General features: G+C 69.6%; 51 protein-coding genes and 1 tRNA gene (1 of these 52 running past the window's edge). 26 read left to right on the top strand and 26 right to left on the bottom strand.

Features of this window, described 5'->3' with window-relative positions:
• Positions 1-339, top strand: the 3' portion of a protein-coding gene (locus WBA97_RS02200; RefSeq protein WP_424228938.1) for a dienelactone hydrolase family protein. Its footprint begins 387 nt before the window's first position; 339 of the gene's 726 nt are visible here — the last part of the coding sequence; its start codon lies off the left edge, out of view; its stop codon occupies positions 337-339.
• A gap of 207 nt (positions 340-546) precedes the next feature.
• Here the strand turns inward: WBA97_RS02200 and WBA97_RS02195 are convergent, their stop codons facing one another.
• Positions 547-759, bottom strand: a complete 213-nt coding sequence (locus tag WBA97_RS02195; RefSeq protein WP_424228937.1) for a hypothetical protein — start codon at positions 757-759, stop codon at positions 547-549.
• A gap of 477 nt (positions 760-1,236) precedes the next feature.
• Positions 1,237-1,638 carry a histone-like nucleoid-structuring protein Lsr2 gene (locus tag WBA97_RS02190; protein WP_424228936.1) on the bottom strand — a complete coding sequence of 134 codons (402 nt, stop codon included), beginning with the start codon at positions 1,636-1,638 and terminating at the stop codon, positions 1,237-1,239.
• A gap of 330 nt (positions 1,639-1,968) precedes the next feature.
• On the opposite strand from WBA97_RS02190, the gene WBA97_RS02185 reads away from it, so the two are divergent.
• On the top strand, positions 1,969-2,928 hold the full coding sequence (locus WBA97_RS02185; protein ID WP_424228935.1) for an acyl-CoA desaturase: 960 nt from the start codon (positions 1,969-1,971) through the stop codon (positions 2,926-2,928).
• Between the two features lie 89 nt (positions 2,929-3,017).
• Here WBA97_RS02185 and WBA97_RS02180 read toward each other — a convergent pair whose 3' ends face one another.
• From WBA97_RS02180 to WBA97_RS02170, 3 genes are read right to left on the bottom strand one after another with little or no spacing between them, the layout of a single operon-like run.
• Positions 3,018-3,797 (bottom strand): pentapeptide repeat-containing protein, encoded by a 780-nt coding sequence (locus WBA97_RS02180; protein WP_424228934.1) that lies wholly within the window; start codon positions 3,795-3,797, stop codon positions 3,018-3,020.
• A gap of 41 nt (positions 3,798-3,838) precedes the next feature.
• A complete protein-coding gene (locus WBA97_RS02175; protein ID WP_424228933.1) occupies positions 3,839-4,615 on the bottom strand; it encodes an SGNH/GDSL hydrolase family protein in 777 nt (258 codons plus the stop codon).
• Positions 4,616-4,661: 46 nt separating this feature from the next.
• Complete coding sequence (locus tag WBA97_RS02170; RefSeq protein WP_424228932.1) at positions 4,662-5,204, bottom strand: HdeD family acid-resistance protein; 543 nt, start codon at positions 5,202-5,204, stop codon at positions 4,662-4,664.
• A 119-nt stretch (positions 5,205-5,323) separates the two neighbouring features.
• On the opposite strand from WBA97_RS02170, the gene WBA97_RS02165 reads away from it, so the two are divergent.
• On the top strand, positions 5,324-6,166 hold the full coding sequence (locus WBA97_RS02165) for a DUF3626 domain-containing protein (protein WP_424228931.1): 843 nt from the start codon (positions 5,324-5,326) through the stop codon (positions 6,164-6,166).
• Between the two features lie 249 nt (positions 6,167-6,415).
• On the opposite strand, the gene WBA97_RS02160 is transcribed toward WBA97_RS02165, so the two are convergent.
• Complete coding sequence (locus tag WBA97_RS02160; RefSeq protein ID WP_424228930.1) at positions 6,416-7,060, bottom strand: response regulator transcription factor; 645 nt, start codon at positions 7,058-7,060, stop codon at positions 6,416-6,418.
• A gap of 22 nt (positions 7,061-7,082) precedes the next feature.
• Positions 7,083-8,204 carry a sensor histidine kinase gene (locus WBA97_RS02155; RefSeq protein WP_424228929.1) on the bottom strand — a complete coding sequence of 374 codons (1,122 nt, stop codon included), beginning with the start codon at positions 8,202-8,204 and terminating at the stop codon, positions 7,083-7,085.
• A gap of 108 nt (positions 8,205-8,312) precedes the next feature.
• On the opposite strand from WBA97_RS02155, the gene WBA97_RS02150 reads away from it, so the two are divergent.
• Together WBA97_RS02150 and WBA97_RS02145 are read left to right on the top strand one after the other, a co-directional pair.
• Entirely contained in the window at positions 8,313-8,918 is a 606-nt protein-coding gene (locus tag WBA97_RS02150) for a class I SAM-dependent methyltransferase (RefSeq protein WP_424228928.1), read from the top strand.
• Complete coding sequence (locus tag WBA97_RS02145) at positions 8,905-9,432, top strand: YceI family protein (RefSeq protein WP_424228927.1); 528 nt, start codon at positions 8,905-8,907, stop codon at positions 9,430-9,432. The genes WBA97_RS02150 and WBA97_RS02145 overlap by 14 nt, the downstream gene beginning before the upstream one ends.
• Here WBA97_RS02145 and WBA97_RS02140 read toward each other — a convergent pair.
• Both WBA97_RS02140 and WBA97_RS02135 read right to left on the bottom strand, forming a co-directional pair.
• Positions 9,414-9,794, bottom strand: a complete 381-nt coding sequence (locus WBA97_RS02140) for a RidA family protein (RefSeq protein WP_424228926.1) — start codon at positions 9,792-9,794, stop codon at positions 9,414-9,416. The two genes, WBA97_RS02145 and WBA97_RS02140, sit on opposite strands and share 19 nt — an antisense overlap.
• Positions 9,791-9,931, bottom strand: coding sequence for a hypothetical protein (locus WBA97_RS02135; protein WP_424228925.1), 141 nt, complete (start codon positions 9,929-9,931; stop codon positions 9,791-9,793). Before WBA97_RS02135 ends, WBA97_RS02140 begins: the two co-directional genes overlap by 4 nt.
• A gap of 64 nt (positions 9,932-9,995) precedes the next feature.
• Here WBA97_RS02135 and WBA97_RS02130 point away from each other — a divergent pair, with 64 nt between their 5' ends.
• From WBA97_RS02130 to WBA97_RS02110, 5 genes are all read left to right on the top strand, one after another.
• The gene (locus WBA97_RS02130) at positions 9,996-10,211 is read left to right on the top strand and encodes a hypothetical protein (RefSeq protein ID WP_424228924.1); all 216 of its coding nucleotides are present in this window, start codon (positions 9,996-9,998) and stop codon (positions 10,209-10,211) included.
• A 13-nt stretch (positions 10,212-10,224) separates the two neighbouring features.
• Positions 10,225-10,923 (top strand): NAD-dependent epimerase/dehydratase family protein, encoded by a 699-nt coding sequence (locus WBA97_RS02125; RefSeq protein WP_424228923.1) that lies wholly within the window; start codon positions 10,225-10,227, stop codon positions 10,921-10,923.
• Positions 10,905-11,186, top strand: a complete 282-nt coding sequence (locus WBA97_RS02120; protein WP_424228922.1) for a hypothetical protein — start codon at positions 10,905-10,907, stop codon at positions 11,184-11,186. The genes WBA97_RS02125 and WBA97_RS02120 overlap by 19 nt, the downstream gene beginning before the upstream one ends.
• A 100-nt stretch (positions 11,187-11,286) precedes the next feature.
• A complete protein-coding gene (locus WBA97_RS02115; RefSeq protein ID WP_424228986.1) occupies positions 11,287-11,697 on the top strand; it encodes a YciI family protein in 411 nt (136 codons plus the stop codon).
• The gene (locus tag WBA97_RS02110; protein WP_424228921.1) at positions 11,694-12,917 is read left to right on the top strand and encodes an RNA polymerase sigma factor; all 1,224 of its coding nucleotides are present in this window, start codon (positions 11,694-11,696) and stop codon (positions 12,915-12,917) included. Before WBA97_RS02115 ends, WBA97_RS02110 begins: the two co-directional genes overlap by 4 nt.
• On the opposite strand, the gene WBA97_RS02105 is transcribed toward WBA97_RS02110, so the two are convergent.
• Positions 12,904-13,455, bottom strand: coding sequence for a TIGR03086 family metal-binding protein (locus WBA97_RS02105; protein ID WP_424228920.1), 552 nt, complete (start codon positions 13,453-13,455; stop codon positions 12,904-12,906). The genes WBA97_RS02110 and WBA97_RS02105 overlap by 14 nt on opposite strands.
• Before the next feature lie 63 nt (positions 13,456-13,518).
• Between WBA97_RS02105 and WBA97_RS02100 the strand changes: the two genes are divergently transcribed.
• Entirely contained in the window at positions 13,519-14,262 is a 744-nt protein-coding gene (locus WBA97_RS02100) for an AraC family transcriptional regulator (RefSeq protein ID WP_424228919.1), read from the top strand.
• Here the strand turns inward: WBA97_RS02100 and WBA97_RS02095 are convergent.
• Genes WBA97_RS02095 through WBA97_RS02075 form a run of 5 tightly spaced genes read right to left on the bottom strand, consistent with a single transcriptional unit; the run spans position 14,259 to position 18,232 of the window.
• On the bottom strand, positions 14,259-14,837 hold the full coding sequence (locus tag WBA97_RS02095; RefSeq protein ID WP_424228918.1) for a hypothetical protein: 579 nt from the start codon (positions 14,835-14,837) through the stop codon (positions 14,259-14,261). The genes WBA97_RS02100 and WBA97_RS02095 overlap by 4 nt on opposite strands.
• Complete coding sequence (locus tag WBA97_RS02090; protein WP_424228917.1) at positions 14,834-16,150, bottom strand: hypothetical protein; 1,317 nt, start codon at positions 16,148-16,150, stop codon at positions 14,834-14,836. Before WBA97_RS02090 ends, WBA97_RS02095 begins: the two co-directional genes overlap by 4 nt.
• Positions 16,147-16,926, bottom strand: coding sequence for an ABC transporter ATP-binding protein (locus WBA97_RS02085; RefSeq protein ID WP_424228916.1), 780 nt, complete (start codon positions 16,924-16,926; stop codon positions 16,147-16,149). The genes WBA97_RS02090 and WBA97_RS02085 overlap by 4 nt, the downstream gene beginning before the upstream one ends.
• Positions 16,927-16,940: 14 nt before the next feature.
• Positions 16,941-17,708: a zf-HC2 domain-containing protein gene (locus WBA97_RS02080; RefSeq protein ID WP_424228915.1), complete on the bottom strand. Its 768-nt coding sequence runs from the start codon at positions 17,706-17,708 to the stop codon at positions 16,941-16,943.
• Positions 17,705-18,232 (bottom strand): RNA polymerase sigma factor, encoded by a 528-nt coding sequence (locus tag WBA97_RS02075; protein WP_424228914.1) that lies wholly within the window; start codon positions 18,230-18,232, stop codon positions 17,705-17,707. The genes WBA97_RS02080 and WBA97_RS02075 overlap by 4 nt, the downstream gene beginning before the upstream one ends.
• A gap of 75 nt (positions 18,233-18,307) precedes the next feature.
• Here WBA97_RS02075 and WBA97_RS02070 point away from each other — a divergent pair, with 75 nt between their 5' ends.
• Positions 18,308-19,027, top strand: a complete 720-nt coding sequence (locus tag WBA97_RS02070) for a copper homeostasis protein CutC (protein WP_424228913.1) — start codon at positions 18,308-18,310, stop codon at positions 19,025-19,027.
• A gap of 9 nt (positions 19,028-19,036) precedes the next feature.
• Here WBA97_RS02070 and surE read toward each other — a convergent pair whose 3' ends face one another.
• Together surE and WBA97_RS02060 are read right to left on the bottom strand one after the other, a co-directional pair.
• Positions 19,037-19,795 (bottom strand): 5'/3'-nucleotidase SurE, encoded by a 759-nt coding sequence (gene surE / locus WBA97_RS02065; RefSeq protein ID WP_424228912.1) that lies wholly within the window; start codon positions 19,793-19,795, stop codon positions 19,037-19,039.
• Positions 19,796-19,804: 9 nt separating this feature from the next.
• Positions 19,805-20,734 (bottom strand): 1-phosphofructokinase family hexose kinase, encoded by a 930-nt coding sequence (locus tag WBA97_RS02060; protein ID WP_424228911.1) that lies wholly within the window; start codon positions 20,732-20,734, stop codon positions 19,805-19,807.
• A gap of 64 nt (positions 20,735-20,798) precedes the next feature.
• Between WBA97_RS02060 and WBA97_RS02055 the strand changes: the two genes are divergently transcribed.
• Both WBA97_RS02055 and WBA97_RS02050 read left to right on the top strand, forming a co-directional pair.
• Positions 20,799-21,662, top strand: a complete 864-nt coding sequence (locus WBA97_RS02055) for an aminoglycoside phosphotransferase family protein (RefSeq protein WP_424228910.1) — start codon at positions 20,799-20,801, stop codon at positions 21,660-21,662.
• 24 nt (positions 21,663-21,686) lie between these two features.
• Positions 21,687-22,334, top strand: coding sequence for an enoyl-CoA hydratase-related protein (locus WBA97_RS02050; protein ID WP_424228909.1), 648 nt, complete (start codon positions 21,687-21,689; stop codon positions 22,332-22,334).
• A 161-nt stretch (positions 22,335-22,495) separates the two neighbouring features.
• Here WBA97_RS02050 and WBA97_RS02045 read toward each other — a convergent pair whose 3' ends face one another.
• Complete coding sequence (locus WBA97_RS02045) at positions 22,496-24,109, bottom strand: ABC-F family ATP-binding cassette domain-containing protein (RefSeq protein WP_424228908.1); 1,614 nt, start codon at positions 24,107-24,109, stop codon at positions 22,496-22,498.
• Positions 24,110-24,562: 453 nt separating this feature from the next.
• Here WBA97_RS02045 and WBA97_RS02040 point away from each other — a divergent pair, with 453 nt between their 5' ends.
• Positions 24,563-25,780, top strand: a complete 1,218-nt coding sequence (locus tag WBA97_RS02040; RefSeq protein ID WP_424228907.1) for a Fic family protein — start codon at positions 24,563-24,565, stop codon at positions 25,778-25,780.
• On the opposite strand, the gene WBA97_RS02035 is transcribed toward WBA97_RS02040, so the two are convergent.
• The 3 genes from WBA97_RS02035 to WBA97_RS02025 form a co-directional block, all read right to left on the bottom strand.
• On the bottom strand, positions 25,735-26,238 hold the full coding sequence (locus tag WBA97_RS02035; RefSeq protein ID WP_424228906.1) for a hypothetical protein: 504 nt from the start codon (positions 26,236-26,238) through the stop codon (positions 25,735-25,737). The genes WBA97_RS02040 and WBA97_RS02035 overlap by 46 nt on opposite strands.
• A 316-nt stretch (positions 26,239-26,554) precedes the next feature.
• Positions 26,555-27,922: a cytochrome P450 gene (locus WBA97_RS02030; protein WP_424228905.1), complete on the bottom strand. Its 1,368-nt coding sequence runs from the start codon at positions 27,920-27,922 to the stop codon at positions 26,555-26,557.
• A 68-nt stretch (positions 27,923-27,990) separates the two neighbouring features.
• Positions 27,991-28,971, bottom strand: a complete 981-nt coding sequence (locus tag WBA97_RS02025) for a terpene synthase family protein (RefSeq protein WP_424228985.1) — start codon at positions 28,969-28,971, stop codon at positions 27,991-27,993.
• Positions 28,972-29,529: 558 nt separating this feature from the next.
• Here WBA97_RS02025 and WBA97_RS02020 point away from each other — a divergent pair.
• A complete protein-coding gene (locus tag WBA97_RS02020; RefSeq protein WP_424228904.1) occupies positions 29,530-30,792 on the top strand; it encodes an ISL3 family transposase in 1,263 nt (420 codons plus the stop codon).
• A gap of 257 nt (positions 30,793-31,049) precedes the next feature.
• Positions 31,050-36,167: an AAA domain-containing protein gene (locus WBA97_RS02015; protein ID WP_424228903.1), complete on the top strand. Its 5,118-nt coding sequence runs from the start codon at positions 31,050-31,052 to the stop codon at positions 36,165-36,167.
• Positions 36,168-36,822: 655 nt separating this feature from the next.
• On the opposite strand, the gene WBA97_RS02010 is transcribed toward WBA97_RS02015, so the two are convergent.
• Positions 36,823-36,895 (bottom strand) — tRNA-Arg (locus tag WBA97_RS02010).
• A 98-nt stretch (positions 36,896-36,993) separates the two neighbouring features.
• A complete protein-coding gene (locus WBA97_RS02005) occupies positions 36,994-38,073 on the bottom strand; it encodes a LacI family DNA-binding transcriptional regulator (RefSeq protein WP_424228902.1) in 1,080 nt (359 codons plus the stop codon).
• A 98-nt stretch (positions 38,074-38,171) separates the two neighbouring features.
• On the opposite strand from WBA97_RS02005, the gene WBA97_RS02000 reads away from it, so the two are divergent.
• From WBA97_RS02000 to WBA97_RS01960, 9 genes are all read left to right on the top strand, one after another.
• Positions 38,172-39,380, top strand: coding sequence for an MFS transporter (locus WBA97_RS02000; RefSeq protein ID WP_424228901.1), 1,209 nt, complete (start codon positions 38,172-38,174; stop codon positions 39,378-39,380).
• Positions 39,381-39,404: 24 nt separating this feature from the next.
• Positions 39,405-41,387, top strand: a complete 1,983-nt coding sequence (locus tag WBA97_RS01995) for a cytochrome c oxidase assembly protein (protein ID WP_424228900.1) — start codon at positions 39,405-39,407, stop codon at positions 41,385-41,387.
• A gap of 156 nt (positions 41,388-41,543) precedes the next feature.
• Entirely contained in the window at positions 41,544-41,984 is a 441-nt protein-coding gene (locus WBA97_RS01990) for a single-stranded DNA-binding protein (protein WP_424228899.1), read from the top strand.
• 244 nt (positions 41,985-42,228) lie between these two features.
• Positions 42,229-43,905, top strand: a complete 1,677-nt coding sequence (ettA, locus tag WBA97_RS01985; protein WP_424228898.1) for an energy-dependent translational throttle protein EttA — start codon at positions 42,229-42,231, stop codon at positions 43,903-43,905.
• Between the two features lie 96 nt (positions 43,906-44,001).
• Complete coding sequence (locus WBA97_RS01980; protein WP_424228897.1) at positions 44,002-47,835, top strand: diguanylate cyclase domain-containing protein; 3,834 nt, start codon at positions 44,002-44,004, stop codon at positions 47,833-47,835.
• A 108-nt stretch (positions 47,836-47,943) separates the two neighbouring features.
• On the top strand, positions 47,944-52,914 hold the full coding sequence (locus tag WBA97_RS01975; protein WP_424228896.1) for an NAD-glutamate dehydrogenase: 4,971 nt from the start codon (positions 47,944-47,946) through the stop codon (positions 52,912-52,914).
• The gene (locus tag WBA97_RS01970) at positions 52,914-53,342 is read left to right on the top strand and encodes an acyl-CoA thioesterase (RefSeq protein ID WP_424228895.1); all 429 of its coding nucleotides are present in this window, start codon (positions 52,914-52,916) and stop codon (positions 53,340-53,342) included. The genes WBA97_RS01975 and WBA97_RS01970 overlap by 1 nt, the downstream gene beginning before the upstream one ends.
• Entirely contained in the window at positions 53,335-53,970 is a 636-nt protein-coding gene (locus WBA97_RS01965) for a hypothetical protein (RefSeq protein WP_424228894.1), read from the top strand. The genes WBA97_RS01970 and WBA97_RS01965 overlap by 8 nt, the downstream gene beginning before the upstream one ends.
• A gap of 19 nt (positions 53,971-53,989) precedes the next feature.
• Positions 53,990-54,295 carry a hypothetical protein gene (locus tag WBA97_RS01960; RefSeq protein WP_424228893.1) on the top strand — a complete coding sequence of 102 codons (306 nt, stop codon included), beginning with the start codon at positions 53,990-53,992 and terminating at the stop codon, positions 54,293-54,295.
• Positions 54,296-54,298: 3 nt separating this feature from the next.
• On the opposite strand, the gene WBA97_RS01955 is transcribed toward WBA97_RS01960, so the two are convergent.
• From WBA97_RS01955 to WBA97_RS01945, 3 genes are read right to left on the bottom strand one after another with little or no spacing between them, the layout of a single operon-like run.
• Positions 54,299-55,867, bottom strand: a complete 1,569-nt coding sequence (locus tag WBA97_RS01955) for a glycoside hydrolase family 13 protein (RefSeq protein WP_424228892.1) — start codon at positions 55,865-55,867, stop codon at positions 54,299-54,301.
• A 58-nt stretch (positions 55,868-55,925) separates the two neighbouring features.
• Entirely contained in the window at positions 55,926-56,324 is a 399-nt protein-coding gene (locus tag WBA97_RS01950) for a globin (protein WP_424228891.1), read from the bottom strand.
• Positions 56,325-56,346: 22 nt separating this feature from the next.
• Complete coding sequence (locus WBA97_RS01945) at positions 56,347-57,318, bottom strand: mechanosensitive ion channel family protein (protein ID WP_424228890.1); 972 nt, start codon at positions 57,316-57,318, stop codon at positions 56,347-56,349.
• Positions 57,319-57,671: the final 353 nt, after the last annotated feature.

The following is a 57,671-nucleotide window of genomic DNA, read 5'->3' as shown; positions in this document are numbered from 1 at the left end:
GCGGTGTCGGCCAACTACGGCATGCTGCCGAGGAAGCCGGACGAGGCGATGGCGGGCGCGTGCCCGGTGCTCGCCAGTTACGGCGCCCGTGACCGCATGCTGCGTGGCGCGCCGGGCAAGCTGTCGGACGCGCTGGAACGGGCGGGTGTCGTGCACGACGTCGAGGTGTACCCGAACGCCGGGCACTCCTTCCTCAACGAGGAGGAGAGCGGACCGCGATGGCTCCGGCCGCTGCTTCGCGCCTCACACTCAGGCCCCGAGCCGGAGTCAGCCGCGCTGGAGTGGCGCCGGATCGAGGCCTTCTTCGCGGAGCACCTCGGCGCAGACGGAACTCCCTGAGCGCCTCGTCGACGACCATGACGTAGGCAACCGCCACCAGCCACAGCGAAGTCGGACGTGGCGGGACCGCCCGGTCACCGAAAATGCCTGATCAGCGCCTCGATGGCCTCGATTTCGCGGCACACGAGCGCGCCCTGCGCCGACCGCGGCCGGTATGTCGGTTACACGGATGCCGGACCGGCATACCGGCCGGAGATTTTTCGCCGGTCAGTCGAGCGTTTCCCGATGGGTGGGAATCGACGGCTCCTGGAAGAGGTTCTCGTACACCGGCTGGCCGGTGTTTCGCGCGGCCTTGCCGTTGGCGTGGTGGATGGTCGGGTGGCTGAAGAGCGCCGTGGGAACCTGCTGAGCGGGCTCCTCGTTCGTCGTGGTCGTAATGGTCGTACGTCCCTTCTGGACAGGCTGGGACCGCGTTGCCACCTTCGGCAGAAGCGGGACGGCTCAACGGGAATCCCGGTGCCTCCGCAGGTCTCGTCTCCCCGGACGAGGTGCTTCCCAACTGCCAACAACCTACACCCGAACGCCCCCACAGGGCAGTAATTTCGCCCCACACCGCACCCCCGCGTGTCCAACCCATACAACCCAACCCACCCCAACCCACCCACAAACCCCCATAAGACCCCGCGAGTCCACGGTTCGGACCCCGCGAGTCCACGGTTCAGAACCCGCGAGTTCACCGTTCCGGCCTCGCGAGTTCACCGTTCGGGACGCCGAGAGGCGGCGATCGACGCGTTCGGGCAGCCAGAACCGCCGGTTCGTGGGTCACGAGAGGGCGGCTCGCGGGTTCTGAACGGCAAACTCGCGGGTCCCGAACCGTGGACTCGCGGGTCCCGAACGGTGGACTCGCGGGGTCTGAAGCGTGGACTCGCGGTTCTTGGGGTGGCTCGGGGGTTGGAATCAGCTCTTCTTGGTTCGGGTGCGGCGCTTCGGGGTCGGCTTGGCCGGCTTCTGCTCGGACTCCGCCTTCGCCGCCCGGTAAGCCTCGACGACGTGCGACGGGATTCGGCCGCGGCCCGAGAGCCCGAATCCGTTCTCGTTCGCCCATGCCCGAACCAGCCCGGCGTCGTTCGCCGCACCGGAACCGTTCTGACCCGACTTGCTGCCGCGCTTGATCCGGCCACCGACCCGCCGACCAGCCTCGACGTACTCGGCCAGACCGCCGCGCAGCCGCTCGGCGTTGTCCTCCGACAGGTCGATCTCATAGGTCACCCCGTCGAGGCTGAACAAGACCGTGGAAACATCGGAAGAAGCCGTACCGTCGAGATCGTCGACGAGTTGGACCAATACTTGCTGTGCCATCTATCCGCTCCTGACGTGCACGATTCGTGCATACCCGCTGGTTTGTTGCCCGCAACTGTGCAAATAATCAGCTGAATCAGCCAAAAGCGCAAGTGATCACGAGGAATTGGGTGCAGGTCCGATGTGGAACAGCTGGCGATGGTTGAAGACACCGTGTCGGAAATGAGAGCCTGATCTGCCGGCAGGCACCGGTTCACGGCTGTTGATCACAGCGGGCGGTCACGCCCGGCCGGGGGTCGTGACAGGGCGCAACGGCTGTTCACCCGTGTTTGACGCCCCAATTTGCCCCCGGGTGTGGCGTTGTTCAGCCGGACCTGCTTACTTGTGCGCATGAAGCTGACGGCAGAGGGCGAAACTACCGGGGCACACGCGCGGGAGGTGCGTCCGCTGCACGGCCCGCCGCGCGGGACGTGGCCGCAGATCGGAACCTACCTCTTCATCCTGGGCCCGTTCGTCGCGCTCCTCGCCGCGATACCTCTGACCTGGGGCTGGGGCCTGCACTGGCTCGATGTCGGGCTCGCCGTCTTCTTCTACACGGCCACCTGCCTCGGGGTGACCGTCGGATTCCACCGTTACTTCACACACCGCGCGTTCAAGGCCTCCCGGCCATTGCGGGTTGGGCTCGCGATCGTGGGCAGCATGGCGTTGCAGGGCCCGATCACGCACTGGGTCGCTGACCACCGGCGCCATCACGCGTTCTCCGACCGCGACGGCGACCCGCACTCGCCGTGGGCGTTCGGCTCCTCGCCACTGGCGCTGGTGAAGGGTTTCTGGCACGCCCACATGGGCTGGGTGTTCGACCGCAACCTCACCAACGCCGAGCGGTTCGCGCCCGACCTCCTCGCCGACGGCGACATCGTCCGCGTGCACCGCCAGTTCGGCCTGTGGACCCTGGTCACCCTGACCGCACCCGCCGTGCTCGGCGGCCTGATCAGCTGGTCGCTGTGGGGCGCGGTCACCGCGTTCTTCTGGGCCGGGCTCGTGCGGGTCTCGTTCCTCCACCACGTGACGTGGTCGGTGAACTCGATCTGCCACATGATCGGCTCGCGCCCGTTCGCCGCCCGCGACCGGTCGGCGAACTTCTGGCCGCTCGCCATCGTGTCCATGGGCGAGTCGTGGCACAACCTGCACCACGCCGACCCGACCTGCGCGCGGCACGGCGTGAAGCGCGGGCAGATCGACATCTCCGCCCGGCTCATCTGGTTCTTCGAGAAGTTCGGCTGGGCGACCGACGTGCGCTGGCCGACGCCCAAGCGCCTCGCGACGCTGGAGAACCGCGGCAGCGCATAAGACGTGGTGTGCGGGTGGCGCAAGCCCGCCCGCACACCGCCGCCATGCTTCCTTGTGGACGATCATGCCGAGCGCCGTTGAGCCTGGCTCTACCAGTGCGTCGGGCGGATCAGTCCGGCCGAGACACTGGTGGACTCGTCGCCCTGCGCGGCGTTCAGCTGGAACTGGGTGAGGTACAGCGCGCCGGTGAGGTCGGCGCCGCGGACGTTCGCGTCCCGCAGGTCCGTGCCGAGCAGGTCGGCCTCGCGCAGGTCGGCGCCGGTGAGGTCGGCGCCGATCAGGTACGCGCCACGCAGGTTCGCGCCGCGCAGCGCCGCCTTGCGCAGCTTCGCGCCGATCAGGTCGGCGCCGCGATGGTCCTTCTTGCCTCGGATGCCGGCACGGAGGGTCTCGCTGGTGCGGGCGAGCAGCGGGCGGACGCGGAGGCGGAGCGCGTCGACGTCCGTTTCCAGAAGGGTTGCCGCGTCTGCGTTGGTGCGTTCCTCGACGTCCTTCAGCGCGGTGGACACGTCGTCCGCGGGCGCCTTCGCCGACGCTTCCGTGAGGTACCACAGGATCTCGTGCAGCTGGCGCATGACCGCGAACACGTCGAACATCTCGGTCGCGGTGCCCGGTTCGTCCCGCCAGGACACTCCACCGTAGGTGACCTGCGCCACCTGCTGGCCCGCGCCAAGGCAGTCGAACACCGTGCAGCCGGGAAAGCCGTGCGGGCGCAACGTTTCGTGGATGCCACAGCGGAAGTCGGTGAGCAGGTTGGGGCACGGCCTACCTGCCGGTTTGTCGATGGCGAAGTCGGCGGACTTCGCGAACGCCGGTGCGACGCAACACAAGCCGAAGCAACTGCCGCAGTCGGCCCGCAAGGTGGACATGACTGCACGGTAGCGCGTGCTGGTCACCCCGAACGGGTCAGTCAGGGCGCTGGCGTGAACGGGCCCGGTTCCGGGCGTTTCGCGACGAAGCCGTCGCCCGGCTGGCGGCCGGACAGCTTGTTGCGGATCGTGTCGTGGACGGCCGGGTAGACGTGCTGCCGCACCCACGTCCAGTGGCCGACCGCGGTGCGCCACACCGGTTCGCGGGCCGCGGGCGGGAGCGGGGCGAGCCACGCCGGGTCCGGCTCCTGGTCCAGGGCGGTCAGCACGTGCGCGGCGACGCGGTGGTGGCCGAGCGGGCCCAGGTGCAGCCGATCCGCGCTGTACAGGCGTTCGTCGTGGCAGTACTCGTCGTCGCGGACGTCGACCAGCAGCGTGCCGTACTTCGCGGCCGTCTCGGTGATCAGGTCGTTCAGCCGCGTCACCCGGGGCCGTAGCCTGCCGAGGCCCGGCAGCCGCGCGATGTCCGGCAGCGTCAGCAGCACCATCGTGTCCGCGACCTCCGCCATGGTCGCCACGATCTCGTCCAGTGACCGCGCCATGGTCTGCCAGCGGCCCTGCAGCACGTCGTTGCCGCCGCCGAACAAGGTCACCAGGTCCGGCCGGTGCGCGACCGCGAGCGGCACCTGCTCAGTGAGGATCTGGTCGAGCCGCCTGCCGCGCACCGCGAGGTTCGCGTACTCAAGCGACGGCGACACCCGCGCCAGTTCGCCCGCCGCCAGGTCGGTCCATCCCCGGTAGCCGCGGCCGTCCGGGTACGGGTCGTCGATACCCTCCGCGCAGCTGTCCCCGATCGCGACGTATCTGCGAATGCGCATCCGTCCAAGGTAACCGCCACCGGCTGACGGTCGTGCCGTCGCCGCGCTAGACGGGCCGGTCCGCGCGAGCCAGTGTGCGGACGCGGAACCCGAGCACGACCAGGATGACGCCCCACACGATGGCGAAGGTGGCGATCGCGATGACCAGCGCGATGGCCCCTTCGGCGGGCTGCACGATGAGCAGCAGGCCGAGTACGAGCGAGACGACCCCCGACAGGGCGAGGAACCATTCGTTGTGGATCACCTTCCGCAACCGGATCGCCGCCGCGATCTGCATGACCCCCGCGACGATCGCCCACACGGCGATGATCACGAGCAGCACGATGACGGTTATCCGCGGCCACACGAGCGCGAGCACCCCGGCGAGCACCCCAAGGATCCCGAGCGTGATCAGGTACATCCGGTCGGTGTCCTGCCCGATCCCCATCATGAGCGACGTGATGCCGTCGAGCAGCGTGTAGATCCCGAACAGCAACGCGAGCGACAACACGGTGATCTCGGGCCACACGATGGCGACAATCCCGAACAGGATGGCGACCACACCACGCAACACGACGAGATGCCACCGGCGAGCGAGAAGTTCCAGCACATTCGAATGGTCGACCTGTCGCGGGGATCCGGCAACGCGGCAGTCGCAGATTCCGCCGTCCGGGTCGGCCCCGCGACCATACGGAATCGCATCGCCACCGTGCGTGGATACTGCCCGCCATGTCCCATCCACACGACCGGGCCATCGCCCACGTCACGACGCTGGCGACCGGCGAGCCGGTGGACCCGTCGTGGCGCGTGACGCTGCACTTCCACCCCGATCGGCTCATGGACGGGGCGCCGATCCTGCGGCTCATGGCGCGCGACGGGGTGTACCGGTCGCAGTTCGAGACCGGGACCAGCAACGGGGGCCTGACCGCGTTCCCCTGCGGTGACCGCTGGCGGTGGGAGAGCCGGATCTTCGCCGGTGCCTACGACGACGGAGTGCCGACGGACCGGCCCAAGTACGGATCGCTGAACTTCCGCGGGCGCCTGGTCGGCGGCTCACCGCGCTTCGGCTCGTCGTACCTGCGCCTGGGCGAGCACACACTGGCCCGGAGCACGTTCTGCTACCCGGACAGCGTGTTCGAGCCGGAGCACTTCGGCGTCGCGGCGCGAATGTCCACGCTGGTCGCCATGGCCGAAGCGGACGACAGGGACGCGCTCGACGACTACGTCGAGACCCAGGTACACGGCGTCGTCGACCTCGCAACAGATGTCGAAGCCCTGGTCCTCGACCCCTGCTACCGCGGCACCCCGACAGAGACCGCGGCCAGAGCGTTGGCATGCCCGATCGAATGGCACGGCGGCTTCACGCTGACCACGACCGAACTACGCGGCAATCCCGCCTATCGAGGCCCGGAGTTCGTGGAACTCGGCGAATCTCTCGCCCGTGACGGCCGACTGGATGCCCGGACCATCGGCGACGCGTCCCGCACCGGCCGGTACGACGAGCAAGCCCTGAAAAGGGTCTGGCACTACGTGGCCAGATTCGGCAGCCCCGAGATGCGCGCACATTCCTGACGTGCTCGCTGAGATCACCGCAACGAACGTCCTGAATGCGGGCCCGAAAGCCGCGAACCGGCCGGATGCCAACCCCCACCCGTTCCCGGGGGCGTCCCGCCATGCCAGTCTACCGGTGGGGGCTGACATTTCTGTGTTGTCGATCTTGACTGTGGATAACCGGTGTTGCTGTGGACAACCGGGGTGCGGGGGGCCGGGACTGTCGGTGGGCCGGCGTAGCGTGGTTCGAGGGGGCCGGAGGCCAGCTCCTCACACCAGGCCCGCGTCGTGGACCAGTAGGGCGATCTGTGTTCGGTTGCCTGCCGACAGTTTGGTCAGTACGCGGGTGATGTGGGATTTCACCGTTGCCACGCTGACGTGTAGTTCCGCCGCGATCTCCGCGTTCGTGTGGCCCTGACCCACTGCCACCGCCACGTCGTGTTCCCGTGCCGACAGGGTTGCCAGTGCCGAGCGGGCCTGGCTGTACGCACCGGCCTCCGTTGCCGCGCGGTCCATCAGGCGGCGGGTGATCGTCGGGGACAGCATCGGCTCGCCCGCGGCCACCCGGCGGACCGCGGCCGCGATCTCCGCCGGCGGGGCGTCCTTCAACAGGAAACCGCTCGCGCCCGCACGTAGCGCGCGCAGCACGTTCTCGTCCGAGTCGAACGTGGTCAGGACTATCACGTCGGGTGGGTTGGTCCTGGCACGCACCTTCGCTGTCGCCGCTATGCCGTTCACCCTGGGCATGCGGATATCCATCAGCACCACGTCGGTCGGGTGCGCGTCCAGTGCCGCGGGTACCTGGTCGCCGTCGCCTGCCTCGCCCACCACCCGCATGCCGTCGGCGCCGTCGAGCATCATCGTCAGGCCGGCGCGGACCAGCGCGTCGTCGTCGACGATCAGTACCCGGATCATGGCTGCGGCGTCCGCGACTCGCTCATGCCGGCCACGGTAGTGATGCCGACACCTGGAACTCCGTCGCGGTCGCGCGGTGGTCCAGTCGCCCGCCGGCCAGCCGCACTCGTTCCGTCAGGCCCACCAGACCCGTGCCGGTGCCCGGGATCGACGACGTGGTGCCCAGCGGGTTCGACACGTCGATCTGCAGCTGGGCACCCGGCGTGCCGTCCAGTGCTATGCGTACTGGCTGGCCCGGTGCGTGTTTGCGCGCGTTCGTCAGCGCCTCCTGCACCACCCGGTACGCGGTCCGGCCGGTCGTCCCGGGCACCTCCGTCAGCCCGATCTCGCCGCCGCGCAGCTCCACCGGGGTGCCGATCGCCCTCGACTCCGCCACCAGTGACGGCAGGTCCGCCAGTGCGGGCACCGGGCGTGCCAGGTCGTCCGGTTCGTCGCGCAGCAGCGCGATCACGTCCCGCAGCTCGTTCAACGCCTGGTGCACGGTCGTCCTGATCACGCCCGCCGCCTGCGACAGCCGCTCCGGCGGCTGGTCCTGCCGGTACTCCAGCGCACCCGCGTACGTCGCGAGCAGCGAAAGCCGGTGCGCCAGCACGTCGTGCATCTCCCGCGCGATCGCCGCGCGCTCCGCCGCCCTCGCCTCCGCGACCCGCCTGCCCTGCTCGGCCTCCGCGCGTTCGGCCCGCTCCTTCAGGGACGTGATCACCGCCGCCCGCGCCGCCGCCAGCTGGCCCCAGCCGACCAGGCCCGCGTGCAGCACTACGATCAGCGTCAGCCACCAGCCGTACGACAGGCCGCTGGTCGGCTGCCACAGACCCCGCGCCGCGTGCGCGACAACGCCCGCCGTCGCCACCGCGACCGCCACGCGCAGCCGGTGGCTCCGCGCGATGTGCAGGGTCGCGATGTTGGCCACCGGTGTGCCGGTCGCGGCGACCGCCGCCAGCACCGTCAGCGCCAGCGCCGCCGGCATCGGCCGCGTGAACAGCAGCGGGAACAACGCGAGCCCTGCGACCGCGGTGGCGATCTGCAGCGCCGTCATGGCCGGCGAGCTCCCGGCTTGGGCGTCGCCATACACGATCGCCGCCATGAACACGGCGATCATCGTCATCGTCAGCCACAGCTTGCGGCCGCAGAGCTGGTAGTGCACGAACCCGAGCGTACGAGCCGGATGGTGCGGCGACCATCGACCAAAGTCGAATTCGAACCAGCCGGCTGGTCGATGTGTGACTCCTCCCCTGCACGCGACGCTACCGCCATGACCACGACAGTTCCGCGAACCTCGCTCTGGCCGGCGCTCGTCGGCGCGCTGCGCGGCACCGTGCTCGAGCTGGGTCCCGGTGACGGCACCAACCTCCGGTACTACCACCCGGACGTGCGGCTGGTGGCCGTCGAACCCGGCGCCGCCGCCCGTGAACGCACCGGTGCCGCCACTGGCCGGCTCGGGCTCGACGTGCGGGTGCTCGACGGTCGCGCCGAGGAGCTGGCGCTGCCCGGCGGAAGCGTCGACGCGGTCGTCTGCGCGTTCGTGCTGTGCTCGGTCGCCGATCAGGCCGCCACACTCGCCGAGGTGCACCGCGTGTTGCGGCCCGGTGGGCGGTTCCTGTTCGCGGAGCACGTCGCCGCGCCCTCAGGCACCTGGGTACGGCGTGGCCAGAACGTCTACGCCGGGCTCACCAGGCTGGTCGGCGCACGTTGCCGCCCGAACCGGGAGACCGGCCCCGCCATCAGACGTGCCGGTTTCGACGTCGTCGACCTGCACCGCTTCGACCTGCCCGGCCCGCTCGGCGCCGGGATACCGCACCTCGCCGGCGCCGCGGAGCGCCGGTGTGACCTGGAAGGACGTCAGCATGACCAGCACTGAGACCGTGGAGGTCCCCACCGCGGGCGCGTACCGCATCGAGCCGGGCGAGTCGACGATCTCGTTCGCGACCCGGCACCTGTTCGGGCTCGCGCCCGTACGCGGCACCTTCGCGCTCCGCGAAGGCCTCGTGCACGTCGCCTCGCCGGCCGAGACGTCGACGGTGCGCGCCACCATCGCCGCCGACAGCTTCGACACCGGCCTCTCCGCACGTGACAACACCGTGCGGTCCGGGCAGTACCTCGACGTCGCACAGCACCCGGACATCACGTTCACGGCGACCGGCGTGGTCCGCGACGGTGGCTGGACACTGCGCGGCACGCTGACCGTGCGAGGCCGCACCGAGCCGCTCGACGTGCGGATCGACGAGGTTCGCGTGCTCGACGGCAAGCTGCGGCTGCGGGCCACCGCGGAGGTGGACCGCTATGCGTGGGGCATCACGGCGGCGAAGGGCATGACCGGCAGGCGGTTGCGGTTCTCGCTGTCGCTTTCCGCGACTCAGGTCTCGATCGCATAGGCCTCGATCTCTACCCTCATGCGCGGGTCGAGCAGTGCGCGGACCTCGACGAGGGTGGCCGCCGGGCGCACGTCACCGAACATCTCGGCGTGCGCCCTGGCCACAAGTAACCTGTCGCCGATGTCGGTCACGTACGTCACGGTCCGCACCACGGCAGCCGGGCCGCTGCCCGCCTCCTTCAGTGCGGTCTCGATGATCGACAGCGCTTCCTTCGCCTGCACATAGGTGTCGGTGCCGTCGAGGTCGCGGGCGCAGGTCCCGGCGACGTGGACGTGGTCGCCGACGCGGACGGCACGGCTGTAGCCGTACACGTCCTCGAAGTCGCCGCCGGACGGGTACTCGGCGCGCATGGTCCTCCTCACGGGATCAGGGTGGGCAGCCGGACGGCGATGTCCGAAGGGGACGGCAGCGCCGCGATCTCCTCGGCGAGCCGTCGTGCCGCCGCGTGCCGCTCTTCGTCGGCCAGCAACGAGCCCGCCGAGACGGTAACCGCCTCCACCGACAATTCCGCGCCGAGAGATCGGGCCCATCGTCGGTCTCGCACCAGCCGGGCGCGACGGCGTGTGCGGGGTGCCGACGCACCCGATGGTGACCTCGCCCGCGACTTCGCGGGCCGGGCACGTGACGCGAAGCTCGCGCTGCCCGGCGCGGTGTGGGCGCCGCGCGGCAGGGTCCGCGTCGCGGTCCGGTTCACGTTCGACGGCGAGACGGTCACCCGGCTGGAGCTGCTGGCCGATCCGGACCTGCTGGCAGCGCTGGACATCGGCATCGGGGACTGAGCACGATCGCGGCATGACACACGTTGTGGTGCTCGGCGGCACCGGGCACATCGGCGGCTACCTCGTGCCCCGGCTGGTCGCGGCCGGGCACGAGGTGACGGTCCTGACCAGGGGCAAGGCGACGCCGTACCGGCAGGACGGGGCGTGGTCGGCGGTCACCACGGTGGTCGCGGACCGGGCCGAGGAGGAGGCGGCGGGCACGTTCGGCGCCCGGGTCCGCGACCTCGAACCGGACGTGGTGATCGACCTGATCTGCTTCACCGCGGCCAGTGCCCGGCACCTGGTCGAGGCGCTCGCCGGGCGCGTCCAGCACTTCCTGCACTGCGGCACGATCTGGATCCACGGCCCGAGCGTGGCGGTGCCCACCACGGAAGATGCGCCGCGCCGCCCGTTCGGCGACTACGGCGTGCGGAAGGCGGAGATCGAGGCGTACCTGCTCGACCAGGCACGCAGGCACGGTTTCCCCGCGACCCTGCTGCACCCCGGGCACATCAGCGGGCCTGGCTGGGTGCCGATCAACCCGGCAGGCAACCTCGACCTCGACGTGTACCGCAGGCTCGCCGGTGGCGAGGAGGTCGCGCTGCCGAACCCGGCCTGGAGACGCTGCACCACGTGCACGCCGACGACGTCGCCCAGTCGTTCACCTCGGCGATGGCGAACCGGTCGGTCGCGGTGGGGGAGAGCTTCCACGTCGTGTCGTCCGCCGCGCTGACCCTGCGTGGCTTCGCCGAGAGTGTCGCGGGCTGGTACGGGCGGGAGGCGAACCTCGCGTTCCTGCCGTGGGAGCGGTGGCGGGAGACGGTGGCGCCGTCGGCCGCCGAGCTGACCTGGGACCACATCGCGCACAGCCCGAACAGCAGCATCGCGAAGGCGGTGCGGCTGCTCGGCTACCAGCCCAGGTACAGCTCGCTCCAGGCCGTCCGGGAGGCACTCGAATGGCTGGCGGCCCACGACCGGGTGCCGAATCCGATGTGACTGGCGTCACAAAAGATGGTGTCGTGGGGCGTTGGGACGGCCTCGACGTTCCGGGCGACACAGCTTTCGACACCGTGACAGGAGCAGCACCGTGAAGTACATGATCCTCCACTACGCGTCCCAGGCCGACTACGACGCGATGGCGGGCAAGGACGGCGAGGCGGGCCGGGCATGGACCCCGGACGAGGTCGCCGCGCTCGGTGAGTACATGGGCAGGTGGACGAACGAACTGGTGGAGTCCGGCGAGTTCGTCGCGGCCCACGGCCTTGCCGCGCCCGTGCTGACCCGGCGGGTCGGCGTCGAGAACGGGGAGACCGTGGTGACCGACGGTCCGTACGCGGAGACCGCCGAGGTGGTCGTCGGCCTCACCATCGTCGACTGCGTGAGCTACGACCGGGCCACCGAGATCGTCGCCAAGCTGGCGGCCACCCCCGTGCCCGCCCACGTCCAGGCACGCGGCTACGTCGACATCCGGCCGCTGATCGACGGCATGGAGGACATCACGTCGTGACCGCCGCGACCGATGGCCTGCTGCGTGACCTCGCGCCGCAGGTCCTCGGCGCGGTCGTCCGCCGCTACGGCCACTTCGATGCCGCGGAGGACGCGGTGCAGGAGGCGCTGATCGCGGCGGCCACGACGTGGCCGGACAGCGGCGTGCCCGACGGGCCGAAGGCGTGGCTGATCACGGTCGCGGCCAGGCGGCTCACCGACCTGCTGCGCAACGAGCAGGCCCGGCAGCGCCGGGAGGACACGTGGAAGCTGCCCGCCGCCGCGCCCGCCGCCGACGAGGAGGACGCCGACGACACGCTGATCCTGCTGTTCATGTGCTGCCACCCGGCGCTGCCTCGGGCGCACCAGATCGCACTCACGCTGCGGGCGGTCGCCGGTCTCACCACGGTCGAGATCGCACGGTCCTTCCTGGTGTCCGAGCCGACGATGGCGCAGCGCATCACCCGCGCCAAGCAGCGGGTGAAGGCGAGCGGGGTGCCGTTCCGCATGCCGGCCGACCGTGACGAGCGGCTCGCGGCCGTGCTGCGGGTGCTGTACCTGATCTTCACCGAGGGCTACGCGAGCACGGCGGGTCCGTCGGCCTACCGCGCAGAGTTGTCCCGGGAGGCAATACGGCTGACCCGCATCGTCCACCGGCTGATGCCGCTCGATGGCGAGGTGGCAGGGCTGCTCGCGCTGATGCTGCTGACCGACGCCCGCCGCGACGCCCGCGTCGGGCCCGACGGTGTGCTGATCCCGCTCGCCGAGCAGGCCCGCGCACGGTGGCACAAGGACTTCATCGACGAGGGTGTCGAGCTGGTGACCGCCGCGATGTCGGCGGGCCCGTCCGGGCCGTACCAGCTGCAGGCCGCGATCGCCGCGCTCCACGACGAGGCGCGCTCGGCAGGCGAGACGGACTGGCCGCAGATCGAGGCGCTGTACGGGGTGCTCACCGAGATGACCGGCAGTCCGATGGCCGCGCTCAACCACGCGGTGGCGGTCGCCATGGTCCACGGCCCGACGTCCGCGCTGAGGATGGTCGAGGACCTGGCGCGGGACAAGCGGCTGACCGACCACCACCGGCTTCACGCGGTGCGGGCGTACCTGCTGGAGATGTCGGGCGACGTCGATGGCGCGCTTCCCGCGTACCAGGAGGCCGCGCGCCGCACCCAGTCATCGCAGGAGCAGCGCTACCTGAGGATGAAGGCGGCCGAACTCGCGCGGAACCTCAGGGGACCGTGACGGCACCGGCCCACGCCGGGTCGCGGCCGGTCAGCCCGAGGATCCGGTCCAGCACCGGCGCGTCCGATGGCACCGGCACCTCCGGCCCGTAGAGCCCCATCTCCCGGCCCTGGTCCGCGCCGGCCGCCACCCCGTCGTGCACGTACGTGAGCAGGTCGTCCGGCAGGTCAAGCGGTTGCCCGGTGGCTCGCGCGAGATCCCACGCGTGCACGACCAGCTCGCCGACGATCATCTCGCCGACCATCTTGGCGGGCCCCATGCCCGTCATGCCGTCCCACGCGGACGCGGGCGTCCACGCGTCGACCGTGCGGGTCAACTGTGCGAGCAGCGCGCCGCGCCAGTCCGCGACCTCCACATCGGACGGCGACACGGACTCCTTGCGAGCGGCGCCTTCCAGCGACGGACCCCAGTACAGCAGGTGGTGGACCAGCTCCCGCACATCGAACTCGGCGCACGGCGTCGGGTTCGCGAGCTGCTCGGACTCGATGGCGCTGACGACGTCGGCCAGTGCGCCGGCCGCGGTGGACATGTGTGACATGGCGGCGAGGCTAGGCCTGCGCCGGGCGGGCGGTATTGGACGAACGCGACATAGACTCCTGGCGTGCGACGGGATGTCCGCGAGGTCGGGAACGCGTGGACGAAGTACCAGCGGCACGCGTACCCGGAACCGGCCGAGGCACTGCGGCCCTGGGTCGCGCGGTACTGGGTCGTGGACTGGGACTACGAGGAGCCCTACCGGCAGAAGATCGTCCCGTACCCGAACGTGCACCTGTCGTTCGAGGGTGGCCGCGCGAACGTCAACGGCGTGGTCAGTGGCCACCGGATCAAGGTCCTGGCAGGCGAGGGGCACGTGTTCGGCGTCGCGTTCCGGCCCGGCTGCTTCCGCCCGTTCCTCGGCGCGCCGGTCTCGACGATCACCGACAGGGTCGTGCCGGCGACCGACGTGTTCGGGCCGGACGTGCCGGACCAGCCGGACGCGGCGGCGGTCGAACGGTTCCTGCTCGACCGCTTGCCGGAACCGGACCCGCGCGCGTTCGCCGCCGCCGACGCGGTGGCCGCCATCGCGGAGGGTCCGGACGTGACCAGGGTCGAGACGCTCGCCGAGCAACTCGGGATGAGTGTGCGCGGGGTGCAGCGGCTCTTCGCCGAGTACGTCGGCATCGGGCCCAAGTGGGTGATCCGCCGCTACCGCCTGCACGAGGTGACCGAACGGATGGCGGCGGGCGGCGAGATCGACTGGGCAGGTCTCGCCGCCGACCTCGGCTACGCGGACCAGGGCCACTTCATCCGCGACTTCAAGAGCATGTTCGGCGAACCACCCACCTGGTACGCCCGGCGCTATTAGTTTCTTGTGGACGGTCCCGCCAGTGCGTAGGTCGTGAGTCCGGTCGCGCCGAGCACGTACGCGGCGACCGTGGCGGCCCAGGAGTCCCCGGGCTGGACGAGCCACGTCAGCAGTGGCGCGGGCGGGGTCCGCGTCGCGAGGATCGCGGTCACCCCGCCGACCGTCCACGCCATCGGCACGCACCACGCGAGCCCGCCACCCAGCACGGCGACACCCAGCGCGGCGAGGCCGGTCAGCCCGATCGCGTTGCGTACCACCATGTCCGCCGGCACGTCGGTGGCCACCCCCAGTGTCGCCACCGCCCCCGCCGCCGCGGCGCCGATCGTCACCGTGTGGACCGTTCTGCGCACCCGCCAGCCCAGCGCCGCCGTCCGCTCCAGGCCGATGTCATGGCCCGCGAGCGAGGTCGCCGCCACCGACACCACCACCGTGACCGCGAACAACGCGAGCACCACCCGGGTGAGTCCCGAATCGGCCGCGGCGGCGAGCCCGCCCAGCGCGGCGACCGCCGCGAGCGCGACCCCCGTGGTCGACGCGAGCCGTCGCGACCGCACGTAAAGGACGAGCCACCTCACGGCAGTTCCAGCGTGGGCATGTCACCGCGACCGTCGCAGTCGAGCGAGTCGACCCGGAACGCGGCCACCCGTGCCGCCTGCTCGGCAGGGGGCAGTGCCCGCAGTTCCCGCCACGTCGCGCGGGCCTCGTCCGCCAGCACGTCCCACACCTCGAGGGTGCCGGGCACCGGCGCGAGCTCCCCGGTGAACCACGACGCCGTGACGACCCGTGCGGTGAGCGAGTCGGTCGAGCCGCCCCAGCCGGGCCCGTTCACGCACAGCGGGGTGCCCGCGCCCGCGAGGACGGCGAGCTTGATCTGCTCCGGGTCGGTGAGCCGCTTGGTGCCGAAGAAGAACGGGGCCACGTCCATCGACTCCGGCTCGTAGTCGCCCCGGTCCGGGTACTCCACGACGGACGTCGGTGGTGACGGGAGCTTTGCCATCAGTGCCAGGGCTTCCCGCGCCGGGCCGGTGAGCGTCGGCAGGTAGTCGGCGTGGACGTGGCGGACGCACACGCGTGGCCCGTCCTCGTCGCACACCAGGGCCATCGCGTCCGCGTCGGCTACCACCGGACCATCCACTCCGGACAGTACGGGCACGGTCACGGCGGCGGCCACCGCCACCGGCAGGAGCGCGGCGAGCCGGGTCCGTGCCCGCACGGCGAGCGCCAGCACGAAGCCGGTCGCGCCGATCCCCGTGAACCACAGGGCCTGCGCGAGCGTGACGGGCAGGGCCACCGTGGTGAACGCGGTGACGTCGGGCGCCGCGAACGCGGGCGTCAGCAGCAGCATCCACCCGTGCGGGATCACCGCGATCTGCGCGGCGAGCGCGGCGACCGCGAGCACCGGCGGCGTGACGAGCGACGGCAGGAGCCGGCCGATCCCGAAGCCCAGCAACGCGATGCCGACCAGCGCGAGCACCATCACCCCGGCGACCGGCAGCCACTTCAGGTGGAAGTAGGTCGCGGTCCTCGCCACCTGCACGCCGCCGACGATCAGGAGCACCACGTAGGCGGCACTCAGCGCGATCGCGAGCGCGCCCACTGTCGGCAGCAGTCGCCGCCACGTGGTCCGGGGCGCGGTCGAGAACAGCTCGGTCACCCGCGCCCGGTGGTCTCGAAGTCCTTGCCACGCACCGGCTCCCAGCACCAGCGGCCACAGGAACACTGTCAGGTAACGGGTCCACTGGGCGAGCCCGGTCCACTCCTCGTTCCACTGCGCGGTGCCGTGGACCCACGGTCCGGTCAGCGAGTAGATGAGGCCGAGCGAGAAGACCACCAGGCCGATGCCCAGCACGGGTGCGGTGGAGCGCCGCAGTTCGGTGCGCAGGATCATCGCGCACCACCACTCGCCAGCACCGCCGAGTAGCCGCGTTCCATCGGGCTGTCGCCCGCGTCGGCGTCCGTGCCCTTGGCCGCGAGTTCGCCCGCCGCGCCCTGGAACACGACCCGTCCGGCGTCGAGCAGCAGCACGTCGGTCCACGCGGCGGCCACGTCCTCGACGAGGTGCGTGGACACCATGACGCACGTGTCGGCGGCGAACTCCTTCAGCAGCGTCCGGAACTGCATGCGCTGCGCCGGGTCGAGCCCGGCGGTTGGCTCGTCGAGAAGAAGGATCGCCGGGTCGTTCACGATCGCCTGTGCGATGCCCGCCCGCCGCACCATGCCACCGGACAGCGTCTTCAGCTTGTCGTCGGCCCGGTCGGTGAGACCGACCCGTTCGATCGCGCGCTGCACCGCGTCTGGCACGCTCGCCTTCGGCATCTCCTTGAGCCACGCCATGTACTCGACGAACTCGCGCACCGTGAACCGGCGGTAGTAGCCGAACTCCTGTGGCAGGTAGCCGAGCCTGCGGCGCACCGCACGCAGGTCCGCGCCACCGAGCAGGTCCAGCTCGCCACCCGCCGGGCGCAGCACCGTCGCGAGCGCGCGGATCAGCGTGGTCTTGCCTGCGCCGTTGGGGCCGAGCAGCCCGTGGACGCCCGAGGTGAGCGACAGGTCGACCCCGTCGACCGCCATCCGCCGCCCGGCCCGGACCCGCAGGCCCTGCGCGTGAATCTCGAACGGATAGGTCGTCGGCGCGACCTCGTCCGTACCGACCATGCGAGGCATGTCGTTGTCTCCCTTTAGTTCTCGAGTCGCGTGTAGACGGTGGCGCGCAGCGCGAGGACGGCCACGCCCGCCACGAGGACGGCCGCCCAGATCCCCAGTGCGGCCGGTTCGAGCACGACCGGTGGCCGTGCCGTGACGAGGCTCGGCCCGATCACCAGCGCCGCCCAACCGCCGATGAGCGCGGCCGCGGCGTGGCGCACGCCGACGAAGCTCCCGAGCGCGAGCGTGGCCACCGTGAAGGCCAGGCAGGGCAGGAGCCACCGCAACGGTGAGGTCAGGGTGGCGACCGCCATGAGCGGGATCACCACCATTAGCACCGCGAGCGTGCGGCGCAGCACCAGGTACAGCCCGGCCCTCGGCGTGGCCGCGACCAGCTCGTGGGCCGGGTCGAGTGCGCGTGCCCACGCCGCCGCGACCCCTGCCACCGGCGCGATCGGTGCGAGCAGCAGGGCGAGCGACGGGAGCGGCGGGGGGATGAGCAGGTCGGCGAGCAGCGCGAACAGAGCGACCAGGACGGTCATCGCCAGCCACGGCCCCATCACGGGCGTGGCCCAGGTGACGAGCCACCGGCCGCGGCGCACCGGTGCCGGTGCCTGCGCCGGTTCGAGGTCCGCCCAGACCTGGTCGAGCAGCGGCGTGACCGAGTCCGCCTCGGCGGCGAGCCGTGCCCGGCAGTCCGCGCAGGTTTCCAGATGTACCTCGACCGCCCACACGACGTCGGTCGCGAGGTCGTCCCCGCCCGCGTAGCCGCGCAGCAGTTCCGTGGACGCGTGCCGGCTCATGACAGTGCCTCCCGCATCGCCACCCGGGCTCTTCTGGCCCGTGTCTTGACCGTGCCCTCCGGCACCCCCAGCAACGCCGCCGTCTCGCGGACGGTCAGCCCGTCGACCACCATCGCCTGCAGCACCTGCCGCAGTTCCGGCGCGAGCCGGTCGAGCGCGACGCCCATTCGGTCACCGACCACATCGGACAGTGCCTCGTCCTCGGCGGCCGGCGCGACCGGCTCGGCCGCGAGCGGTGCTGCCGAGTCCCGTGCCCGTTTACGGAAGGCGTCCACGAGCCGCCGTGCCGCGATCGTCCACAGCCACCCGACCGCGGAGCCGTTCACCGCCGCGCCCGCGAAGCTGCCCGCCGCCCGCCACACCGCGAGGTAGGTCTCCTGCAGCACCTCGGCGACGATCTGGTCGTCCGAGCAGCGCCGCCGAAGACGCACCGCGAGCCACGGTGACGTGCGCCGGTACAGCTGTTCGAACGCCGCCCGGTCGCCGGTTGCCACCAGCCGGACGAGTTCCTCCTCGTCACGCATACCCGGCTAGACGACCACCTCTTCGCGCAGGTTCTCGTATCGATGTGGCCTGCGTCACGCTGAATACTCGTCGGTATGCGGGTGGAGATCAGCGTCGAGTCGGTGGCGGGTGCGCGGGTCGCGGCGGCGGCGGGAGCGGCGCGAGCAGAGCTGTGCGCAGGCCTGTCCGACGGCGGCCTCACCCCGAGCGTCGCGCTGATCGAGGCGGCGTCGGCGCTGATCGAGGTGCACGTCCTGGTGCGACCCCGGCCCGGCGGCTTCCACTACACCCGTGACGAGCTGGACCTGATCGTCCGCGACATCGCGGTCGCCCGGGAACACGGCGCGACCGGGGTCGTCGTGGGCGCGTTGACCGACGACGGTCGCGTCGACGACGCCTGTGCCGCGTTCGTGGCGGCCGCCGAGGGCATGCAGACCACGTTCCACCGCGCGATCGACGTCAGCGCCGACTCACGGCAGGCCGTGGATCGCCTGGCAGATCTGGGTTTCACGCGGGTGCTCACGTCCGGGCGTCGTCGCGCCGCGCTCGACGGCGCCCCGCTGATCAAGGACCTCGTCGCGCGGGCGGACGGCGGGTTGGCGGTCATGGCGTGTGGCGGGGTCCGGGCCGCGAACGCCGCGCGGGTGATCGCCACGACCGGCGTCGGTGACCTGCACGCGGCGCCCCGCCGTCCGGTCGGCAGGACATCCGGCGGCGAGGTCTCCTATGCCGGGGTGGCTGTGCCGCCAGGGCACGACCACTTCGAAACCGACCAGGACGAGGTCGCCGCGCTGTGTGCGGTTCGGCTCGAGTAGGTCGGCCCGCTACGGCAATGCGCCACCCATCAGGGTGTCGTCCTCGTGTACGGACCGCAGCGCCGTGACCGTCACGTAGCCCTCTTCCAGCAACGCCGCGTCCGTGCCCGGCTCCAGCTCGCCGTCGACCTCGACGTTGCCGACCTCGATCGAGCCCTCGCCGAGCTGAGTCACCTTGTGCTGCACCCGCCCGTAGGTGGCGAGCCGCGCCCACCTGGCGGGTTTCACCTCCGGCACGTCCGGCACGTTCACGTTGAGCAACGCGCCCGGCTCCAGGTCCACCACCGAGGGCAGCAGCTCGCGTGCGACCCGCGCCGCACGCTCCCACGTCGGGTCCAGGTCCGGGTCGAGCGGCAGGTCCAGCGATATCGCGACCGCGCGGGCACCGTTGACGGCCCCGGTCAGCGCGGCGCCGACCGTCCCGGAGTGCAGGACCGCGCGGCCGACGTTCCCGCCCCGGTTGATCCCGGACAGCACGATGTCCGGCCGCCCGCCGAACCCGTCGTGGCACGCCACGAGCACGATCAGCCCGGGGTGCGCGGCGACGGCGTACGCCTCGACATCCGGCAGGCCGGGGAGTGTCCTGCGTTCCACCGCGACCTGCCGGTGGTCCTTCGCCGCGGTGAGTCCCGCGCTCGTGCCGCTTGACTCCGTGGCGGGTGCGGCCACCACCGTGTGCCAGCCGAGATCCACCGCACAACGAGCGAGTGCCACCAGGCCGGGGGAGTCGATGCCGTCGTCGTTCGTCACCAGTACGCGCGGGCCCATGCTTTCGGGCTACCCCGCCTGGGTGATTTCTACCCGCTCGACCAGCGTCCGCACCGCGTCGCCGCTGCCGCTGCCCAGCCCGTGCCGCGTGACGTTGAGCGCCCCGGCCGCCGCACCCAGCCGCAGCGCGGCCTCGATGTCCTTGCCCTGAGCGAACGCCGCCGCGATCCCGGCGGTCATCGAGTCACCGCCGCCCCTGGTGTCCACCGGTGCCAGCGACGGCCCGGCCACCAGCAGCTCGGTGTCCTCGTACACGGCGAGCGTGGGGTCCGCCGCCCGCGACACGACCACGACCTCGACGCCGTCGTCGATCATCGCCCGCGCCGCTTTGGTCAGCCCGGCGACGCTGTCGTCGTCGGCACGGCCGTCCTCGAGCAGTTCCTCGTGGCTGACCTTCACCACCGTCGGCGTCCCGGCGAGCGCGGCGGACAGCCGGTCCCCGGCCAGGTCCACGACCACCCGGCAGCCGTTGCGCACGAGGTCGGTGGTCAGCCGCTCGTAGACGGACACGGGCACGACCTCGGCGGCGGACTCGTCCACGGATCCGCTCAGCACCGCGACGCCCGAGTCCATCCCCGCCACGACGGCCAGCTCGTACAGGTCGTCCAGCTCGTGGCGGGTCAGCGGATCCGGCCGCTGCTCGACGACCTGGTTCCGGTCCCCGTCCTGGCGGTCGTGGACGTACGCGCCGTTGCGCGCGGTGACGTCCCGCGCCCGCACCTCGATGTCGTGCTCGGCAAGCAGGTGCCGCAGCACGCGGCCGGTCTCGCCGCCGAGCGCACAGCACAACGTGACGGGCGAGCCGAGCGCGGTGATCATTCGTGCCTGCCAGAACCCCTGCCCGCCCGCGTGCAGATGCACGTCCGGCTGCCCGTCGAGATCTTCCACCGTCACCGTCAGCTGAGGAGACGGCGCGAACACACTCACCCGTTCAGTCACAAAGGGGACATACCCACCTTTGGGTGGAAGTAACTCGGTTGACGTCGCACGGAAGATCGTCGGCATGCGGATGCACGCCGACGAGGCAGCCATCGACACCGCGCTCGTGCGGCGCCTGGTGGCCGGTCAGTTCCCCCGGTGGGCGGACCTGCCGGTCGAGCCGGTCCCGTCGTCCGGCACCGACAACGCGATGTACCGCCTCGGCGACGACCTGGCGGTGCGCCTGCCCCGCATCCCGGGTGCCGCCGAGGATGTGGCGCGGGACCGGCGGTGGGTGCCGTGGCTCGCGCCGCAGCTGCCGGTGGCGGTGCCCGAACAGGTGGCGATGGGCGCCCCTGCCGAGGGCTACCCGCACCCGTGGGCGGTGTGCCGGTGGCTGCCCGGCACCAACCCGGCGACGGCCGACGACACCCTGGCCGAGGATCTGGCGGATTTCGTGCGAGCGGTTCGGCGGGTGGACCCGTCGGGTGCGCCATCGGCCGGCCGCGGCGTGCCACTGCCGACCCGCGACGAGCCGACCCGGGCGGCCCTCGCGCGGTCGGCGGACATGGTGGACACGGCCGCGCTCACCCGCCTGTGGGACGAAGCACTGCTCCTACCGGCCCGGCAGGGCCCGCCTGCGTGGCTGCACGGCGATCTGTCCCCTGGCAACGTGCTGGTCGAGAACGACAGGCTCAGCGCGGTGATCGACTGGAGTTGCGCGGGCGTCGGCGACCCGACGGTGGACCTGATCGTGGCGTGGAACCTGCTCCCGGCGCGCGCCAGGCACACGTTCCGCACGGCACTCGACGTGGACGAGGTGACGTGGCTGCGTGGGCGGGCGTGGGCGCTGTCGATCTCGATCATCCAGCTGCCGTACTACGTGGACACGAACCCGGCGCTGGCCGCCAACTCGCGACTCGTGCTCGGCGAGGTTCTGGCCGACTAAGTTACTCGCCAGTATGGTGACGGCATGCCAACGCTCAAGCGGGATGACGACGTCTACGTGCTCGACCTGGGAGACGGCGAGAACCGCTTCCACCCGGACTGGCTGGCGGCGGTGAACACCGCGCTGGACGAGGTGGAACAGGCGCCGGCACCGCTGGTGACCACGGCGAGCGGCAAGATCTACTCGAACGGACTCGACCTCGAGTGGCTGGGTGCCCACGGCGACCAGCTCCAGACCTACGTCGTCGACGTGCAGGCGCTGCTGGCCCGTGTGCTGGAGTTCCCGACCCCGACGGTGGCCGCGATCCCCGGCCACGCGTTCGCGGCGGGCGCCATGCTGGCCCTGGCGCACGACTTCCGCGTGATGCGTGCCGACCGGGGCTTCTTCTGCCTGCCGGAGGTGGACATCAACATCCCGTTCACCCCCGGCATGGCGGCACTGATCCAGTCCAGGCTGACCCCGGCCACCGCGCACGAAGCCATGACGACCGGCCGTCGTTACGGCGGTACCGACGCGGCGGGGGCAGGCCTGGTGGACGCCGCGGTCCCGGAGGTGGACGTGCTCGCGAACGCCCTCGACCGGGCCCGCCCACTGGCGAACAAGAACCCGCAGACCCTGAAGGCGATCAAGGCGCAGATGTACGCCGGCCCACTGGAGGCGCTCCGTAGCTAGTGCCCCGTCCAGGTGGATTGGGGTGATTATCGGCGGATCCCGGTGTTCGCTGGCAAGGCGCCGGAAGGTCCTCGTACCGGGTTGTACTTGGGCCTTTCGGCAACGCGGCCAGCGGGCGGCGGGGCCGTCGAGAATCATGCCGTATCCGCCTGGACGGGGCACTAGTGATCCTCGGGCGGTCCCACCTCCGTCAGTGCCCGGTCGGCGAGTCGCAACCACCGCGCCACCCCGATGTCGGCAAGAAACCGGTCATCGTGGCTCACGACCACGAACGCCCCCTGATACGCCTTCAAAGCGCTGGTCAGCTGCTCCACGCTGACCAGGTCGAGGTTGTTGGTGGGCTCGTCGAGCAGCAGCAACCGCGGCGCGGGCTCCGCCCGCAACACGCACAACAACGTGGCACGCAACCGCTCGCCGCCCGACAGGGCGCTGACCGGCAGCGAAGCCCGCTCCTCACGGAACAGGAAGCGGGCCAGCAGGTGCATGGTCTCCGTGACGGACAACGACGGTGCGAAGGCCCGCAGGTTCTCTACGGTGCTGCGTGATGGGTCGAGCAGGTCCAGCCGCTGCGACAGGTAGGCGACCCGCCCGTCGGCCCGGCGCATCAACCCCCCGTCCGGTTCGAGATCGCCGCTCACCACCCGCAACAGCGTCGACTTGCCGACCCCGTTGTCCCCGGTCAGCGCCACCCGCTCCGGCCCGCGCACCGCGAGCGTCACCCCGTCGCCCGCGAACAGGTCCCGCACCCGGATCCGCTCACCGTGGAACACGGTCCGCCCGGCGGGCACCGCCGTTTCGGGCAGTGACAGGGAAAGCGTGTCGTCCTCCCGCAACGCGAGGTCCGCCTCGTCGCGCCGGGCCCGCGCGTCCTCGACCCGCTGCGAGTGCACACCGTCGGCCCGTCCCGCGGATTCCTGCGCCTTCCGCTTCAGCCCACCGCGAATGATCCTCGGGATGTCGGTGTTGGTGCGCGCACCGGTGGCGGCCCGCTTGGCCGCGCGTTCCCTGGCCTCAGCCATCTCGCGCTTCTCCCGCTTGAGCTCCGCCTCGGCGCCGCGCAGGTCCTTCTCGGCCACCTCACGCGCGGCCTGCTTCGCCTCGTCGTAGGCGGAGAAGGGGCCGCCGAAGAACACGAGCCGACGGGGCTCCAGCTCCGCGATCCGGTCCATCCGGTCGAGCAGCGCCCGGTCGTGGCTCACCAGCAGCAGGCACCCCTTCCAGTCGCCGAGGACGTCGTAGAGCCGCAGGCGAGCGGAGCGGTCGAGATTGTTCGTCGGCTCGTCGAGCAGCAGGACGTCCGGCTGCTTCAGCAACTGGGCGGCCAGGCCGAGCGACACGACCTGCCCGCCGCTGAGCGTGCCAAGGGTGCGGTCCAGCGTGACGCCGCCGAGCCCGAGCCGGTCGAGCTGCGCCAGCGCGCGTTCCTCGACGTCCCAGTCGGTCCCGACGATGGTGAAGTTCTCCTCGCTCGCGTCCCCGGCCTCGATGGCCGCGAGCGCACGCATGACGGGCGCGATCTCCAGCACCTCGGCCACGGTCGGCTCACCGGTGAGCGGCAGGGTCTGCGGCAGGTATCCGAGCACCCCGTCGACGGCCACGGACCCCCGGCTCGGCACGTACTCACCGGCGAGCAGCTTCAGCAGCGTGCTCTTGCCCGCCCCGTTGGGCGCGACGAGCCCGGTGCGCCCGGCACCGAAGGAGAAGGAGAGGTCGGTGACGACGGAGGTCCCGTCCGGCCACGAAAAGGACAGGTTGGTGCACACGATCTTGGACATGACGACGCTTCCATGGGCGCGGGCGTGCGAATGCCGCCCGGAGTCGACAGGGCAGAAGATGGCGCGACCGAACGCGGTGTCACCACGCGGGGCACCGCCGGTCAGGCTCCGGAGCTACCCGGAGACGTCGTCCTCGGCCACCATCGGAAGCGTGCTCCTCACGATCAACTGTCCTCGAACATAGCAGCACCGCGCGGCCAGGGGCCGACGGTTTTCAGCACCCTCCCGGCACCTTGACATCGCTTCGAACATTTGTTCGACTACTGGTAGGAGTCCGGCGGCGGGACCCGCGGCGGGAGGGGCCGCGGTTCGTGGTGGCGACCTCGGCGCGCTGCCGTCCGAGGTGGAGCACCCGGCTTCGTCCTCGGACTGGTGCGGAGTCCTGGATGGTGATCTTGCATGTGCGCTTTGAAAGGTTTGCCGATTTCGGTCCGGTCGGCCAGTCTTTCCGCCATGCCTGACGCAATGCCCGCGGAGACGGGTCGTTGGTTCCTCGCCGAGGGCATCGACGACATTCCCGCTCGGGTGCGCCAGGAAGGCGCGTTCATGCCGCGCCCATTGCCGTCGATGGTGCGGCTGCTGCCGCAGACCTACCGAATTCTCGCCGAGGCCGAACAGGCAATTGGAAGGCTCGACGAGGCGGCGGCGCGGCTGCCCAACCGTGCGGGGCTCGTACGGTTGGCCCAGCTGCGCGACGTACACGGTTCGGGAGAACTCGGCGGCGTCTTCTCCGCGTTGCGGGAACTGCTCATCGCGGATTTGCCGGGTACCGCGGGAAAATCCGGGGTCGACCTCGGCCTGCGGCGGTATCTGGTGGCAGGCGACGAGGCGGTCGCCTGGGTCCAGGCGGGCGGCGCGATCAACCTCGCACTGCTCAGCCAACTCGGCTGGATCCTCGACGGCACGGCCGAGTCGCTCGGGTACATCGAGGGCGACGAGGTGACCGAGGTGTCGTGGCGCACCGGGCCAGGTTGGCTCGGTGGGCCGGAACCACGCGATGCCTACCTGATCGCCGGGCCACCCGGCGCGGAGCTGCAGACCAGCGGCATGCAGTGGTCGGCCTGGGTGGACTCCGGCTGCGAGGCGCCGCTGCTGGCCAGGGTCGCGCTGGGGCACTACCAGCTGTCCGTGCTCGCGCCGGTCGCGCACGCGGGCCACCTCTCCCGGCTGTACATCACGCTCGCGCTGATTCGGGAAGGCGCGCTGGCCGACCCGCTGCTGCCCATGTCGGAATGGCTGAGCAGGCACCGCGACGAATACCGGGACCACATTCTCGGCATGGTCCACAAGGGTGATCTCGACGGATTCCTCGTGTTCTTCGCGGAGGGCGTCGCGGACCTGTGCCGCAACCAGCTGCGATTCATCGAACGGGTCGAACGAATCAGCGAGGAACACCTCGGCAGGATCGGCAGGCGCATGGACGGAATCGTGCGGGTCACCAGGGACCTCGCCGCCACCCCGATCACCACGAACCTGCAGATCGCGCAGCGGTGCGGAATCACCGTGCAACAGGCCGCGAGCCTGACGAAACAACTCCAGCGAATGGGCGTCATCCGCAGCATGAACGGCCACAACCACCCGCAGGTTTTCGCGGTCCCGGCCGTGATGGACCTCTTCGAGCTGAACTACCCGACCCCACCGGATGGCGACGACGAGGTGTTCGACAGGTAGGGGAAGTCCGGATCGCCTTCCGGCTCCGTCGCCAGCAGCGCCCGAACCCGGTCCGCCTCCGCCTCGTCGACACCGACGAGCATGGCGAGTGCCCGGCTCCACCAGCGCCGCGCGGCACCGTGCTGCCCCTGCTCCCACCGTGTCCGCCCGCACCACACGAGGACGCGGGCGTGGTCGGCCGGTGCCGCACCGGCCTGGATCATCAGCTCGTCGGCCTGGTCGAAGTAGCCCATGGCCGACCGCACCCGGCCCGCGGCGTGCATGGTGGTGCCGACCTCGGTCAGCCCGGCCGCCGTCCCGGGCTGGTCACCGGCGTCGCGGCGCACGTCGACCAGCGCCAGGTACGCGTCGAGCGCCTTCGCCAACCTGCCCCATTCGCGGTACAGCGAACCCAGTGCGCTCAGCACCCGGTCCTGGTCCCGCAGCCCGTCGCGACGCGCGATCGCCAGTGCACGCACCCGAAGATCAACTCAGCCGACTACTCGCGGAATCGGGTCTGACCAGTGCCTTTGTGTCAAGGACATGTCTCTGACAGAATGTCCGGAGCCGTGAAGGAAGGTGTGCCCTCACCGTCTCGGCTGACAGTGCACGTCGCGGTTCGAATCCGGTGGTGACCGAAGTGTCGCAGCAGACTGAGTCTGCCCTCAACTGCGCAAGCCTCTGAAGAATCGAGGTCAATTACGAGAACGAGGTCAACTCGCGACACGTTCTCTTAAGTCGACATTGCCATTCCTGATCGGCCCGAGTTTTGGGTCAAGCTACCGTATCGACCTCCTATTTCCGGGGCCCGCTGAAACGTCGATCCTCGATGCGTATGGTTAGGTTCGAGGGTTCGAGTGTCACCCCAGCGACTGGCCTTACTGGGCCTTCCTCGGTCGGAACAAAACTCCACCGGTGAACGATGGTAGCCAGCATTACGGCGAGTACGTTATTTCCGAAAACGTCTCCGATGCATTTTCTGCGACCTGCTCCAAATCCCATAAAGCTCGCGCGCTGCACGGGCGAGATTTCGTGGTTTCCCCAACGCTCGGGGAGGAATTTCTCCGGCTCTGGAAAGATGCTTGAGTCGCGATGGATATAGTACGGACTGAAAACAACACCAGCCCCTTTGGGGATACGATACCCGCCCAGGGTGGTGTCGGCCACCGCGAGTCTACTGATCAACCATGCTGGCGGATAGAGTCGGTTGGTCTCCCAAATCACCTGGTGTGTGTACGGCAGCTTTGTCAAATCCTCGTTGTCAGGCGCGGGACGGTTCTGCAGAACCGTGTCTACCTCTGAGCGGAGCGCTTCCAGGGTCTTCGGGTGCTGGGTCAGGAGCCAGATGGCCCACGAAAGAATAGCAGCCTCGGTCTCTACGCTTCCAGCGAGGATCGTCCGGATTTCGTCAAACACCTCTATGTCCGTCAGCCCTTCGCCGGTGGCCTGGTTTCTGCTGGCCATGATTATTGAGAGGACATCATTGTATTGGAACCCGGCCGACCGGTAGCTTTTGATTACCTCGTGGATGGCCGCGTTGAAGCGGCGTTGTGACCTGCGGTAGGCTAGGTTGGCTGGTAGTGGCAGTTCATGCGCGACCTTCACCGGGATGAGCACGCGCCGGTATGCTCCCCGCAGGATGTCGGATAGGGTTACTCGCAGTACTTCTGCGGCTTCTTCGGCATCCTCGGCAGCGATCAGGGTTTTTGTGCTGATGGTGGCGAACATGCGGAATGCTTCTTTATGGAAGCTGATCTCGCTTCCCGGTTCCCAGGAGTCAGCCAAGGTAGTCGCGCACTCGGCCATCGTGGCCGCGTACACCGCGAGGCGGGACCGTTCAAAGGCGGGCTGCATCTCCAAACGTTTGCGAGGATGGTCGGCCGCACTGCAGGACGCCAGGCCATTACCTGCGAACAGTCGAACGGCATCGATGATGGGTCCGCCCTTATCGTAGGAATGGTAATCGCCTACCAGGACCTGCCTGGCGAGTTCGGCACGCTTAATCAAAAAGGTGGTGCGTCCGCCTAACTTAAGCTTGAGGATTGGCGAGGGATGATGGCTAAGTTCTTCCAAGAGTCCCAGAGGGTTGCGAATCATGCGAACTGTGTGGCCGATCATCGGGAAACCGCCCGGAGCCAGTGGGCTTTCCTTCGCTTCATCCATGGTGTGCGCCTCTCACGTGTTGGGATCTGGTCAGGCAGGGCCGCCCATCATTTCGGAAAACTTTGCAGTTAGCTCGGCTTACCTTCAGTTAGTGGATATGCTAGATGCTGGTAGCGAACGGTGGTCATGCCCCAGTCCAGATGGCCGCGCATCCAATCGCGTAGGCCAGACAGGATCGAACTAACTGTGCTGTATGAGGCGTTTTTCAGGGCCTGCTCTTGCAGGTTCGCTAGGTTCCCCATGGCGATTTTCTGGAACTCGGCTACCCGTTTGGCGATCATGTCCTCTAGGCGGTGTGTCGCTTGTTCGGGACTCATGGATTCGTATCGCTCTAGAATCAGGACATAGTTATGCACGTCGCCGTGGGCGCGTTCTTTTTCGACGGTGAATATGTCGTCGGTCCAGCAGACGACGTCAGCTGCTGCGGTGACCAGTTCCTGGAAGGGCTCGCTTAGATAGAGGCAGTCGGGAAGGGTCTCTCCTATCGCGTATTCCAGCAGATCTAGCGACGGCCAGATCGCGCCCGCGTCACGCCGGGCTGCGGGGAATTCCGTCACGGTGGGTGTCCGGTTTGCTTGCCTGTTTGCAGACTCCCACCGGCATGCGGTGAGATAGTCACGGACGTGACCGTCAAACCTCCGCCGCCAGTGCTCAGGCATCGGCAGCAGCAGCCGCTCCCGTACGTCAGCGAACGCGTTGGAGAGAGCGAGGCTCGTCGGTCCTGGCTGAGCATCATCGAGAACGGGCAGCAAGCGAGCGATGAGACGGTCCGCCGTGTCCACCGACCGACCCGTGTCGCCCTCGTCGAATTGGTCGTCGATCAGGAACAGCCAGCCGATCCAGTCCGCACAGACCTCAAGCCTGCGCCGTTTGGACGCTAGCGCGTAGACGCGGGCGGTCAGGCTGCCGGGCGCGGTGCGCTCGAATCGCTCCCGTGCTCGGTCGGAGGAGACCAGGCCGCTGTCACGAACCCAGCGGCGAACATGGTCTTCCGCGTTCATCTCCCACCGGCTGACCCGCAACGGGAACACGGCCAGATGCCGGATCATGTCATCCACTTGGTACCTCGCTCGGTCATGTGAAGTTAGCCGCTGCGTGGTCGGTGGCCCTCCGCCAGCAGTTCCCGGAGCCGGATCACCAGCGGCCTGCAGGCGTCCAAGACCTGCTGCTAACAACCGGCAGCTCGGGCCCGCCTGCGGTCAACCCGATCGCGGACACGGGGAAACCAGACCGGATCGATGTCCCCGGCCCGCCGGAACTGGTCGTTCGGTGAAATTTGACATGTCGGCCGTCCTGCCTATCGCCGCCATATCCATGTCTCTTGGTAAAGTTCCGAACAAGTCGTGTGTGTCCACAGTTGTAGTTAACCACCACGGTCGGTGGATCGAAATCCACGCATCAGGTGGACATGTTTAACCTCGACATGTGTTTAACGGCGAGACCATCAGGTCCTTGATGCAAAACGTGCCGCGCGCGCAATTGAGCGCCCTGGTTCAGGCTCTTCTGCCGTTGGTGTGGGTGGGGTTTCATGATCGATTAGGGCGCACGCCGTGCGCCGTCTACGTTTCTGACTTGCGAAGGTAAGGAACGATCATGGACGGGACGGCGTGCGCCCTACGAGACTATTACGGGACCTGCTGGGGGTCCAGGACACGGTGGTCGAGTCGACCTATCGGGAAGACCACGGCGAGGACGACGGGTGGGATCTGGTGCTGCGGGTTCGGGCCAGAGCCGGGCAGCGGGGGCGGTGCTCACGCTGCCGGCGACGGTGCGCGGGCTACGACCGGCGCGGGCAGGCGCGGCGGTGGCGGAGCCTGGACTGGGGCGCGACCATGGTGCATCTGGAGGCGGAGGTGATCCGGGTGTCCTGCCCGGAGCATGGGGTCGTGGTCGCGCATGCGCCCTGGGCGCGCCCGACAGCGCGGCACACCCACGCGTTCGAGGACACCGTGGCGTGGTGGACCGCGCGCGCGGCGGCCTCGACGGTCGCGGAGTTCTTGCGCACCACCTGGCGGGCGGTCCAGGCCATCGTGGAGCGGGTGGTGACCGAGCAGGCCAGCAAGACCGACCTGCTGGCCGGCCTATGTCGCATCGGGATTGATGAGATCGCCTACCGCAAGGGGCAGCGGTATCTGACCTGCGTGGTCGATCATGACACCGGCAGGCTGGTGTGGGCGGCCGAGGGCCGTAACTCCGAGACTGTGCTGAAGTTCTTCGACGCCCTCGGCGCTGAACGCACCAAACAGCTCACGCACGTCTGCGCTGATGGTGCCCAGTGGATCCACACCCCCGTGAAGGCCAGAGCACCCCAAGCGGTGCTGTGCCTGGACCCGTTTCACGTCATTCAGTGGGCCACCGATGCTGTCGACACGGTACGCCGTGGACTATGGAACACCCTGCGCGGCAAGGGAAACACCGCGCAGGCCAGTGATGTTAAGGGACTCCGCTGGGCTGTGCTGAAGAATCCCGAGAACCTTACCGGCGCCCAGCGCACCACGATCGCGACCATCGCCAAGACCAACAACCGGCTCTACCGCTCCTACCTGCTCAAGGAGCAACTCCGCGCGGTGTTCGCCGCGCGAGGCAAACCCGGCCGGGTCCTGCTCGCCGGGCGGATGGCCTGGGCCGCCCGCTGCCGCATCCCCGAGTTCGTCAAGCTGGCCAAGACCATCAAGTACTACCTGCCGCTGATCCGCAACACCCTCGATCATGGACTGTCCAACGCCCGCAGCGAATCCACCAACACCCACCTACGCGTCCTCACCCGACGCTCCTACGGCTTCCGCTCACCTGAGGCACTCATCACCATGGCCATGCTCACCCGAAGCGGCCTCTGCCCGCCACTACCCGGAAGACCCTCACAGGACTGACACCAAACTCACCCACACGAACGGCAGTAGGTCCCGTGATACGTCGTCGTATGACCGGACGGCGTTTCACCGGATCCGGGGCGGTTAGTCCGTTCGGACGAATCCCGCGCGCGCGTGTGACGTTTGTGTACTGACTCGACGATGCAGGCAGGGAATGCAAATCCGGCAACGCCCATAATCCGCACGGCAAGGACGAGGTTCCCGTGGTCGAGCTTCCTGAACATGACCCGGTGTTGCGCGACAAGGTTCGTCGGTTGATGGGTGTGCTGCGTCAGCTCGCCGTCGCCAAGACGCGACCGATCCGGTCGATCACCAACTACGAGGAGATGCTGCTGCTCGCGGACGCGGCCGAGCATCTCCCGGTGCGTACCGCGGTGGAACCGGGAGACGAGATCCTGCGGGCTGTGCGGGTGCGGCGCGACCCTGAACCGCCCTGTCCGCGCGTCGTGGTGCCATGGATCGACCACGCCCGGGGGTCGCTCGACGAACCGGTACTGCGGGAGAGCGTGCTTCTTCCTGGAGTGAACCGGCCCAGCTCTGTCACCGACCACCCCGAAGTGGCCAAGCAGTTCTCGACCTGGATGGCCGCGTGGCGGCCGTGGGCGGCAGAGGAGCGTCTGCGGCGGCCACGCGCTGAACTGTTCCAGAAGCTGTTCGACCTGCACCGGATCGCGCAGGAGCGTCCGGAGTCGGTCGAGATAGTTGTCGCCGCGGGGCTGCTGCACGCGCCCGGCGAACAGGGTGAGGCAGGCGTCCGGATCCATCTACTCACCCAGGCCGTCAGCATCGAGCAGGACCCGCAGTCAGGTGCCATGGTGTGCGCGTTGATGCCGGAGAGCGTCGTCCGCCTCGAAGCCGAGGAAGTGCTGTCCGGCCTCGCATTGTTCGACCAGAGCGGGACCGCGGTTCTGCGTGACCGTCTGCTTGAGACAGTGTCCTCTCCGTTGGACCCGGCTGCCGTCGCCTACCTCAAGGAATGGGCAGGCCGCGCTCTGCTGACCGGGCACACCGTGAGCGAGGAATGGGCACTGCCGACTGGGCAGGTCACCCAGCTCGGTTTCGCCCCGGCGCTGGTGGCCAGGCGACGTGGCGCCTTCGCACTGCGCGAGTTCTACGACGCGATCACCCGGTCCCTCGACAGCGACGACACGCCGGTCCCGCTCGGCCTCGCTCAACTCGTCGAGGCCATCGAGCCGTCGGACCGGCTGGCGTGGCTGGAACGCACCGGCGGGGTCGGGTCTGCGGCACTGGCCGAGGACCCGCTGTTCCCGCTGCCCGCGAACGACGACCAGGCACAGATCATCGATCGGCTCGGTGGCGACAGCGGCGTTGTCGTGGAGGGCCCACCCGGCACCGGTAAGACACATACCATCGCCAACCTGGTCAGTGCCCTGCTTGCCCGGGGTCAGCGGATCTTGGTGACGGCGGAGAAGGCGCAGGCGTTGCGGGTACTGCGGGACAAGCTGCCGCAGCAGATGCAGGACCTGTGCGTCTCGCTCACCGACGCGTCGGCCAAAGGCAATTCCGACCTGGCGCGCAGTGTCGCGGCGCTGGCCGGTGCGAAGACCGACTTCAACCCGCAGTCTGCGGCGCGCCGCATCGCCGACCTGACCGCCCGCCGAGCCGAGGCCCGTGCCAGGAAGAGCCGGATCGTCGAGGACATCCGGGCACTGCGTGAGTCGGAGACCTACATTCATCCCGAGATCGCTCCCGACTACCGCGGGACGCTCGCCGACATCGCCCGGCAGGCTGCGGCGAATGTCGAGGTCGACGGCTGGATACCCGGGCAGGTCTCCGGCCCCGAGCCTCTGTCGGCGGGCGAGATCCGACAGCTGGTGGAGCTGCTGCGCACCGCGAGCGAACAACGCCGGTCCCGCCGGAACCAGCGGATGCCCAGGGCCGACGCCCTGCCGGCCGACACGTGGCTGGCGAAGCAGACCGAGATCATCGTCCGCGGTGATGCCGTGCGGGCCACCGACGGCAGCGGGCTGGTCGCCGTCCTGGGGGAGCTGCCCGGACAGGTGTTGTACGACCTCGACGTGGCCTGCAGGCAGGTGGCGGAAGCGACCGCCGCCCTGCGGGCCGCACCCACCGATGCAGCGTGGGCAACCCAGCTGACGAACTCGTTGCTCGCCGGCACCTCGATGCACCTGTGGCAGCGCGCGACCGGGCAACTCGGGCTCGTCGACGAAGCGATCTCGCACGACCAGCACGCCGGTTTCGTGCAGGTGACGGTGTCGCCCGCGCTCGACCCCGAGGTCGGTGCCGGCGTCTTCGAGCGGTTCGCCACCTTTCTTACGTCCGGTGGGCAGTCGCGCAAGATGTTCAAGGGCGTCGAGCAGAAGGCCGTGGAAGCGCTGGCCGGTGCCGTGACGGTCGCAGGCGTGGTGCCCAGCACCAGTGAGACGGTCATCGTCGCGGCCCGGCACCTGCGGGTCCTGGCGGCAGCGAGGACCCTCGCGATGGCGTTCGCGCCTCTTGGCCTGACCATTCCGCTGGAACTGGATCGCGGCTCCCTGGTCGAACGCCTCCGGCAGGTTCGTCACCTCTGTTCGTTGGTCGGGGCGGTGCTCGCCGCGGGCAGTGAACTCGCGAAACCCCTGTCCGTTCTGCCGGCCACGACCCGGCCTGCGCTGACGTCGATCGACCACCTGGATCTGATCGGCTCGGTCACGAGCGCCGTGGCGGACAGCATGCGGGCCGCTCTCGCGCAGGCCGAGCTGGTCCGCACCGCCGACGAGGTGCTCGCCCTGGTGTCCACCTCCGCACGACCGCCGGAGCTGACCGCCGTGGCGGACGCGATCCGGGCGATGGACGTGGCCCGCTACGCCGAGGCACTGGCTGCGCTCGATCATGCCCGAACCCAGCAGCGGGACCAGCTCGTCTGTGACGAACTCGACCAGCGCCTGACCGATCGCGCGCCCGAACTGCGCACCATGCTGGCTGCGACGCCGGACCACCCCGACTGGCAGACGCGGCTCGCGCGGTGGTCGCCGGCGTGGGCATGGGCGTGCGCCAGGACGTGGCTCGACGAACGAGCCCAGCACGGACTGGAGGACCAGCTCGACGCCGAGCTGGCGTCGACGGTGAGCGACCTCGCCGTGCTCACCGCCGACCTCGCGGCGGCGAAGGCCTGGAAGGCCTCGATGGAGCGGATGAGTGCCCGCCAGGTGCAGGCGTTGCAGAGCTACCGGTCGGCCATGTCGAACGTCGGCAAGGGCACCGGCAAGTACGCGGAGAAGTTCCGGCAGGCAGCGCGGCAGGCCATGGTCGTCGCCCAGGAGGCCGTGCCAGCCTGGGTGATGCCGGTGCAGCAGGTGCTCGCGTCGATCCCGGCCGAACCCAACGCGTTCGACGTCGTCATCGTGGACGAAGCCAGTCAGGCGGAGCTGACCAGCAGCTTCCTGCTCTGGCTGGCGCCAAGAGTGATCGTGGTCGGCGACGACAAGCAGTGCACGCCGTCGGAGATCGGTGCCGGATCGCTCAACCCGATCTTCCAGCGGTTGGACACCGAGCTGCCGGACGTGCCGGAGTACCTGCGCGCGGACCTCACCCCGAAGTCCAGCATCTTCTCGATGCTGCGTTCCCGCTTCGGGCAGATGGTCCGCCTGCGCGAGCACTTCCGGTGCATGCCGGAGATCATCGCCTGGTCGTCGAACGAGTTCTACCTCGACGCCCCGCTCGTGCCGGTGCGGCAGTTCGGCGCAGATCGCCTGCCTCCGCTGCGCACCACCTATGTCAGCGGCGCCTACGTCGAGGGACAGAACGCCACGTTGACCAACCCGGTGGAGGCGAAAGCCATCGCCGACTCCGTGCTGACCTGTCTCGACGATCCGGCATACGACGGCAAGACGTTCGGCGTCGTGGTGCTTCAGGGACAGTCCCAGGTGGACCTGATCACCGCGGAGATCGGCGCGCGGATGAGTGCCGAGGACTGGGAGCAGCGACGCTTCCGCGTCGGCACACCACCGGACTTCCAGGGCGACGAGCGGCACGTGGTGTGGTTGTCGCTGGTCGTGGCCCCGGAACAGAACTTCGCGTCGCTGACCCGGGACGAGTTCCGCCGTCGGTTCAACGTGGCCGCGTCCAGGGCGCAGGACCAGCTCTGGCTGTTCCACTCAGTCACCGCCGACCGACTGCGCACGACCGACCTCCGCCACTCCCTGCTGACCTACATGCTGAGCACCGGCTCGGCCCCGCTGCCACCTGCGCTCACCGACGTCTCGCCCGATGTCCGGCAGCCCCCGTTCGACTCATTATTCGAACAGCGGGTCTTCCTCGACATCACCGCGCGCGGCTACCACGTCACACCGCAGGTAGAAGCCAACGGACGGCGGATCGACCTGGTGGTGACCGGGGCGGCGGGCAAACTGGCCGTCGAATGTGACGGCGACGCATTCCACACCACACCGGAGCAACGGATCGCCGACCTCCAACGCGAACAGGAGCTGAAGCGCTGCGACTGGACGTTCTGGCGGGTCCGCGAGTCCCAGTACTACCTGAACCGGGAACGCGCGCTGTCGTCACTGTGGCCCACCCTCAACAGCCTGCGCATCGGTCCGCACGCCACCGCCACGGACGCCGCCGCCGGCGAGGCACAGGTGGCGTGGACGCCGACGACGACCGCGCAGCCCGACGAACCCACACAGGACGAGCCAGAGCCCGACGAGATCAAGCCGGCGGAGCCGGTACGGCTCGCCACCGTCACTAGTGACCCCGTGGCGACCGCTCCGCTACCGTCGAATTCGGACCTGACACCCGACGAGCTCACCAGATCGTTGACGACGCTGGCCAAAGCCGGCCCGCTGTCGTCCGTTCAGGTAGCTGAGCAGTACGGCATCACCACCGCGGAAGCGCGGGAGGTGCTGACACGCATGGTGTCGATCGGGCTGTTGGCACGGATCGGACAGACCCGCGGCACCCGCTACGTCCTGCCAGGAGACGTCCCGTCGGTCAGCACACCGGAGGTATCGCAGCCGACCGCGGACCAACGTACGCAGGTACTGCGTGAGGCTGGTCGGCGGGCGCTGACCAACGAGATCGTCCGAGACCTCCTCGCAGTGGATGCCGACACGGCTCGGGCCACGCTCGCGGCGTTGGTCGCCGAGGGCTTGCTCGACAAGCAGGGACAGCGTCGAGGGACCCAATACGTGCTCGCCGAGCGACTGGACCGACTTGACGCCGACCTCAACGACCCGGAGCTACACGCGGTATGGAAGTTGTCCGCGACCCGGCCGATCACCAACGCCGACGTGCGCAAGGCGTTGCAGGTTAGTGCGAACCGCGCCCAAGACCTGCTCCGCGCCCTCTACGAACGCGACCTGCTAGAACGCCATGGCCCACGAGGTGAGCGGCGGTACAGTCGTTCGACGTGACCTGTGCCCCGAAAGCACCAAGGTGGTGGACGCGCAGCCCGCGTCCACAACGCTGCCGAGAACACTCGACGGCGAAAGATCGGCTGAAGCAACCGCGCGCGGCCAGCTCGCCTCACGTCGTAGTGCTGGACAGTCTCGCAGTTACGGGTTCGTGCTGGCTATATGAGCTGCAGTGCGCCGCCATACGTCGTCCGATGAGGTCGTGGCCTGGATAGTGATGAACGTGGATGTGCTGGTTACGGCTGCACAGGGGCGAACCTGCCGCTGATACCAGTCGCAGGCCATGGGGTGGCGCAGGGTGTGGCCGAGCAGATGTCGCCGGCCACGGTGCGCCGCTGGCTGGCCCGGGACGCGATCAAACCCTGGCAGTTCCGGTCGTGGTTGTTTCCCCGGGACCCGGATTTCGCGGTCAAGGCCGAGCGGGTGCTGGACCTCTACGAAGGTCGTTGGGAGGGCCGCAAGCTCGGGCCGCGGGAGTTTGTGATCTCCAGTGATGAGAAGACCTCGATCCAAGCCGGTGTCATTGGTCGTACAACCAGGACTGTGCAGGAACCGGCGAGACAAGACCACCAACAGCCGCAACGACTGGCACTCACACCTGGTAGGTGTCTTCCAGTACCAGCCGCTCGGCTGTTGATGTTGCCCATGTTTTGCGCGCCCCCGGCAGGACTCGAACCTGCGACCCAGAGCTTAGAAGGCTCCTGCTCTGTCCGCTGAGCTACGAGGGCATGAGGCTGCCGCCCGCCGGAGGCGGATGGCAGTCCCAGTGGGTCTGATCGTTCGTGGAGGCTCTGGCGTTTCTCGTTCCGGCCAAGTTGGCCTGAGTTCACACCGCCGCGGCAGTCGAGCCGCGGACCTGGAGGTCCACTTCGAGAGTGACCTGTCTGCCCGGTCTTGCGCCGTCGAGCATGCGTAACGCCAGCTCACCGGCCTGTCGGCCCTTGGCGACGAGGTCCTGGCGCACGGTGGTCAGTGGCGGATCGGCCCAGCTGGCGGCCGGGGTGTCATCGAAGCCCACGATGGAGACCTCTCCCGGTACCGACAGTCCGAGCTCGTTCGCGGCGCGGATCGCGCCCAGCGCCAGCTCGTCGGACATGCAGAGCACCGCGGTCGGTCTCGGTTCGAGGCCGAACAGCCACCTGGCGCCCTCCCTGCCCATCTCGCGTGCGTTGCCCGGCGCCTCCCAGAACGGCACCGACTCAGCGACAATACCCTGTTCACCCAGGGCTTTGAGGTATCCGGCAAGGCGGTCGAGGGTCACCTCGAAGTGTGCGTCTTCGATTCTCTGCCTGCTGACCGGCCCGCCGACGCCGTCCGCGCTCAGGCCGAGGCCGACGATGCCCACCCGCCGGTGTCCCAGCTCCGCGACGTGCTTCGCGGCCAGGTACGCGCCGCCCTTGTCGTCCACCCGTACCCGTGCCGACCGTGGCACGGCGGGCTGGTCGACCACCACGAGCGGCAGGTCGCGTGCCTGTACCGCCTCTAGTGCGGGCGCGTTGTCCGGCAGCGAGTAGGCCACCACGATGTCGGTCTGCGCCCGCATCACGGACCGCGCGCGCGGTCCGTCGCCGCTCAGACCGGGCAGGAGCAGCAGAGACCGCTCTCCGCTGTCCACTGTGGACGACAGGGCGTCGAGCATGATCGACAGCGCCGGGTCGGAGAACGCCGACGACAGCCCGTCGCACAGCATGAACGCCACCGAGCCTGCCTGTTTGGTCGCGAGGCTCCGCGCGACCGGGTCCGGTCCGGCGTACCCGAGTTGCTTGGCGGTCGCGATGATCCGCTCACGCAGGGCGGTGGACAGCTGGTCCGGCCGGTTGTACGCGTTCGACACCGTCGCCCGGGAGACGCCGACGTGCTGGGCAACGGTGTCCAGCGTCGGTCGCCTTTCCCGGTCCTGGGTCACCGCGCAAGCCTACGACCAGGTGCTTCAGCAAACCCGTAGCCATGACTGAAGCGCTTCAGTACGATGGTCCGCGAGGAATACTTAGGGAGGAGAAGCCGGTGCGTTCGGGGCGTCTGTCGGTGTTCTTGGTGTTCGCGCTCAACGGCGTCGTCATCGGCTCGTGGGCGCCACGCATGCCGACGCTGGCCGAACAGATCGGCGCAGGCGCCGGTGTGCTCGGCCTGGCACTGCTCGGCGCGAGCATCGGCATGATCGCCGCCGCGTCGTTCGCCGGCCGGCTGTGCGCGCGGTTCGGCGCACGGGTGATGGTGCTCGGCTCTGCGCTCACGACCGCGGCCGTCCTGCCGATCCTGGCCTCGGTCGGCTCACCGGTGCAGCTGGGACTCGTCCTCGTCCTGCTCGGCGCCTCGGTCGGCATGCTCGACGTGGCCATGAACGTGGCCGCGGTGACCGTCATCCGCCGCACGGAACGCCCGCTGATGCCGGTCTTCCACGCCGGGTTCAGCTTCGGCGCACTGGCCGGGTCGATGGGCGCCGCGTTCGCCGCGGGACACGGGCTCGGCCTGGTCCCGCACTTCTCGCTGGTCGCGGGCGTCACCGTGCTGTTCACCGCGGGCGTGATCAGGTTCGTGCCCCGTGAGCAGGCCGGCGCAGGCACCGTCGAGCGCACCGGCCGCGACCGCCGCATGCTGCGCAGGCCGGTCCTGTGGCTGCTCGGCATGATCGCGTTGTTCTCCGCCGTCGTCGAGGGCGCCAACGGCGACTGGTCGGCCTTGTTCGGCGTCCGCGAGCGCGGCATGTCCGAGGCGGCGGGCGCGGTCACGTTCTCGGTCTTCTGTATCGCGATGGGCGTCGTTCGCCTGTTCGGCGAGCAGATCGAGCGCCGGTTCGGTGCGGTGAAGGTGCTGGTGGCCGGTTCCCTGATGGCAGGACTCGGCATGATCATGATCGCGATCGTGCCGCTCGCGTGGCTCGCCTACGCCGGGTTCGCGCTGGCCGGTGGTGGTCTCGCGTTCGCGTTCCCGGTCGCGCTCGACCTCGCGGGCGCCGTCGGCAGGCGGGGCGACGGGACGGGCGGCGAGCGGGAGATCGGGTTCGTCACGACCATCGCCTACTCGGGCTTCCTGATCGGCCCGCCGATGATCGGCGGCGTCGCGCAGCTGACGAACCTGGAGTTCGCGATCGGTTTCGCCGGCGTCGTCGCGTTGCTGATCGCACCGGTCGCGCTCGCGTCGGCCGCCGCCCGCAGGCGCGAGGACGAGGTGGCCGAACAGGAAAAGGAGTCGATCGCACCGGCGACGCTCTAGACGCCGGTGACTAAAGTCCAAGGAGTGTCCGTCGACAGCATCGCGAAATCCACCCATTCGCGGGTCCCCAGCGTCGTACCGCTGATCTTCGTGGCGGCACCGTTCGCGGCGCTGGTCGCCGTGGTGCTGCTCAGCTTCACCGCCCCAGACGCGACGCTGGACGTGCAGTTGGGCGCGGCGGTCCGCGTGGCGGCGGAAGCGGGCGCCGTGCTCACCGTCGGGTCGCTGTTGTTCGCCGCGTTCCTCGTGGCACCACAGAAGACGGGCATGGTCGGCGCGGGTGGCTACGCGGCGCTGCGGACCGCGGCGTGGTCGGCGCTCGTGTGGTTCGCGGGTGCGATCGCGTCCGTTCCGTTCCTGGTCGCCGACGCGGTCGGCCGCCCGGTGTCGCAGATGCTGCGCGACTCGTCGCTGATGTTCGAGCTCGTCAGTGAGCTCGAACAGGCCAAGGCATGGCTGATCACCGCGGGCGTCGCCCTTTTCATCGCTTTCGCCGCGTTCGTCGTGCTGTCCTGGGGCTGGGTCACGGGACTGTTCGGCCTCGCGGTCTTCGGCGTGCTGCCGGTGCCGATGACCGGGCACTCGTCGTCGGGCGGCAACCACGACCTGGCCAGCAACAGCCTCGTGTTCCATCTCGTCGCCGCCTCGCTGTGGGTCGGCGGGCTGGTCGCGCTGATGATGTATGCCCGGCGTTTCGATCGTGGGCCCGCGATGACGGTCGCCGTCACCCGCTTCTCCTCGGTGGCGCTGGTGTGCTGGATCGCGATGGCGGCCTCTGGCGTCATCAATTCCTGGGTGCGCGTGCCGCTCAGCGAGGTCTTCACCACCCCCTACGGGCGGGTGGTGGTCGCCAAGATCGTCGCGCTGGTGCTGCTCGGCGCGTTCGGCTACTTCCACCGGGAGTACAGCGTCCGCGCCATCCAGGAAGGCGGCACCAGCAGGCTTCTGGTGCGGCTCGCCGCGGTCGAGGTGCTGGTCATGTTCCTCACCATCGGCATCGCGGTCGCGCTGGCCCGCACCCCGCCGCCGCAGCTCGAGTACCTGCCCGGCCAGGTCGAACGGGAGCTGGGCTACCCGATCGACGCCCCGCCGACGCTGGTGAACCTGTTGACCTCGTGGCGGTTCGACCTCATCTTCGGCACGCTCGCGATCGTCATGGCCGTCCTGTACGTGCTTGGCGTGCGCAAGCTGCTGGCCAGGGGTGACACGTGGCCGATGGGCCGGGTAGTCGCGTGGCTCGCCGGTTGCGCGGTGATCCTCGTCGCCACCTCGTCCGGCATCGGCCGGTACTCGGCCGCCATGTTCAGCGTGCACATGGAAGTGCACATGATGCTGTCGATGCTGGCGCCGGTGCTGCTGGTGCTCGGCGGGCCGGTCCTGCTGGCGCTGCGTGCGCTGCCGGTGGCGGGCAAGGACGGGGTGCCAGGACCGCGTGAGTGGCTGCTGACGCTGGTCCGTTCGCCGTTGTCGCGTTTCCTGACCCACCCCGTCGTCGCGCTCGTGCTGTTCGTCGGATCGTTCTACGTCCTGTACTTCTCCGGCCTCTTCGACTGGGCGCTGGACAAGCACTGGGCGCACCTGGTGATGAACGCCCACTTCCTGCTGGTGGGCTATCTCTTCTACTGGCCGGTGATCGGCATCGATCCCTCGCCGCGCAGGCTGCCGCACGTCGCGCGCCTCGGCATGGTGTTCGCGTCCCTGCCGTTCCACGCGTTCTTCGGCGTGATCCTCATGGGCATGAGCACGATCATCGGCGAGCAGTTCTACCGGCGGCTCGCGTTGACGTGGAACACCGACCTGCTGTCCGACCAGCGGCTCGGCGGCGGGATCGCGTGGGCGGCCGGTGAGCTGCCGCTGCTGATCGTGCTGGTCGCGCTGCTGGTCCAGTGGGCCCGTGCGGACGACCGCGAGGCCCGGCGGCAGGATCGCCGCGCCGACATCGAGGGCGACGACTCCGATCACGCCGCCTACAACGCGATGCTGAAGAACCTGTCCGACAAGTCCTAGTACGGCAGCAGCGATAGCGCGGCGCCTACCACGGCCCACCGACATCGGGCCCGCTCACGGCCCCTCCCAGCGGCCACTTGTCCACAGCCGCTGCGCCTGTCCACAACTCGCCGGTAACTTCCGGCGGTCCTGGCGCGCCCGGGGCAGGCTGGGCACATGTTCGAAACACCGATCACCGTGACCGGCCGGGTCGTCACCGACGTGACCACCCGCATGACCTCGACAGGAGACAAGGTGTCCAGTTTCCGCGTCGCGTGCCAGGAACGCCGCTTCGACAAGGAGCAGCAGACGTGGGTGGACGGCGACCGCCTGTACCTCCGCGTAACCGGCTGGCGCAGGCTCGCAGAAGGAATGGGTGCGCTGGAGAAGGGCGACCATGTGGTGGTGAGCGGCCGCATGAAGGTCCGCGAGTACACAACCGACGACGGCACGCTGCGGGCGGACCCCGAGATCGACGCGAGGGCGGTCGGTCCGGACCTGGCCTGGCACACCGTGATCGTCAACCGGCAGTCGTGGGCGTCCTCGGAGCAGCTCGCGCTCGTCGGTCCGTCCGGTCAACCCGGGTCACCAGGAGAGGAGGTGGCCGACGCTGCATGACTCCGTTGGCTCTGCTGCCGGCGGTGGGCCGGCAGGGGTGGCCACGCCCGCTCGTTGACCCGCACACGCCCAGCCCGCCGCGCCCGGTCGGGTGAACCGCCCAGGACCCAGAAGGAGTTGATCACGCAGGCCGTCGCCCGCCGACTCTCCGCTGGAGGATGCCGCCTGACTCGACATCGTTCGCGTAGGCAAAACAGCCACACCGCGGTCATGGCCGAGCACGGGCCGCTCTACGATCGCGCCCATGGCCGAGTTCATCTACACCATGAAGAAGGTGCGCAAGGCGCACGGGGACAAGGTCATCCTTGATGACGTCTACATCCAGTTCTACCCCGGGGCGAAGATCGGGGTGGTTGGTCCCAACGGCGCTGGCAAGTCGAGCGTGCTCAAGATCATGGCGGGGTTGGACCAGCCGAACAACGGCGAGGCGTTCCTGTCCCCCGGGTACACGGTCGGCATCCTCCAGCAGGAGCCGCCGCTGAACGAGGACAAGACCGTCTTGGGCAACGTCCAGGAGGGCGTCGGCGAGATCCACCAGAAGCTCATGCGCTTCAACGAGATCGCCGAGAAGATGGCGACGGACTACTCCGACGAGCTCATGACCGAGATGAGCAAGCTCCAGGAGGACATCGACCACGCGGACGCGTGGGACCTGGACTCGCAGCTCGAGCAGGCCATGGACGCGCTGCGCTGCCCGCCGCCGGACGCGGACGTCACGCTGCTCTCCGGTGGTGAGCGCCGACGGGTGGCGTTGTGCAAGCTGCTGCTGTCGAAGCCGGACCTGCTGCTGCTGGACGAGCCGACCAACCACCTGGACGCGGAGAGCGTGCTGTGGCTGGAGCAGCACCTCCAGCAGTACTCGGGCGCGGTTCTGGCGGTTACCCACGACCGGTACTTCCTGGACAACCTGTCGCAGTGGATCCTCGAGCTCGATCGAGGGCGTGCCCACCCGTACGAGGGCAACTACTCCACCTACCTGGAGAAGAAGGCGGAGCGGCTCGCGGTCCAGGGCAAGAAGGACCAGAAGCTGCAGAAGCGCCTGAGGGACGAGCTGGCGTGGGTGCGGTCCAACGCGAAGGCGCGGCAGACCAAGTCCAGGGCCCGTCTCGACCGGTACGAGGAGATGGCGGCGGAGGCCGAGCGGACGCGCAAGCTCGACTTCGAGGAGATCCAGATTCCGCCGGGGCCGCGGCTGGGCAACATCGTCGTCGAGGTCAACAAGCTCAAGAAGGGCTTCGGCGACCGGGTTCTGATCGAGGACCTGTCGTTCGACCTGCCCCGCAACGGCATCATCGGGGTGATCGGCCCGAACGGCGTCGGCAAGTCGACGCTGTTCAAGACGATCGTGGGTCTCGAGAAGCCGGACGCGGGCGAGGTCAAGGTCGGCGACACGGTGAAGCTGTCCTACGTCGACCAGGAGCGGGGCGGTATCGACCCGAAGAAGAACGTGTGGGAGGTGGTGTCGGAAGGGCTGGACTACATCCACGTGGGCCAGGTCGAGATGCCGTCCCGCGCGTACGTGAGCGCCTTCGGGTTCAAGGGAGCCGACCAGCAGAAGCCGGCGGGTGTGCTGTCAGGTGGTGAGCGCAACCGGCTCAACCTGGCGCTCACCCTCAAGCAGGGCGGCAACCTGATCCTGCTCGACGAGCCGACGAACGACCTCGACGTGGAGACTCTTGGCTCGCTCGAGAACGCGTTGGAGCAGTTCCCCGGCTGTGCGGTCGTGATCTCTCACGACAGGTGGTTCCTCGACCGGGTCGCGACGCATATCCTCGCGTGGGAGGGCACAGACGAGAACCCCGCCAAGTGGTTCTGGTTCGAGGGCAACTTCGAGGGCTACGAGAAGAACAAGATCGAGCGCCTCGGAGAAGAAGCCGCCCGCCCGCATCGGGTCACCTACCGCAAGCTGACCCGCGACTAGGTTGGGGGTGCGGTGGCGGCGGCCTGGAACGACCTACCGGCGACCGGTGGGCTGCACGAGTGCGCCGCACTCGTGAGCTCAGCGGAGGCGCTTCGCGTGAGCGCGCCGGAGCTCAGTGTCCAGCTCGCCAGGCGCGCGTTGCTGGTCGGCGCCACCGACGCCTCGGCAGGCACCACCAGCATCGGTGAGGCCAGGAACCTGTCGATGCGGACGCAGGCCCTGCTCGCGTCCGGACTTGTCCGGATCAGCCAGCACGCGGGGGCCGTCGAACCGGGCTTCGCGGCGCTGGCGCTGGCCGAGACAGGCGGTGCTCCTGACGTCGCCGCCGAGGTGCGGATCGACCTGGCGGCGTGCGCGCAGCACGTCGGCGAGCCGCTCCTCGGCGGTGCGCTCCTACGGCCGGTGCTGGAGTCCACGCAGGTGGCACCGTCGGTGCGGGCCGCGGCGCTGGGCAGGCTCGTCAGTTGCATCGCGCACGTGGCGCGGCGCGACGACATCGAGGACGCGCTCACGGAGGCGGACCGGCTGCTCGCCGTCGACGACGGGATCAGCGCCGACATGCGGCGGATGGAGCGGGCCAGGCTCGCTGTGCGGTCCGCCGGTTACCACCGGTGGTACGGCGACACCGAGGACGCGGTCACGGCGGCCCGCGAGGGGCTCAACCTGCTGACCAGGTTGAGCAACGACCTGAGGTCGGAGTGCGACCGGCTGCGGGCACGGCTGACGCTGGAGCTGGTGTGCGGCCTGCTGGACGAGGGCGAGTTACGGGAGGCGGAGACCGCCGCGCACCCGATCGTCGACGAGCCGGTGCGTGCCACGTCCGCCGCCTCGGTCGGCAGGCTGATGCTGGCGCTGGCGACGCGGGTGTACCTGCCATCGGGCCAGCAGGACCGCGGCAGGCACCTGCTGGACCAGGCCGTGTGGATGGCGGAACGGCATGCCCTGGACGGTTTGCGTGCCGACACGCTGACCGAGGTCTCCCGCCTCGAAGAACAGGCGGGCCGGGCAGGGACCGCGCTCGAGGCGCTGCGGTCGGCACGCGCGGCGGAGCAGCGGCGCATGCGTGCGATGTCGCGCGCGGCCCGGCACGTGGTGGTGGAGGTGGGCGCCAACCGCGCCGTCAGCGACACCACACATCAGTCGGTGGCCGCACTGATGCGCCAGCTCGCACATCCCGTGGGGCTCCCGGGTGCCGTGGCCCCACCACCCCAGGTCTCGCCACCCCCGCCGAAGCCGGCCCAGGAACCATCAACGCCGCCTGCCGCCGAGAACGTCGGCACGGCCGACATGGACGAGAGCGCCCAGCTGCTCGACCAGGAAGGCCTGTTCCGCAGGCTGCGCACGGTCCGCAAGGGCGAACGCCCGGTGGCGCTGACGCTGGTCCGCGTCGAACCGAACCAGGACGGAACCGAGGACCGCGGCCTGGACACGGGCATCATGGCGGGCCTCGCGGACAAGGTCCGCGACATGGCGCCCGACAACGCGGAACTGGCGAGGTCCGACGGCGGTGAACTGGCGGTGCTGCTCCCCGCCACCACGAGGGACCAGGCGGAGGAGTTCGCGGCGACGATCCGCGAAACCGCCATCGAGTCCGACTGGGCGGGCGCGGGCGGCAAGGACATGAGCATCAGCACGGGCGTGGTGCAGACCGATCAGGCAACCACGGACGCGGCAGGCATCCTGACCGCGGCCCGCGACGCGCTCACCCCCGCGCAGACGACAACCAGCGCGGCGACCAGCGCGGGCTCGCTGGCGGACCACGCGGCGGCAGCGCACAGGGCGTTGTCGGAGGACACCCCGACGAAGCCGCTGAGCAACGCCAAGCCGACCACCGAGCCCCAGCAGACGGGCCGCTCGATCCTGAGTTCCCTGAGCATCCCCACCGGCAGCGGTGGCCGCCGACGAGCAGGCGAGGAACAACCGCCAGGTGCGGCGTCCCGCTGGCCGGCGGAAGCGCCACGCTCGACAAGAGCGGAACGCAGGGCTCAGCAGGAGTCGTCATGGCCCGCCGAGCCAACCCCGACGCCCCCCACGGGCTGGCCGGCCCCGGCAGACGAACCAAGCCAGGGCAAACGAGCCGCCACCCCGACACGCCCCTCCTTCAGCGAAACCCGCACCGGCGAGTCCACCACCGCGATAGACCGGACGACCCTCCCCGCCCACGGCGAACAACCACGGGCGGACAACAACACCTCCAAGACCAACGAGCCCGCGAGCACCCGGGAAGACCCGGGCCTGACCACCCGCCGCGACATCCCAACCCTCGCCACCACGGGCACCCCCAGCTCCGCGCCAACCACCGACACGACCCCCACCGACACAGAACCCGCCGCACGCCACCGCCCCTCGCAGCCCGCGCACGACTCCGGACCCCAGCCCGCCACGGCAAGCGGCGAGGCCGCAGGCACCTCCGGCGAGCCGCCACCTTCGGCGCGCCGGAGCGCGTTGGGTCTTGGTTCTGTGGCTGGGTCGCCGTTCGGTGGTTTGTCGGGCGGTGACACCAGCGCTGCTGGTGAGCAGGCAGGTTCGGCGCGGCGGGGTGTGTCGGGTCTTGGTTCTGTGGCAGGTTCGGCGTTCGGTGGTTCGTCGGAGGCCGACACCAGCGCTACTGGCGAGCCGCCACCTTCGGCGCGCCGTAGCGCGTTGGGTCTTGGTTCTGCGGCAGGTTCGGCGTTCGGTGGTTTGTCGGGCGGTGACGGTGGTGCTGGTGGTGAGCAGCCACGTTCGGCGCGTCGGGGTGTGTCGGGTCTTGGTTCTGTGGCTGGGTCGGCGTTCGGTGTTTCGTCGGGTGGCGATGCCGGTGTTGCCGGTGAGCAGCCACGTTCGGCGCGTCAGGAGGCGTTGCGGCTTGGTCCGGTGGCCGGGTCGGAGTTCGGGGCTTCGAGCGGCGAGCGCACCGATGTCTCCGGCGGTCCCGCAGGCTCGGCGCGCCAGAGCACCGCTACGCCCGCTTCCGCGGCCGAGTCTGGGCGTTCGGCCGCTGAGGCTGCGGCGGGTGGTGCGGCGGCAGCCGCCGCGGCGAGTGATGCCGTGCGGACCTCGTCCGGTGCCCAACGCGCCACCTCCGCTTCCTCGGCGGACGCCGAGGAAGCGGGTGCCCTGGGTTCGGGAGTCGGCGGGGTCGCGGGGTCGTCCAGCGGCGGCATCCTGCGGGCCTCCGGTGACGCCCCCGCCGCACCCAGACAGTCCTCCTACGAAGAGACCAAGGCCGAACTGGCCAGGATGATGTCCGCGCTCAACGCCAAGTCGTTCGTGGTGCGGGAAGACGAAAGCAACGGCGCCCGGCAGTCGATCCCTACGCCGCCCGCGCCCGACGAGGTGCCGGAGCCGCCCGTTCGGCCCGACGTGCCGGAGCCCGCCGAGCCCGATCCCATTCCGCCGCCACCGCCGGAGCCCGTACCCGCGCCGGAGCCGGGCCGGTCCGCGCTCATGGCCGCCTTCGACGCCCTCACGGCTCCCATGCCCGACCTCCGGACCGAGTCCGACGACGGCGGCGGTGGCCCGCCCGTGCGCACGCCTGCCCAGTCGCGGGCCGACGTGGACACCGCCGACGTCGAAGAGTCGCCCATGGACAAGTTGTTCGGCACCGGCTCGGGGCAGCGGGCCAAGTTCCGGTCGTCGCTCGGGGCGGCGTTCGCCGAGCTCGGGGTGACCGAGAAAAAGGTCACAGAACCGGTCAAGGAACCGGTTCAGGAAACCGCCTACGACGAGCCGATAGGGCCGCCACCGCGGCCGGCCGGCCCGCCGCGGCGCGGGGAGAAGTCGTCGGCGACGATCGCGAGTCTGCTGACCGAAGCACTCGCCGCATACCAGTCCACGGCCGAAGACTCCGAACCTCACCGTGGTCAGGAGCGGTTCGACTCGGTCGTCGGAGACGACCCCGAACCCCGGCAGCCGGGGGTCCAGGGACGGCACCGGTCGCCCGAATGACGCAACGGGGTCCGTCGTACGGTTGGCCCTGTTGTCCTCGTGTGATCGCCTAGTCTGTGTGCCGCATGTGGCACACCGTCGTGCCGCCAATCGTGGAGTCGCCTGAAAATGAGCTCGACCGGAACCCGCACCCGCACCGACAGAACCGGTGGGTTGGACCGGACAGAATCCGAGGAAACGCCGGAGCAGCGGCGGGACGATCTCATCGAGCAGGCCGCGTCGGCCGCCCCGGACATGGCGGACCTGATCCGGCACTACTACCGGTACATCCCGCCAGAGGAAGTCACCGACACCGATCCGGTCGACTTGGTCGGCATGGTGCGCACGCACCGTGACCTCGCCGCGCGTCGGGTGCCCGGCCGGCCCGCGGTCCGCGTCTTCAACCCGGACGCCGATACCGACGGCTGGCGCACCGCGGGCACCGTGGTTCAGCTGGTCAACGACGACATGGCGTACCTGGTCGAGTCGGTGAGCGCCGAGCTGGTGCGCGGCGGCCTGCAGGTGCACCGGGTGGTTCACCCGATCGTCGTCGTCAGCCGGGACGTCACCGGTGGCCTGCGTGACATCCTGACCGACGCCGAGGCCGACGACCCGCCAGCGGACGCCCTCGCCGAGTCGTGGATGTCGATCGAGGTCGACCTCATCACCGACGCCGACCGCAGCCGCGAGATCGAGAGCCGTCTCCAGTCGGTCCTCAACGACGTCCGCGAGGTCGTCGAGGACACCGACCGCATGGCGGGTACCGCCCGCGCGCTCGCCGACGAGCTGGAGGCCAGCCCGCCGGTCGACGAGGCCCTGTCCCTCGAAGGCGCCGCCCTGCTCCGCTGGCTCGCCGACGGTCACTTCACCTTCCTCGGCTACCGCAGCTACGACCTCGTCCGCGACGACGGCAGGCGTGCGCTCAAGGCGGTCCTCGCCAGCGGCCTCGGTGTCCTGCGCCAGGACAGCCTCGCCACCCGCAACCTCACGGCGGGCCCGGACGGCGACGTCGACGCCACCTCACCGGACCTGCTCGTCCTCACCGAGGCGTCGGCGCCGTCGTCGGTCCACCGGTCGACCTACCCGTACTACGTCGGCGTGAAGACCTTCGCCGAGAACGGCACCGTCCTCGGCGAGCACCGCTTCCTCGGCGTGTTCACGATCACCGCCCTGCACGAGGACGTGCTCGACATCCCGGTCGTCGGCCGCCGCGTCCGCGAGGTCATCCACCGTGCGGGGTTCCCGCTGGAGTCCTACACCGGGCAGCGGATGCTCGAGGTCATCCAGAACTGGCCGCGGTCGGAGCTGTTCTCCACCGACACCGACACGCTGTACCAGACGACGACCGGCGTGATCGCGCTCGCCGACCGACGCCGCCTTCGCCTGTTCCTGCGGCGCGACCCGTTCGGCAGGTTCTTCTCCTGCCTGGTGTTCCTGCCGCGCGACCGCTACACCACCACTTCGCGCATCGCGATGCAGGAAGTCCTCATCGACGAGCTCGGCGGCAAGAACCTCGAGTTCTCCACCCGCATCGGTGAGACCGCCCTCGCGCAGGTCCACTTCACGGTGCACACCGACCCGGCGGTTACCACGGACGTCGACGTCAACCGCATCCAGGAGCGGTTGACCGAGGCCGTCCGCACGTGGAACGACCGCATGGTCGAGGCCGTGTTCGCCGAGCAGCGCGAGCGGGTCGACAGCGGCGCCCGCCGCGGCAACGACATGGTCGCGGTCGGCGCCGAGTCCGCCACCGAGCAGGGCCTGCGGTTCGCGAGCGTGTTCCCGGAGGGCTACAAGGAGGACTTCTCCGCCACCGAGGCCCTCACCGACCTGCGCAGGCTGGAGGGGCTGCGTGCCGAGGGCGACCTCGACATGTCGTTCTACCGCCCCGGGGACGCCGCACCGGGCGAGCGCCGCTTCAAGCTGTACCTGGCCGGCGAGGGCGTCACCCTGTCGCAGATGCTGCCGGTGCTACAGCAGATGGGCGTCGAGGTCGTCGACGAGCGGCCCTACGAGCTGCACCGCGAGGACGGCACCCGCTGGTGGATCTACGACTTCGGCCTGCGGATCGACGAGTCGGTCGTCGAGGACAAGACGGTCGAGCAGCAGCTGCGGCAGCGGACCCTGTTCCAGGAGGCGTTCAGCGCGATCTGGCGCGGGGACGCCGAGTCCGACGGGTTCAACTCGCTTGTCCTGCGTGGCGGGCTGAGCTGGCGGCAGGCGGCGTTGTTACGTGCCTACTCCCGCTACCTGCGGCAGGCGGGCATCCCGTTCGACCAGGGCGACGTCGAAAGTGCGGTGCTCAACCACACCGAGGTCGCGATCGCGCTGGTCCGGCTGTTCGAGACCCGTTTCGACCTCGCGAAGGCCGACGAGGTGCGCGAACGGGCGCTGGAGTCCCAGGTCACCGAGCTCACCACGATGATCGACGAGGTCACGAGCCTCGACGCGGACCGCATCCTGCGCAGTCTCCTCGCGCTCGTCCGGGCCACGTTGCGGACCAACTACAACGTGCGTGACGAGCAGGGTGAGCCTCGGCCCTACCTCGCGATCAAGCTCGACCCGGCGCAGGTCATCGACCTGCCGGACCCGAGGCCGAAGTTCGAGATCTTCGTGTACTCGCCCCGCGTCGAGGGCGTGCACCTGCGGTTCGGCCCGGTCGCGCGCGGCGGGCTGCGCTGGTCGGACCGCCGGGCGGACTTCCGCACGGAGATCCTCGGCCTGGTCAAGGCGCAGGCGGTGAAGAACGCGGTCATCGTGCCCGTCGGCGCGAAGGGCGGGTTCGTGGTCAAGCGGCCCCCGGCGCCCACCGGCGACGCGGGCACCGACCGCGAGACGAACCTCGCCGAGGGAATCGCCTGCTACCGCATGTTCATCTCCGGTCTGCTGGACCTGACCGACAACCTGCGTGCGGGCCAGGTCGTGCCCGCCCGTGACGTGGTCCGCTACGACGACGACGACACCTACCTGGTCGTCGCGGCCGACAAGGGCACCGCCAAGTTCTCCGACATCGCGAACGAGGTCGCCGCGAGCTACGGCTTCTGGCTCGGCGACGCGTTCGCGTCCGGCGGCTCGGTCGGCTACGACCACAAGGCCATGGGCATCACGGCCCGCGGCGCGTGGGAGAGCGTGAAACGCCACTTCCGCGAGCTCGGCATGGACACGCAGACCGAGGACTTCACGGTCGTCGGCGTCGGCGACATGGCGGGCGACGTGTTCGGCAACGGCATGCTGCTGTCCGAGCACATCCGCCTCGTCGCCGCGTTCAACCACCTGCACGTGTTCCTCGACCCCGACCCGGACGCCGCCGCCTCCTACGCGGAGCGCAGGCGCCTGTTCGACCTGCCCCGCTCCAGCTGGGACGACTACGACCGGTCGCTGATCAGCGAGGGCGGCGGCGTGTGGCCGCGCACGCTCAAGTCGATCCCGGTCAGCGAGCAGGTGCGGGTCGCGCTCGGTCTGCAGGAGGGCGTCACGAAGCTGTCGCCGCCGGAGCTGATGAAGGCGATCCTGCTCGCTCCCGTCGACCTGTTGTGGAACGGCGGCATCGGCACCTATGTGAAGGCCGGGACCGAGTCGCACGCGGACGTGGGCGACAAGGCCAACGACGCGATCCGCGTCGACGGCGCCGACCTGAACGTGAAGGTCGTCGGGGAGGGCGGCAACCTCGGCCTGACGCAGCGCGGCCGCATCGAGTTCGCGAAGAAGGGCGGCAAGGTCAACACCGACGCCCTGGACAACTCGGCCGGCGTGGACTGCTCCGACCACGAGGTCAACATCAAGATCCTGCTCGACCAGCTGGTCGCGCGGGACACGCTCACGCAGGACCAGCGCAACGAGCTGCTCGCGGAGATGACCGACGAGGTCGCCGACCTCGTGCTGGCCGACAACTACTCGCAGAACGCGGTGCTCGGCGTGAGCCGTGCGCACGCGGTGTCGATGCTGACCGTGCTCGCGCGGCTGGTCACCGACCTTGAGACGACCGCGGGCATGGACCGCGGGCTGGAGGCACTGCCGACGAAGGCGCAGTTCCGCGACATGGACAAGAAGGGGGAGGGCCTCACCTCGCCCGAGCTGGCCACGCTGCTGGCGCACGTCAAACTGCGGCTCAAGCACGAGGTGCTGGCCTCGGAGCTGCCGGACGCCGACGTCTTCACGCGCAGGCTGCCGGAGTACTTCCCGACGCAGCTGCGGGAGCGGTTCGGCGGGGCCATCGACGACCACCCGCTGCGCCGTCAGATCACGACGACGCTGGTGGTCAACGAGGTGGTCGACGGCGGTGGCGTGTCGTACGCCTTCCGGCTGGCCGAGGAGATGAACGCGTCCGCGACCGACGCCGTGCGCGCGTTCACCGCGGTCACCAAGATCTACGACCTGCCCGGCCTGTGGCGGGACATCCGCGCGCTGGACAACGTGGTGCCGACCGAGGTCGCCGACCGCATGATGCTGGAGACCCGGCGCCTGCTCGACCGCGCGTCGCGCTGGCTGCTGTCCAACCGGCCGCAGCCGCTCGCGGTCGGCGCGGAGATCAACCGGTTCCGGAAGGTGGTCGCCGAGCTGGCGCACGAGGTGCCCTTGTTGCAGCGCGGCGCGGAACGGGAGAAGGCGGCGCAGCGGGCGGAGGAGCTGGTGGCCTCCGGTGTGCCGACCGGGCTGGCCAGGCGGGTGGTGGCGCTGCTCGACGGCTACGGGCTGCTGGATGTCACCGAGGTCGCCGAGCTGGCCGACCGCGACGGGCTCGACACCGAGCGCAGCCCGCGCGAGACCGCCGAGCTGTACTACGCGCTGTCCGAGCACCTCAACATCGACTCGATGCTGACGTCGATCAGCGCGCTGGAACGCGGCAACCGGTGGCACGCGCTCGCCCGGCTCGCGCTGCGGGACGACCTGTACACGTCGCACCGCGCGATCACGCTCGACGTGCTGCGCCAGAGCGACCCAGGCACCTCGGCGGACGAGAAGATCGAGAACTGGGAGCGCAACAACTACCGGCGCATCTCCCGGTCCCGCGAGTCCCTGGAGGAGATCCGTCAGGTGGGCAAGCTGGACCTGGCCACACTGTCCGTCGCCACTCGGCAGGTGCGCAGTATGGTTCGGTAGTGGGTGCCTTCATCACCGAAGTCCGGCCGCGCTGGTCGGACATGGACGCGTACGGTCATGTCAACCACGCCAACACCGTGACGTTGCTGGAGGAGGCCCGCGTCGCGCTGCTGTTCACCGAGGCGGCGCGCCAGGGCGCCGACGGCATGGCGCGCGGCGTGGTGGTGGCCAGACTGGTCGTGGACTACCTGATGCCGCTGGTGGCGGACGGCACCCCGGTGCGGGTGGCGATGAGCGTCCGCGAGATGCGGCACGCGGCCTTCACCATCGACTACAAGGTCCACAGTGGACCGTTGGAGGAGATGCCCGCTGTGACCGCCCAGACGATGCTCGTGCCGTACGACACGGCCAATGGCAGGCCGCGTAGGCTCACCGAGAACGAGCGGGATTTCCTTGCGGCGTACCGAAGTGGGAGTAACGGTGCCTGAGCTGACCTTCACCGAGCCGTCCGAACGGGACGACCTCGGCGCGTTCGTGGCCCGCGCGGTGCGACTCGACGGGCAGACCGTGGTGCGGCTACGCAACCGCGAAGGCGGCCGCATGGACGCGTGGGTCGCGACCCCGTTCGACGTGCTCGCCACCAGGACGGTGCTGGGTGCCATGGAACCCAACGACGTCACGGTGTCCGGTAACGAGCTGCTCGCCGCGCTCGCGGTGTCGCGGGCCGACCGGATCGATCCTGGCCGCCCGATGGACATGCAATGGCGTTCCGCGCTCCCGCCGCAGGCGCACTGGCAGGTGGTCGAGGAGCAGCTGCCGGCGAAGGTCGTGGCCGAGCTGACCGATCGCGGCCTTGAGCTGGCGAAGGAGAACGCGGGCCCGCACGGCACGCCGCCCGCGTCGCTGCTCGACCAGACGGTGCTGACGGTGACCGGCGACGGCCTCGAGGTGAAGATCCCGATGCGGTGCCTGTTCGCCATGTCGGGCATGGGGTTCGTCGGCGCGGGCGACGAGGAGCACGTCCGGGTCACGGCGACGGACGCGTGGCTGCGCATCGACGCCCGGTTCGGCGCGGTGGTGCGCAGAAGGCACGCTTTGCTGCCATTGCTCGTCTGAGCATGGTTCCATGGGCGGTATGAGCGACCCAGAGGACCCGACACGCCGGTTCCTGGACCAGACCGTGCCGAAACACGACGAATGGGACGGCCGGGAGCCCGAGGACGGGCCCGCACGTCCTCGACATGTCCAGCACCCCGAGCCGGTGGAGACCTTCGGCGCCAAGCAGCGCCGCGCCAACACGATCCGCAAACTCGCGTGGGGCGTCGGTCCCAGCGCGGCCTTCATCGCCGGTGCCGCTCTGTCCGACAACGGGGATGACGTGGAGGTCGACGCGGACATCGACATGGCAGGCGGCTTCGGCGACGTCGGCAGCGGCCTGTAGCGACTACCTCAGCCAGGCTGCGGTGTCCGGCGGCAGCATGCCGTCGGCGAGTGTGTCGCTGCTCAGCAGGATCTCGCCCGGCGGCAGAGGCACCGAGGTCTCGGACGCGTTGAGCACGCACACGAGCCCGCCACCCTTGCGGCGGTACGCGAAGCAGCCGTCCGGCGCGCCGTACCACTCCACCTCCGCCCCGGCGAACGCCGGATGGGACTTCCGCAGCTCGATCGCGTGCCGGTACAGCGACAGCGTCGAGTCCGCGTCCTCCAGCTGCCGCTCCACGGTCAGCTTCGCCCATTCCTGCGGCATCGGCAGCCACGGCGAGTGCGCCGTCGAGAACCCGAACGGTGGCTCGTCGCCCTCCCACGGCACCGGCACCCGGCAGCCGTCGCGGCCGCGGTTCTGCCCACCGGACCGGAAGTACTTCGGGTCCTGGATGGCCCAGTCCGGCAGCGCCACGTTCGGCAGGCCCAGCTCCTCGCCGTTGTAGAGGTACACGACCCCGGGCAGCCCCAGCTCGACGAGCGCCATCGCCCGCGCCCGCTGCCTGCCGTCGCGCCCGTCGCCGTACCGGCTCACCTCACGGACCACGTCGTGGTTGGACAGAGTCCACGTCGGCGGCACCCCCGCGGTGGCGGCGGTCTCCAGCGACGCCTCGATGGCGGTGCGCAGCGCGGCCGCGTCGAACGGCGCCAGCATCAGCCGGAAGTTGAAGCCAAGGTGCAGTTCGTCGGGCCGCAGGTAGCGGGCGAGCCGCTCGTTGTCGGTCACCCATATCTCGCCGACCGCCATGGCACCCGGGTGCTCGTCTAGGACGCGGCGGATCAGCCGGTGGATGTCGTGGACGCCGTCGTCGTCGAACCGCGGGTCGAACAGGTCGTGCTGGCCGATCTTGTTGCCCGCCCGCAGGTCCATGTCCGGCAGGTCCGAGGGCTTGGCCATGCCGTGGGCGACGTCGATGCGGAACCCGTCCACGCCGCGGGCCAGCCAGAACCGCAGCGTGCGCTCGAGGTCGGCGCGGACCTCCTGGTGCGCCCAGTTCAGGTCGGGCTGCCGAACGTCGAACAGATGCAGGTACCACTGGCCGTCCTCGACCTGCGTCCACGCGGATCCGCCGAACACACTCACCCAGTTGTTCGGCGGCCCGTCACCGCGGCCGGGCCGGAAGATGTAGCGGTTGCGGGCCGGGCTGTACGGGTCCGCGATGGCTTCCTGGAACCACACGTGCTCGTCGCTCGTGTGGTTGGGCACCAGGTCGATCGTGACCCTGATGCCGTGGTTGTGCGCCTCGGTCACCAGCCGGTCGAACGCGTCGAGGTCGCCGAACAGCGGGTCGACGTCCCTCGGGTCCGCCACGTCGTAGCCGTGGTCGGCCATGGGGGAGCGGAAGAACGGGGTCAGCCACAGCGCGTCGACACCGAGCAGCTCCAGATAGCCGAGGCGGTCGCGGATGCCGTCCAGGTCGCCGACGCCGTCGCCGTCGGAGTCGGCGAAGGAACGCACATACACCTGGTAGAACGTCGCGTCTCGCCACCAGTCGGAGGCGTCCCTTGGGGTGTCCCCGGCTCTACGCACAATCGATCATCCTGCCAGTTCGTCGCCGAGACGCGGACAGGAATTGGAGTGCTTCCGGTTACGTCCAGCTGTTCATGAGGCTGTTGGCGGCCATCTCGAGATATCCCCACAGTTGGCGCCGATGCTGGTCGGACAGACCGGCCTCGTCTACCGCTGTTCGCATGCATCGCAGCCAGGCGTCACGTTCGATCGGCCCAATGGCGAACGGTGCGTGCCGCATCCGCAACCGTGGGTGGCCCCGACGCTCCGAGTAGGTGTGCGGGCCGCCCCAGTACTGCATGAGGAACAGCCGCAGCCGCTCTTCTGCCGGCCCGAGATCCTCCTCGGGATACAGCGGGCGCAGCACCTCGTCCTTGGCGACCTCCTCGTAGAACCGCGCGACGATGCGGTGGAAGACCGCCTCGCCGCCCGCGGCGTCGTAGAAGCTCGCTACTTCCTCAGGTGTCGGTGTGGCCACGTTTCCATCCTGCCATCTGTGCTCAGGCCTCCGTGGCGGGGAAGCCGCGCACCATGGGCCCCTGGATGCCTGCGTCCTCGAACGCCGCCATGATCCGTGCCCGCAGGGACCGCTGCACCGCCCACTGGCGGCCGGGCCGGACCTTGACGGTCATCCGCAGCGTGATGCCCTCGGTGGCGGACACCCGCTCGACGCCGAGCACCTCCGGTGGTTCGAGCACGTCCTCGGAGACGGGTTCGTTCTCGGCGGCGTAGGTGGCGACCCGGCCGAGGATCTCCGTGGCCTGGCCGACGTCCGCGCCGTAGCCGATCGGCACGTCGACGACCGCGACCGCGAAGCCCTGGCTCGAGTTGCCGACCCGCAGGATCTCGCCGTTGCGGACGTACCAGACGGTCCCGTTCACGTCGCGCATCGTGGTGATCCGCAGGCCGACCGCCTCGACGGTGCCGGACGCCTCGCCGACGTCGACGACGTCACCGACGCCGTACTGGTCCTCCAACATCATGAAGACCCCGGACAGGAAGTCCTTGACCACGTTCTGGGCACCGAACCCGACCGCGACGCCGAGGATGCCCGCGGAGGCCAGCACCGGCGCGAGGTTCACACCCAGCTCGGCCAGGATCATCATGAACGCGATCCCGAACACGAGCACCGACACGATCGACTTGAACACCGACCCGATGGTCCTGGCGCGCTGCTCCCGCCGCTCCGACATCAGCGTGCCGAGGGCCTGTGGCGCCCGTTCCTTCAGCGGCCGCAGCAGGGTGGGGATCCTGCCGCCGCTCGCGCGGGTCAGCCGGTCGATCAGTCTGCGGGCGATGGTCCGGACGATCATCGCGAAGATGAGGATCAGGATGATCGTGATCGGCTTCGCGATGAGCCAGTTCGCGGACGAGGCAAGCCACTGGCTGCCCGTCAGCTGGTCCACTATCTCGCACCAGTTGTCGCCGGGCTCGCAGTCCGGCGCCTCGAACGACAACTCCAAATCGGTCACGGGCCCGACGATAACGGCGCGGCAACGACGCCGTGGAAGGGGTCGGTGTGACAGAAGTCGCGTGCCCCGCGATCACGGGCTCGACAAGGGAATCCACCCGAACCCCGGCTTCACAAAGAGAGATCCGAAGCCGACAACGCCGCGACCAGCACCAACACCGCGAAAAACCCCAGCGAAACCCACCCCAAACCGCGAAACCAGCCCCAAGGCAACCCCCACCCTGTCCCGCAGGGTTCCGTCAAAGTCGATCACCTGCGTGGAGCAGGCACGATCCTCTGGTTGATCATGTGATTGTCGAAGTCGCATGATCTTGTGAGAGGGCCGTGCCTGCTGTGTCATCATCCCTGATCCCT

This window comes from Actinophytocola sp., assembly GCF_049647105.1.
Classification (GTDB): domain Bacteria; phylum Actinomycetota; class Actinomycetes; order Mycobacteriales; family Pseudonocardiaceae; genus Actinophytocola.
This window is presented reverse-complemented; position numbering and strand designations above follow the sequence as displayed.

What these genes read in the sequence shown, in the direction of transcription:
- WBA97_RS02190 (WP_424228936.1), bottom strand. Translation starts at nt 1,638, where the DNA reads ATGGCACAGCAAGTATTGGTCCAACTCGTCGACGATCTCGACGGTACG.
- WBA97_RS02185 (WP_424228935.1), top strand. Translation starts at nt 1,969, where the DNA reads ATGAAGCTGACGGCAGAGGGCGAAACTACCGGGGCACACGCGCGGGAG.
- WBA97_RS02180 (WP_424228934.1), bottom strand. Translation starts at nt 3,797, where the DNA reads ATGTCCACCTTGCGGGCCGACTGCGGCAGTTGCTTCGGCTTGTGTTGC.
- WBA97_RS02175 (WP_424228933.1), bottom strand. Translation starts at nt 4,615, where the DNA reads ATGCGCATTCGCAGATACGTCGCGATCGGGGACAGCTGCGCGGAGGGT.
- WBA97_RS02165 (WP_424228931.1), top strand. Translation starts at nt 5,324, where the DNA reads ATGTCCCATCCACACGACCGGGCCATCGCCCACGTCACGACGCTGGCG.
- WBA97_RS02160 (WP_424228930.1), bottom strand. Translation starts at nt 7,060, where the DNA reads ATGATCCGGGTACTGATCGTCGACGACGACGCGCTGGTCCGCGCCGGC.
- WBA97_RS02150 (WP_424228928.1), top strand. Translation starts at nt 8,313, where the DNA reads ATGACCACGACAGTTCCGCGAACCTCGCTCTGGCCGGCGCTCGTCGGC.
- WBA97_RS02145 (WP_424228927.1), top strand. Translation starts at nt 8,905, where the DNA reads ATGACCAGCACTGAGACCGTGGAGGTCCCCACCGCGGGCGCGTACCGC.
- WBA97_RS02125 (WP_424228923.1), top strand. Translation starts at nt 10,225, where the DNA reads ATGACACACGTTGTGGTGCTCGGCGGCACCGGGCACATCGGCGGCTAC.
- WBA97_RS02115 (WP_424228986.1), top strand. Translation starts at nt 11,287, where the DNA reads ATGATCCTCCACTACGCGTCCCAGGCCGACTACGACGCGATGGCGGGC.
- WBA97_RS02105 (WP_424228920.1), bottom strand. Translation starts at nt 13,455, where the DNA reads ATGTCACACATGTCCACCGCGGCCGGCGCACTGGCCGACGTCGTCAGC.
- WBA97_RS02090 (WP_424228917.1), bottom strand. Translation starts at nt 16,150, where the DNA reads ATGATCCTGCGCACCGAACTGCGGCGCTCCACCGCACCCGTGCTGGGC.
- WBA97_RS02085 (WP_424228916.1), bottom strand. Translation starts at nt 16,926, where the DNA reads ATGCCTCGCATGGTCGGTACGGACGAGGTCGCGCCGACGACCTATCCG.
- WBA97_RS02080 (WP_424228915.1), bottom strand. Translation starts at nt 17,708, where the DNA reads ATGAGCCGGCACGCGTCCACGGAACTGCTGCGCGGCTACGCGGGCGGG.
- WBA97_RS02075 (WP_424228914.1), bottom strand. Translation starts at nt 18,232, where the DNA reads ATGCGTGACGAGGAGGAACTCGTCCGGCTGGTGGCAACCGGCGACCGG.
- WBA97_RS02070 (WP_424228913.1), top strand. Translation starts at nt 18,308, where the DNA reads ATGCGGGTGGAGATCAGCGTCGAGTCGGTGGCGGGTGCGCGGGTCGCG.
- surE (WP_424228912.1), bottom strand. Translation starts at nt 19,795, where the DNA reads ATGGGCCCGCGCGTACTGGTGACGAACGACGACGGCATCGACTCCCCC.
- WBA97_RS02055 (WP_424228910.1), top strand. Translation starts at nt 20,799, where the DNA reads ATGCGGATGCACGCCGACGAGGCAGCCATCGACACCGCGCTCGTGCGG.
- WBA97_RS02050 (WP_424228909.1), top strand. Translation starts at nt 21,687, where the DNA reads ATGCCAACGCTCAAGCGGGATGACGACGTCTACGTGCTCGACCTGGGA.
- WBA97_RS02045 (WP_424228908.1), bottom strand. Translation starts at nt 24,109, where the DNA reads ATGTCCAAGATCGTGTGCACCAACCTGTCCTTTTCGTGGCCGGACGGG.
- WBA97_RS02040 (WP_424228907.1), top strand. Translation starts at nt 24,563, where the DNA reads ATGCCTGACGCAATGCCCGCGGAGACGGGTCGTTGGTTCCTCGCCGAG.
- WBA97_RS02030 (WP_424228905.1), bottom strand. Translation starts at nt 27,922, where the DNA reads ATGGATGAAGCGAAGGAAAGCCCACTGGCTCCGGGCGGTTTCCCGATG.
- WBA97_RS02025 (WP_424228985.1), bottom strand. Translation starts at nt 28,971, where the DNA reads ATGATCCGGCATCTGGCCGTGTTCCCGTTGCGGGTCAGCCGGTGGGAG.
- WBA97_RS02015 (WP_424228903.1), top strand. Translation starts at nt 31,050, where the DNA reads ATGGGTGTGCTGCGTCAGCTCGCCGTCGCCAAGACGCGACCGATCCGG.
- WBA97_RS01990 (WP_424228899.1), top strand. Translation starts at nt 41,544, where the DNA reads ATGTTCGAAACACCGATCACCGTGACCGGCCGGGTCGTCACCGACGTG.
- ettA (WP_424228898.1), top strand. Translation starts at nt 42,229, where the DNA reads ATGGCCGAGTTCATCTACACCATGAAGAAGGTGCGCAAGGCGCACGGG.
- WBA97_RS01975 (WP_424228896.1), top strand. Translation starts at nt 47,944, where the DNA reads ATGAGCTCGACCGGAACCCGCACCCGCACCGACAGAACCGGTGGGTTG.
- WBA97_RS01960 (WP_424228893.1), top strand. Translation starts at nt 53,990, where the DNA reads ATGAGCGACCCAGAGGACCCGACACGCCGGTTCCTGGACCAGACCGTG.